The organism is Candidatus Zixiibacteriota bacterium, assembly GCA_022865345.1.
In the GTDB taxonomy this organism is placed as follows: Bacteria; Zixibacteria; MSB-5A5; order MSB-5A5; family RBG-16-43-9; genus RBG-16-43-9.
The window spans coordinates 1-40,691 of record JALHSU010000244.1 but is presented as its reverse complement, the minus strand read 5'-3'; the positions used below and the strand labels follow the sequence as shown (position 1 = coordinate 40,691).

Here is a 40,691-nt window from a genome sequence, read left to right as displayed (position 1 = left end):
CATAGCTTCATCAAAATGTTTTTGAGCTTCCTTGCTTACTCCAAAGGCTGAGATGGGGAGTAAGAATATAAAGATGACAGGTATCAACCAGGTAAATCTACGGGAAATGGACATATCCTCTCCTTTCAAAAAGGTTCAAAGATTGATATTATATACGAAAGTTTAGTTTTAAGCAATTGGATTTTACGATTAAAGATAGAATTTTGGGTGCTGTCGGGAGAAAGGGGTATTAAGATTTAACTTCCGACACTACAATAAGATTTTAATTTAACCAATGGGGATTTGGCAGAAAATCTTTTAAGAGGTGAATTTGAGTAATTGTGGAGGCGGGGTTACCCCGCCTCCACTTAATAAACCTAAAGGTTTATACTCCACAATTTGTTCTTGGAGTGTAAAGCTTCAGCTTTACCTTAATAGTGGACAGATTGCTTTATCCACAAGTTCGCAATGGCCACAAAATGCTAAGGATTTTCTTGACAACTGAATTGGCTGAACATAGATTCAGAGTTGTGATGAAACGAAATTTCCAACTTAACCTTTAAAAATCGAGGGAGGTATGAACTTAGAGCTTAGGAAAATCGACATCTGGTCCTGCATAAAAATATCTTTCATCCTGTACGGGATTTTCGGGTTAGCCATCGGGATATTTTATGCTATTCTTTTGACCTTTTTAGGAGGGATACTGAGCAGTTTTGGAGGAAAAGAGTTTGGCTCTTTCAGCGGGCTTTTCACTGGTTTTCTGGGTGTGTTCATGGCTTTTTTCCTGGCTATTTTTTACGCGGTGATAGGTTCCATTTTCACTGCGATATTCGCTTGGCTCTATAACGTTTTTGCGAAAATAGCAGGAGGTGTCAAGTTCGAGTTTGAAGGTGAGAAGACCGTGCTGAAAAGTGAAGAATCCCAGGCAAGTTTTAAGTATGAATAAAGTCGATAAATGAAGTGTAGGTCAGGAGCCCAGGGCTCCTGACCTGCTTGATTTAAGTTAACCCCAGGATTGAGTCCATAGATAAAGCTTAAAATCTATATTATGAATAACGAAGTAAGAGTAAGGATTGCACCCAGCCCTTCTGGCTATCTGCACGTCGGCACTGCAAGGATGGCGGTTTGTAACTGGCTTTTCGCCAGGCACAACCAGGGGAAGTTCATCCTGAGGATCGAGGATACGGATATTGCCCGCTCTGATCCTCAAATGGTAGAGGTCATCCTTGAGAGCTTAAAATGGCTGGACCTGGACTGGGATGAGGGTCCTTATTATCAATCCCAGAGGATGGAGCTTTATAAGAAATATGCTCAGATTCTTCTCGAAAGAAATAAAGTCTACTTCTGTTACTGCACTCCAGAAACTTTAAAGAGAAAAAGGGAAGAGGCTGCTCAAAAAAAAATAAACTGGGTATATGATCGCACCTGCTTGAAATTATCCGAACAGGAAAAAACTGAATTAGAAAGAAAAAACACACCGAAAGCTGTGCGAATTTTTATTCCGGAAGGGGATACCACCTTTTATGATATAGTCTACAAAGACCTGAAAAAAGAGAACAAAGAACTGGACGATTTCGTAATTTTGCGTTCGGATTTCAGACCCACTTACAATTTTGCCTGCATGGTGGATGATCTGGATATGAAGATTTCTCACGTGATCCGTGGAAATGACCATATCGCCAATACCTTCAAGCAGGTTTTGCTCTATCGAGCTTTGGATGCGGAGATGCCTGCATTTGCTCACCTGCCATTGAACCTGGCAATGGACCGGCAGAAAATCTCCAAGCGAAAGGGAGCAGTGGCGATAACCGACTACAGAGATGCAGGTTTTCTGCCTGAGGTTATGGTCAATTTCCTGGCAATCTCAGGCTGGTCTCCAAAGGATGAAAGGGAGATAATGTTCAGAGAAGAGCTGGTTCAGTCTTTCTCTTTAGAAGGTGTCAGCCAGGCCAACCCGATTTTTGACATGCAGAAATTAGAATGGATGAACGGTGAATATATCCGGGCTTATGATAACGAAAAGCTACTCGACCAGGTAATTCCTTTTCTTGTTCAGGAGAATTTGATAACCTCCGAGATTGGGAAAGAGAAAAGAGAGTGGCTTTTGAAATATATCCCGCTGTTTAAGGAAAGAGCAAAGACTTTGAAGGAATTTGCTGAGAGAGGTAAATACCTTTTTTCGTTTGACTATCAATATGAATCGAAAGCAGTGAGTAAGACCTTCAACTCAGTTGAGGTCGCTGATAGACTGAATAAATTTGCCGAAAGGATATCTTCTTTGGATGATTTCAAAAAAGAAAAAATCGAAGATGCCCTTCGTAAATTAGCAGAGGAGTTGAAAATTGAGCCAGCCCAATTGATTCATGCTATTCGTTTAGCAACCACCGGAGTCTCAGGTGGACCGCCGCTTTTCGATATCTTAGAGCTTTTGGGGAAAGAGGAAGTGATAAGAAGGATTGAAAGGGCAATAGAATTTATTCGGGCAAAGTTTAGTTAAAACTCTTTTCTGATGCATCGGGAATAAGAATTCCCGATGCTCAAAGGTTTGCTTCGGCATTTCCTAAGCTTAATTTTTTCTATCTATAGAAGAATAGCGGAAAAACTATATAGGCTATGAAATTGTTCACCATATGGAATAGAATTGCTGGATACAAGCTATTGAACTTTAAGTAGAGATAGGCAGGAATAAATGACCAGAAGAAGATAAAAACCATCACTCCAGGTCCTAAGAAGATATGAACACTGGTAAAGATCAGAGCTGAAAGAAAAAAAGCAAATATTGGCTTTTTCATTCTTTGCAGGAATGCTGTAAATATATAACCTCTAAAAATAATCTCTTCAACTATAGGGCCGAGGATAACTGCGAAGAGAAGTACCAAAAGGAAATCGAATACAGAAATCAATTTAAGTGGTGTGACTTTTTCAGGTCTCCAGAACATACTTACACTCATAGTTTTCAAAAGAGCTTCAATTGAGGGATATAGAATGAATGCGACAATCACAGCAATTAAGGCGTAACCCAAAGAGGGGAGAGACAACTTACCCTTTAAACCAATGTCTTTTAAATTAAGTCCACGCTCCTTCAGGAGTAAATAAAGAACTCCAACAGCGATGAGTGAGCCTATGCAATAAAGACTGATTGCAAAAATGGAGAAATCACCAATACCCCATTTCAAGACCACTGGTTCAGGGGGTCCCAGGGCGGAAGCAGCGATGATTCCTATAACAAGCGAGCTGAAAATTAGCCCAAACCAGGCTAAACAGATCTCCTTCAAACTTAATTTGATTTTCTGAGGGGTCTGATTCTCCATTCTTGACCTTCCTTGAAATTAGTTACGAAAAATATAAAGGAAGGTTTCATTTAAATTGTTCTTGCTCTCTGGCAGATGTTATCATTTAATCTGCTGGATGATAACATCCAGCGGGAGCGGAAATATCTATGATAGAGGCCAGAGAAAACAGTCGAAATCTATAGTGTCGCTTTTGTCGAATTTTATACCTTCTCTCCTTAACAGTAGATGTAGGTCAGGAGCTTTGTGCTCCTGACACTATACTGGTGTAAAAAAGTTTTTGAACTCACCCCGTTCCCCCTCTCTTAGTAAGAGAGGGGGATTGAAGGGGGTGAGTTTTAATAGACCAAGAAACGTTTGACCTGTAAATCCAATTTGACAACAGATGAATATCAGACTGTATCATATCAGCGATAAGCCAGGGATTAAACTGTTTGATCCTCGACCCGCACCGCACCCGAGTGCCAAGCAAAAAGGCTTGATGGTCTGGGCTATTGATTTTGAGCATCTGCACAATTATCTGCTCCCACGAGATTGCCCCAGAGTGGCCTTTTTTGCCGCACCAAACAGTGCTCCTGAAGATGTAAAGAGGTTAATGGGCGGAACTTCAGCGAAGCATGTTGTAGCCATAGAATCCGGTTGGTTGACTGAGATTCAAAAGCAATGTCTATATCAATATGAGTTCGATCCCAAGGACTTCACCTTGGTTGACGAAGTTGCTGGCTACTGGATTTCACGCAAACCGGCCATCCCCATTGCTGAGGCTAAAATGGATAATATTCTTGCTGCATTATTGGAACATGATGTTGAGCTGCGAATTATGCCGTTCTTGTGGAAGCTGAGAGATGCCGTAATAAATTCCACACTTGGGTATTCCATCATTCGCATGAACAAAGCTCAGGCTCCGCCGGAAGGCTATGCGGCTTATCACCCATTGCCCTAACTGAGTAATGTAGGTTAGGAGCTCTATGCTTTTGACACTATTCTAATGCAAAAGATTTTTTTGAACTCACCCTAGGTTCCCCCTCTCTTAGTATTAGTAAGAGAGGGGGATTAAGGGGGGTGAGTTTTAGCAGAATAATATTTAAGTCAGGAGCGCGAGACTCCTGAGACACATTAGAACAGGCAAGATGCCTGTTCCACCATATTTAAGATAGCCATTATATTCAGGCTATGCTAACGCAGGCTAAAGCCTGCGGCTACCTTGAAAATGGGGAGTCCAGAGATAACGCTCAAAATCAATTCTATCGTTTTTGTTGAATTTTATACCTTCCTTATGCAATAAGGCTTTTTGAATTTCATAACCATAGTTCGGTTTGAGCGAGATCCTCCCCTGACGGTTTATGACCCTGTGCCAGGGCAATTTATCTCTTGAAGTAGATGAATGCAGAATCCATGTAACCTGACGGGCAGCACGGGGATTACCAGCATAGGCAGCTATTTGACCATAGGTAGCGACTTTGCCACGAGATATCTTCTTGATGATTTCTTTTACTTTCCGGGTGAAAGACAATGCTTCAGATGTTCTTGGTCGAGTTGTCCTCATATTAACTATGCATTGGTTTTTGTGGTCGTCGGGTTCCTGCTCTCGGCGGATGTTGTCATCGCCAATTGCTAAGCTGGATGATAACCCAATGGATCCAAATGGACATCCAGCTTGAGTGGAACATTAGGCACTACCATCTTAGCCTCAACTCTCTTTTCCCTCCAGGTGCAGGCGATGTAGAAATCGATGGGCGACTGGTGCTATGAGTATGGCGGCGGTTGCTAAGAAAACGATTCCGGCAAAAAGCGCGTAGAAAGAGGCAAACAATTTGCCTCCACTGGTATGAAGCTCATTTACCGGACCCATTCCGCCCAGAATCATCGAAGCGTTCAAGAGGGAATCCAGCCAGGGGAGACCTTCGGTAAAATGGTAACCGGCAACGCCAATGAATAACGAAATGAATATCACCAATACTGCCAGAAGCCCATGCCGCAAAAGACGTCGGATAAAAAGATGTTTGGGAAGTAATGGTTGAGAACGGTGTTCAAACATTGATTGTCACCAGTTGGGTTAGGATATTCAGGAGGTCAGTGGTAATATGTATACTTCTGTGTTCCGGGATTTTACTGCTGCTCGTGTCTTTCAAAAAAGCCGTCAATTTCTGGTCGTAATTCAATTCCAATTCTTTCAAAGACATCAAGTAAGTCCTGATATGCACCCGCACCTCCAAGAAAATCCCAAAACTCCTCTGCAACTTTCAACTCGTTATCAAGGTCTAACATTCCTCGCATTGTCCAGCGGTTATAAGGCTGTGGCTCGTAAGGGTTGTAGGGAATAGCGATGAGCGATTGTGCTGTTGCTGTTGGGTCAGTTGCAAGGAGTGCAGCAATCCATTCTAGAAGAGTCCTTTTGTATTCTTTGAAACCACCGACGTTTGGTTTTGCTGTCTTGAGGTCAAAGAGATAGATCGTCCCCTCGTGAGCAACAAGTTTAAGATCGACTTTAGTCAGCTTTACGGTTTTCATTTCTCCTTGTCTGCAAACTGCCCTGATAGCATTGATTTCCGTTGGTTTGTTTGGAGATGAATTAGCCGTTGCTAATCCATCCATGATGTTTTGAATTACTCTATGTGCCTCTGATGAAATTTGTGTTCCTGCTGTCTGGTGTGATGCAGCTGTGGCAAAACGTGATGATGCTAATACTAACGCGACAGGTTCAAAAATACTTGTTCCGAAATTTGTGTTCAGTGAATGGATGAAGGAGAATAAAGCCATTCGGTCACGGCCAAGTAGCCGCGTGTGAAAAGGCATTGACGCTGGCTCTGGGTTGTAGTTTTGGAACTTATGTCTCAGGCTGTCGCGTAAGACATTCTCAAGATTTGCAATCTGTTGTGGAGATAGAGCCATAACTATAAATTTTCTAATCCTTGAATTAGAGGTAATTGAGCGAAAAATTCATTAGAATGATCACTAATGTTTGTTTCACTCCTTCTGTAATCATAAGTTCCGTCTTTTACGCATCTTGAATGGTAATGAAGTGATTTTTGCTCACTTTCCTTTCCATTAAATTCTATTCCTTTCCAGCTACCATAGTAATTGGAGAATTTACAATTACCATTATCAAAACTCGGACAACCGTTGCACAAATATCTCCCTGAATTTTCATCAAGTTGCTCATTTAAAGTTCCATTTGAGTATGCATTAATTACATAATCACAATAGAGAATGATTTCACCACATTTAGGGCATCTATTGTGCATGTTATTTTCAAGGTCAACAGCAAATGTTGGAACCGAAGTTCTGATTGAAAATTCTCTGCTTTGCCCCTCTTTAGCATAACCCACTTCAATACCATAAATTTCTTTATTGCTCTTAGCTAAAAGAAAATCTGGTGGTGCAATTGGGTTCTTATCTCCAAATAGGCGCTGAATTAGTAAAAGAGGTATTATTATTCCTTTCTTAGTTCGTAATAATTCTGCAAATACTATTAGCTCTTTAGGGCATCCTAATGTTTTAGGGAGAATTGAATCTATGAAAAAATCGAACCTTTTCCAGTTATCATCATTCAACACTGTTTTGCTTTCTTTTAAATCGTTAGCTATAACAGCATCCCCTGGTTTTTCATAAAGTAAATTCCCGTCAATTTCTTCTTCGAGTTTTTCGATGTATAGTTTTCTAATATGGCTATCTACTGTTATTGAATCATAAATTAATAGCTGGTTAACAGAATACAAAATAAGTTTGAGAAAATTCTTAAAATTTTCATCAGATTTTGCTGCATAATAGTATGCCCTACCAGTGAAGATATATTCAATCACATCTCCTAATATCATTTGACGAGCTAATTTAATATTACCTGAGGGTTGTTTCCCTCCAGCATATAACTCTCTTGATATCTCCGAGTAAACTGGTCTAAATTCATCCGAATTTAGAATGGTTTCTATCCTTTGATATTCATCGTGATTTTCAGAGAACACTCTGTCAAGACATATCAAATGGTGAATAGAAACACCAAGTTTCTCAAGTAATAATTTCATTATTTCTTCTTTATATGAAAAATGGTTTCTGAATATGCACCTTTATCTTTTTCGGTGCGGTTTAATACTGGTCGCTTGTATTGATTAACGATTTGCATTCCCGCATTTTCGGCAATCTTTGGGTACATATTGTATTTATCATTTGCCACGAGGAAAATGTCGTAATCTTCTACTAAAAACTTTTTGCAGTTGTTTAGGACTTCTGTTATTCCTTCAATGTAGCTTTGCTTTGATTCTCTACTTTGTCCTTTACAAAGAGGACCAATCTCAAGTTCATCCTTGCGTTTAAAGCCAAATAGGTCATAAGCATAAGCATGTTGTTCGTGATAGTCAATCAAACCTACGTATGGTGGACTTGAAAATATTCCTTTGATTTTTTGCTTTCTCGCTAATTCAGCGAAGGTTAGATTCTTCTTTCCAAGTTCCTTGAAAATGTCAATTGACCGGCTGTCTCCTGTTAAACAAACCTGAAAAGTTTGTGTCCTCAATCTATCGAACTGAAAGAGGCGTTTAACAGTGTCTTTCGTGTATGTTTCCCACCATTTTAGAATTGAGAAAAGAGGTTTGCACATTTTACCGTGTTTAGAACAGTAATATGTTGCTGTTATCGGTTCTATTAAAGTAGCAAGGTCCGCATGAGTGGTTGCTCTACAAGAGCGAATAGTTCTGCTCAGGATGATGCTGATGATTTTTTTTGTGTTAGCATTTTTAATTTTTTTGATTTCTTCAAATATAAAATGAATTTCGCCTCTGATATGCTGTGAGTACCACTTGTCAAGGAATGTGTCTGTCTTATCTTGTCTTAATTTGATTTTGTAATCTTTTACAAGTTTGTTGAATGTTGGTAAAAACTCTTTTTCCTTTTCTGCGCCATATTTATCCTCGTTGATTTCTCCACGCTTCAATCGGTATTTGTAATCAGGGACAGGAAAATGCTTGTTGTTAAACTCGTAGAGTGCTTGCAAGAGTTTTTCCTCAAACTGAAGTGTGTGCGAACTGGAAAGGAATATTTTGAGTGCTTTAGTTATTCTGTCGATTTCGGTTTGAACATCCGCCAGATTGTATTTGGTTACTTTGCAGTTTCCGATTAGTGCATTGAAAGCAGAAACGTCAATTCCAATAGCGTGCATTCCAAGTTCGCAAGATTGCACCATTGTTGTTCCACTACCGGAAAAAGGGTCAAGAACGATATCGCCTTTTTTGAAGTAGGCTTGATTTTTAAAATTGTCAGTATGGCTGTCGAGGAAATACTCTACAAGTTGCGGAATAAATTTGCCCTTGTAAGGATGAAGTCGGTGAACATGCTTTGTTGTTTCAGCTTCTTTGTATTGGTCAAAAGATAAAGCCCAGTTTAAGTCCCTTCCGAGTTGGTCTTTCCATGAAAGTTCTCTATACCCGTTGTAAGATTTGTAGTAGCTGATTAATTCTTGTTTGGAAACCTGGGTCGTTCCATTAAATCCGATTTTCTTTATTCGTCCGTATTGGATGAGATAGGAAATGTTTGCAGGTGTTACAGTCTTCCCCAAATGCCCTGTTGCCCATTGACTAGCTTCCCTTATCGTGAATAATTGATCAGCCTCTGGCATTTTCAACCTATATTTCGAGTAGGTAATCTGACTCTACTACGCGATCTTCACGCAAACTGTCTAGAAATAGATCCAACAGAATCATGCATTTATCTTTTTTACTGTTGGCGTTATTAGAATAAATCAACTATCGATTATTGTCAATATGTTTTTTGCTGTATTGGGAATCGGAATTCCCAAACTCAAAACGCTCCTTGCTACCTGCTCCCTGCTGCTTTTTGCATTTTTGCCCAGGTATCCTGCAATTGGACTGTTCGATTGAATACTAGTTTTTCTCTGGTCGAATCCGGGTCAACACAGAAATAGCCTAAGCGCAAGAACTGGAATTTATCTCCTGGCTTTGCATTTTTCAGGCTGGGTTCAAGTTTGCAGGTGGTCAAGACCTCAAGGGATTTCGGGTTGAGGTTGGTTTTGAAATCCTGTCCATCAGGGACATCATCCGGATCGGAAATCAGGAAAAGATGGTCAAACAAACGTGCTTCAGCTTCAAGAGCGTGCGGAGCGGATACCCAGTGGAGTGTGGATTTTACTTTTCGATCGGATTTTGGTCCCCCACTTTTGGTCTCCGGATCATAAGTACAGTGCAATTCAACTACTTCTCCGTTTTTCTCATCCTTGACTACACGTTCACATTTAATAATGTAAGCATGCTTCAGGCGGACCTCGTTCCCAGGTGAAAGTCGGAAAAATCCTTTTGGCGGAACTTCTCTAAAATCATCCTGCTCGATATACAGCACTCGTGAGAAAGGAAGTTTGCGAGTTCCCATACTTTCATCTTCAGGGTTGTTGACTGCCTCTAACTCCTCAACCTTATCTTCAGGATAATTGTCGATAATTACCTTAAGAGGTCTGAGCACAGCCATTACCCGTGGCGCTCTTTTATTCAAATCCTCACGCAAGCAATGCTCCAGCAGGGCGATATCGACCACGCTGTCTCTCTTTGCTACTCCGATCCGGTCGCAGAAATCGCGAATCGACTCAGGCGTATAACCCCTCCTGCGAAAACCAGAGATGGTGGGCATTCGCGGGTCATTCCAGCCTTTGACATAACTTTCATTTACCAGTTGCAGAAGCTTTCTCTTACTCAGGACTGTATGACTCAAGTTCAATCGAGCGAACTCGATCTGTTGTGGATGATGGATTCCCAATTGCTCAACAAACCAGTCATAAAGGGGGCGATGATCCTCAAATTCAAGTGTGCAAATAGAATGGGTGATCCCTTCGATAGAATCCGACTGCCCATGTGCCCAATCGTACATCGGATAGATGCACCACTTATCTCCTGTTCGGTGATGCGAGGCATGTAAAATGCGGTACATAACCGGATCCCGCATATTCAGATTTCCAGAAGACATATCGATTTTGGCTCGAAGGACTCTGGAGCCATCGGGGAATTCACCCTTCTGCATCCTTTGGAAAAGGTCCAGATTCTCCTCAATTGAACGGTTACGATAAGGGCTTTCCTTTCCCGGCTCAGTTAAAGTGCCCCTGGTCTCCCGGATTTGGTCTGCACTCTGGTCATCAACGTATGCTTTTCCGTTCTTGATTAACTTCAGGGCGAACTCATACAACTTACCGAAATAGTCAGAAGCATAATATTCCCGATCATCCCAGTCGAATCCAAGCCAGCGCACGTCTTCTTTGATCGATTCCACATATTCAACTTCCTCTTTAGTGGGATTGGTGTCATCAAACCTTAAATTGCACAGACCATTATAATCTCTGGCAATGCCGAAATTTAAGCAGATCGATTTGGCATGTCCGATGTGCAAATAACCGTTCGGCTCCGGCGGGAATCGGGTATGCACCCTGCCGCCGTATTTATTGGTCTTCAGGTCCTGGTCGATGATCTCCCGGATGAAATCTTTTTGATGGCTTAAAGGAGGCTTGTTCATATTTTTTGTTTTCCTAAATTGAAAAAGATCGTCTTAGAAAAAAAACTTACTCTTATCAATAAAAATCAATGAGATCTAAATTTTACAGAATATACAAATTTGTTGGAATCAATGCCACTGAAAAATTTGGTGGGTTAAATAATAAAACCGATGAGAGATTTTATCCTGTTCTTAAGCATTAAAAATGCATGGCTGAAACCTTTTCCAGTAATCATCAGGGACTTAACACAACTTGTCCCGGTTGGATGAAATTCCTAACAAGTCTGGACTTTCTCGGTCTTTACGGTTTTATCCAGAGCATTCTCGATCATCTTTTGCAACGTCTCGATGCTGAAAGGCTTGGCAGTAAAACCGGATGCCCCGTTTTCATGTGCCTGTTTTTCCATTTTGGGATTGGCATAAGAGGAGATCATTATGACCGGCACCTGAGGGTATCTATTCTTGATCTCATCCAGCAGGTCGAAACCATTAGGCTTGGGCATTTCCACATCCGTGACTACGCAGTCGACCTTTTCCTCATCCAGCAGTTTTAGCGCGGACTGAGTATCCAGGGCACAGAAGGTTTGATATTTGTACATCTGCAATAGATTACTAAGGAGTTCCAGGATATTCTGGTGGTTATCTACGACTAAGATATTTTTTAACTCTTCCACAAAACCTCCAAGATTATGCTTGACAAAAAAGTTTGAAGTTTTATTTTAAAAAAAGCTCTTTATGGCTGTATATAGTATCGGCAGATACCGATAATTCTTTCACTGGGGGATCGTCCAGAGGCAGGACGTGTGGCTCTGGACCACAAAACCGGGGTTCGAATCCCTGTCCCCCAGTATCGACTTTTTTACGTTGACTTCAAAATCTTTCTTTTCCTTTAACGCTGCCCACAATGAAAGAAGAGAAAAAGTGTGAGTGTATTAAGTGACAGTGGAGAAGCAATGCCAGCATCTCTTTCGATTTCCCCATAGTTATGATAAAGACCTGTAAGCACAAGGTGCCCTAGAATGTAACAGCCTGCTCCTTTGGAATTGTAACCCCTCTCAAATATTTTGCCGCATGCTCAGGAGGGGCAACGTTAATATAGATGCTTGTCCCCATTTCAAATCCCGCTGGTGTGATTAGTCGCGGAACTATTTCTAAATGCCAATGAAAATCCTCGAGCATATCAGAATCACAAGGGGCAGTTAATAGTGCGTAATTATAAGGCGGATCAATAAGCCCATAATAAAGACGCGACATGGTCTCCTTTAAAATTTGGGCAAACTCCATCACTTCAAGTCTGAACATGTCGGCAAAACAAGATCTATGAGTCTTTGGGATAATCCAGGTTTCAAATGGTGAACGAGACGCAAACGGAGTACAAGCAATGAAACCTGTGTTTTCTGTGATCAGGCGTTCTCGAGTTCTTATCTCTTGTTCGATTATATGGCAGTAGACGCATCTGTCTCTATATTCTTTATATTGTTGCACTCCTTTGATTTTTCCCCATACCTTCTGCGGAATGATGGGTGTGGCAACGATCTGAGAATGGGGGTGAGCCAGAGAGCATCCCGCTTCCACTCCGTGGTTTTTAAAGACCAAGATATATTTCAAGCGCGGGTCTTCTCTAAGAACCTTATAACGATTACAATAAGCCATGATCACATCCTCAACCTCTTGCTCTTCCATATGGGAAATGAATTTTCCGTGATCTGGTGTTTCAATAACAACTTCATGGGAACCCACAGCGTCCATCGTGTCATAAATCTCAATGTCTCTTCGATTAAGCTCACCTTCCATATCCAAAGCCGGGAACTTATTAGGGATAACTCTCACTCTCCAACCAGGGGTGTTTGGCTTCGTCTCAGGTTTACGATAGGCAAGAAGCTCCTGAGGGGTGAGCGCTTCATTTCCATAACAGAAAGGACATTTGGCATCATATTTTTGAATCACTCGCATTTTCCTTTCTTGCGCAAAATCTGAAGGCCGTTTTGCTCTTTCTTTAGCCAAAACAACCCACTCTCTGGTCACTATATCTTTTCTTAACTCTGGCATCTACAACCTCCTTTCTGATAGGTTACTTTTTTCTATCACCTCATGAATTCAAGCATACTGGTACCTAAGTCAGGATGATGTTCTGGATAACCTCAGTAGCTATTTTTTTCTCCATTGATTTCAGCTTCTCATTATCGCCAAACGGTGACAGAAAAATTCCAGTAACCTGGATTTTAATTTCGCATTTCAGAAGACACAAACTTTTTGATCTTGAATAGATCTCTAAAATCTCACGACGTTGTTAATCTATTCGGCATCTTGCCGGGTTTATATAGTATCTTGACTAAAAAATTAACCTATATAATCCCTTCCTTATGCCTTAAAGGTCTCGAAAACAAAACCGATAATAAGAGCAAAGGAAAGTTGCTAGGAATGTAAGTATAGTATCTGCTTAATCTTTAAGAGGAAAGGAGGATCTGATTTCATCGAGTCTGCCTTAGAAAGATTATCTATTATGGATTAGAAGCAAGTGAGATATTTGCTCAACAAGATGGGTGGACTTACCTTCAATAATCCAACTAGATTTTCTGCAGGCTTCCGACACTACAAAATGATGTTTTGTCATTAGTTTGTAAAGTAAAAGTAAAACCATAGGGGGGCGGCAGGAGGTGAGAAAGATGAGGAAGTTAATGGTTAGTATGGTTGTGTTGGGGCTTGTGCTTGTCATATGTAATCTGGCGATAGCCGCAAACACCGCTCAGCAAACGGTTACATTTGAGGTCAGTGCCATTAATGAGATTTCCACCAGCGGAAATCCTGGCAACCTGGACGTTAACACTGCAACCGCAGGTTCCCAGCCGGTTGCTGATGCGGATAATACCACAACCTGGGCTGTGACCACTAATGGAAGCAACAAAAAGATGACCGGGGCAATTAATACCAATATGCCGGCCAATATTACTCTGCAGGTAAACCTGGGAGCTCCAACAGGGGGTTCCAGCAGCGGCTATGTGACTTTGTTGGCTACTGCTGCAGATCTGGTCACGGGGATTAGTACGGTAGTACAGAGTGGCCTGTCAATAACTTATACATTGTCTGCTACAGTCGCTGCTGGCGTGGTAAGCCAGGCACAAAGAACAGTAACACTTACTCTGACAGATGGTTAGTAAGTCAAGGACAAACCTGGGGTGGCTGGGAAGCCAAGCCACCCCACTCATCATTCTTTTAGTGAGATTATTTTTTCTCGTAGGTCTGTTTTTGTTGTTTTTGACTGAGGCTGAAGGGATAGATATATCTGCGACCGGTGGATGGAGTAAAACAGTCAATGAGGCGGATTTGATCTCCGGAGCGGGTAGTAACCTAGTTGACACATATGAAAGCAGCACAAATGCTAGCACCATAAATATCTCTAATTGCATAGACGATCAAGACGAATGGAAAGTAGACGTGAAGAGGGATGATACTGGTAGCTGGCCTATCAGTCTTATACTTTATGTAAGGAGAACCTCAGATGGAACGGGCGGAGGTAGTATATCTGGGGGGCTCTCTTATACTGAAATCAATCCAACAATTGATTCACAATTCTTCGAAGGCCGCGGGGACAGAAACAATATAACTGTTCAATATAAATTAACCGGAATGTCGGTAGGTATTACACCAGGTAACCGTAGCACAACTATTACCTTCACTGTAGTTGATATTCAATAAGGAGGAATAATGAAGAGGATTTCTTGTCTGTTTTTGATTCTCTTTGTTTTAGGCGAGTCTTCTTTTGCAGGTGTTTCGCTGATTGGAGAACTCACACGTGAAAAGACCATGCAACCTGGAGAGAAATTTGAAGGAAAGGTTACTTTAAAGAATACAGGAGAAACTTCCTGGGAGGTGACCATCTATAAGACTGATTATCTGTTCTATGCAGATGGGAGCAACATCTACGGTGAATCGGGAAGAATCCCTCGTTCTAATGCAGGCTGGCTTTCGATAAGCCCAACTCGTCTAACTATCCCACCAAAAGAAATGGCATCGGTCTATTATATCATCGAAGTTCCCCAGCAACCGGACTTGATTGGCACATACTGGAGTATGTTAATGGTAGAACCTACCTCCGAGACAGGTTCAAAAGATATTGAAGATGAAACGGGAAAGGTAAAGTTGGGTATTAAGACTGTATTGCGTTACGGTATTCAGATCGTTACCAATATCGGTGATACCGGAGACCGTAAGATAAAGTTTTTGGATAAGAAGCTAATCAGCCAGGATGGGAGGAGAACTCTTCAAATGGATATTGAGAATATCGGGGAAAGGTGGCTTCGTCCGACTCTCTGGGTAGAGCTTTATGATAAGGGCGGTAAAAATATGGGGCGCTTTGGAAATCGTCAGCTGCGCATCTATCCGGGTTGTTCTATAAGACATAAGATTGATTTAGGCGATGTTCCAATAGGGAAGTATAAAGCCTTGGTGATGGTCGACAACGGAGACGAATATGTCTTCGGTGCCCAATATGATTTAGAAATTGAGCAATGAAAAAGATTTCATTTTTATCTCTTTGTTTTCTTACTCTTTTATTTTCTTTAACCCTGGCTGAAGATAAGAGCCGTGGGGTTAGAGTGAGATCGAGCTCTCCTGAAATCGTGGAGGTGGAACCAGGTAGAATCATTACCGGAAGCTTCCTAATCTCCAACTATACCGGTGAGGAGGAAGACTTCGCCGAAGAACTCAAGCTGCCAGATGGTTGGCAGAAGGTTGCCGCGAACGAATTTTCTTTAAAGCTAAAACCAGAGCAACAACAAGTTCGAGTAGTCGCGTTCTTCGTTCCTCTATCCTCTCCTGCAGGACGCTACCAGATTGGCTATTCGATCAGAAGTCAGAGGGATTATAATATCGCAGACAGCGATAGTATATCGGTTATGGTTTTGCCGGTAGTAAATCTAGAAATCATAGTAGAATCAAGACCCGAAGTCGTGATCGCCGGAGAGGTTTATGAGGTAAGTTTTAGCCTGGTTAACAAAGGCAATGGAAGTAGCAGCATGAAACTCGCTGCAAAATCAAATCCAGCCTTTCCCCTTAAGATGGAACCATCTGAGTTAACTTTGGAAGCTGGAAAGTCCCAATCTATAAAGCTTGAGATAAAGACAGATGAGAAATTAAAACAGAGAATCAAAAATATTGTTGAAATAAAGGTTGAGACCGAAGAATTGAAAAGGGGTGCCACTTCTGCCTGTCAAACGGTATCTGTAGACGTTATTCCTCGGGTAACCGGCGAATTTGACCCTTACCATAAATTACCCATCAAAGTAGCATTAATTGGTGCAGGCCAAGCAGGAAAAGGTGACTTTCAAGCAGAGCTTTCCGGTCGCGGCAGCCTGGATGAAGAGGGTAAAAGAGGGGTTGATTTTCTCTTTCGTTTTCCTGATATCCAAGAGGTCAGCAGATACGGGTACAGAGATGAGTATCGGCTAAGTTACCATCAAAAACATTTAGACCTGCATTTTGGCGACAGGAGTTATTCTCTTTCCCCCTTAACTGAAAGACTAAGCTATGGGAGGGGGGTGGAGGCGAATATTTATCACGGGAAGTTTGGAAGCGGAGCTTTCTATTTGGAGACTAGATGGGGAGAACCAAAGAAAAAGCAAGTGGGAGCCTATCTTACATATCAATTCAATAACAAGCTTCAGATAAAGAGTACCTTCTTGAGCAAAACCACAGGATCAGCCTTTACTTCTAAAGACTATGACTCGAGAATATACAGTATTCAGGCAGAAATGAAGCCAAATCAGGCCTTCGACCTTGACCTGGAGTTTGGTTTCTGCCAAAGTGATAGGGAAGACAAATCTAATGGGTTAGCCTTTAGAATGGCTCTTCAGGGCCAGCTACGTAGCCGGGTCACATACTCTTTTGAAAACATTTATGCGGGATCAAAGTATTTTGGTTACTACAATGATACTGATTATGGTAACGGAACACTAACCTTTCCAATCTACCGTAAACTGCTGGGAAACCTCGGTTTTCGTAGCTATAAGAATAATCTCGAGATTGACTCCACCAGAGGGATAGCTAACCGAGAAAAAGCCTACTGGGCAGGCATGAGATATTCTCTTCCATTCGGGACTCACATTTCTTTGGACCACGAACATTTGATCAGGAAAGATTATCTCTTTCCGGCAAATTACAATTATGAGGAAGAAAAATGGAGATTGGAGCTAGACCAGACGTTTGGCAAATTAAGCCTAAGTACGCAGATCGAAAGAGGGAAATTTGAAGACAAGCTCTTAGCTAAAGGGAGTGATAATTTAGAAAGGTATGGCCTTTATGCCTCTTTTCGTCCGAGTTACATTCACAGCTACAGCCTTTACACCAGAATTGGGCATGGTAGCTTTGCCGGGAGCCCGAAAAGAACGAAAAGCCTCGGTATTTCGAGTTCTTGGAATATTAGGGATATCATTTCTTTTAGCCTTGACTATAGGAAGGAGAAGGCTGGTTCTGAAAGAAGCGAGGAAAGAGACGATATTTTTTCCACTTTTACCTATGCCTTTAAAAATCGCCATGCACTAATTTTTAGAACTCAATGGTCTAAGAGTGGAGAGAACAGAAAGGAAGAGCTCTTGTTTTTTTTGATGTATACCATTCATGGAAAAATACCTGTAAGCAAGAAGAAGAGCACAGGAGTTCTTAAGGGCAGGGTTTATGATGAAGAAAAACCAGGAAGACCACCCATTCCAAAAGTCCTTCTAACAGTTAATGGAGCGACCGCGATCACAGACAATAACGGCGAGTTCATATTTCCTTCACTGGTCCCGGGAGCCCACCGCCTCCAGGTAGAGATGAGCTCAATCGGACTCAATCGAGTCACCAGCGAAAGGCTCCCCATCCTAGTAGAAGTAGAAGGTGGGAAAACCACTGAGATCGAGATTGGTGTGGTGAGCTATTGTACAATCTCAGGCACGGTGGCAGTTTTTGCAAGCGACTCCAATAAAAAGCTGAATCACGAGGATGGTATACCTAACAACAGTCTGTTTTTGGAAGGCTCCGGCGAGGTGAAGGAGAAGGAACTGGGGTTAAAGGGCATTATAGTACAAATTACTAAAGGACAAGAAATTTTACAGCAGGTTACGGATGAAGAAGGTGGGTTTTCCTTTGACAATATGAGATCAGGCAAATGGACTCTGAAAGTCTACAATCAGAACCTGCCGGCCCACCATTATCTGGAGCAGGAGGAGTTCCAAATCGAAATAGGACCAGGGGAAGCGAAAAAAGTTGGAATAAAGGTTTTGCCTAGCCTCCGACCTGTTAAGATTATTGACGAAGGAGAGATTAGTCTACAAAATAAATAGAAATTTAGTGGTACTCTTTGCAGTGTGACCAATTGTTATAGTACTATGCGTTAGCCCCTGAGCCAGGCTCAGGTATGGATAGTCCTATAACTCTAAAAGTTTTAAACCGTTTCGATTCTCTGCCGCCACAATCACTCAAGTCGTCGTGTCATCCAAAGCCAGATGTTTTTCCCTGTACCACCTAATGTCCCTTTCTCTTTAAGCCTGATCAAACTTTAGTCCAGAAGAACCTCTCTTACTGATTTCCCAAATTCTGAGTAAGGTCATTGGTGTTTCACATTGTAGAGTTTAGAATAGATAGAGGCCTTCTTCTCGACGTTGAGAAAGAACCGCAGAATACTCAAAGGTTTTCTCTTTATATCCCAATTGAGTTTGATGGGGAGGTCGTCTTTTTGCTAATATCGTTATTCTATCGATAGAGATATCTATTGTGATGGATAGGTAACCCTTTCTGATCTGGTTTATTTGGTTGCGTCTCTTTTTAAAGATTGTCCAACGCAAGTTTGCTAACAGTGCTAAAAATCAAGTAAAGAACCCCGAAAACCTTCCTTTTGTGATAACACAAAAGTTCGAATCTCGTCCTTCAGGGGACGCATTTGAAGACCCGATTTTTTTCTGACCTAATCTCAAATAGTTGCTATATTAGCGGCAACGAACTGGGGATTTTGAACTAAAAAAGTTCTAAAATCGTCCACTACCCCCAGTTAAGAGTTTTTGAGTAGAAATATTTGTCTCCTAACAACTTACGCTTGACATGGTAAAAGAGAAATGCGAAGCGTCTTCGATTACTTCATTTTAATCTTCTACCTTAGCGTCAAAATTCACTTTAGTCAGAATCTAAATAACCAAAGACCAGTACGGCGTACAATGCGGACAGATCCGGATTTTTTACTTGACAATAGAAAGAGGATGATTATTTTATAATCAGAATTTCATTTAGTAGGCTTCTGTAAGTGAGGGGGAGTCAAGCTCCGAGTATCCCAGATTCTTTTTACTGGTTTACTGTTTTTTCTTTTAGACACCGGAGGATTTTTTGATAGCCATTAAACCTTGATAGCAGTCAAAGGAGGTGTTGCCCAAGATCACCTGCCAGCTAACGAAAGTCTGGCGGGTAATTCATCTGCTCAAATTGAGAATGGAGGGGGAATTTACACTTCTAAAAAAAGGAGGTAAGGCCAGATTCTTAGTCACAGTTTATCTTGCAGGGGGACTCATGGATGAGATCTCATACAGTTTTTACACTAATCTTTAAAAATTGGAGGAGACACCAATGTTTAGTTGGAAGGAAGTTTCAAAAACTGCGTTATTTATCGGGATCATCTTCTTACTTGGACTGACTGGTGATGCTGTAGCCCAGCTTCAGACCACATTTGAACTGGATGGCAATGCCATTTCAGAAGGGTCCAAGCCAGGCGAGGACTGGGATCTGGTAAACTCAACCGGCGGTTCTTCTGAGGTTCATACCGGGGTTTTGGTAGACCCTTCTGATTCGACTCGTTTTACCGAAGGTTCCAAGGATGTGCTTGATCTGGATGAATGGGGTTGGGACAATCAAGCCTCCCCGCCTAAGGATCAGATCACTAACGCCTACGCTGCCCTTTATGCGGGAAACCTGCTTTACTTCGGTGCGGACCGATACGCCACTAATGGTGATGCTCAGATAGGGTTCTGGTTGTTTAAGAATCCTGTTTCTCTTATCACTGTAGATGGGAAAGGGAGATTTGCTGGTCTTCACGCCATCGGTGATATCCTGATTCTCAGTGACTTCACCAGGGGAGGTAGGGTACCTAATATTCAGGTCTTCATGTGGGTAGGATCAGGGGGCACTCATGGTACTCTGGACTCTATTCCAGTTAATCCCTCAACCGCCTTTGCCATTGTAAACCCCAGTGGTTCACCTTCACCCTGGCCCTATACACCCAAACAAGGTACACCGGGAATCTTCCCGGCAAATGCCTTTTTCGAGGGAGGCTTAGATTTAGGTGCACTTGGGATTGAGGCCTGTTTTTCTGAATTCTTAGTGGAAACCCGTTCTTCCCAATCGGTGAACGCAGAACTCAAGGATTTCGCAATGAGTGGTTTTCCGGCTGAGCCACAGGTAACAGTTAATGACGATTCAGTATGTGGAGGTCTTTCAGGTCACTTGTGTGCCACAGTGATTGGCGGTGCTCTGCCGTTAACCTATAGCTGGAGCGGGCCTGGTGGATTCTCAGCCAATACCGAATGCATCGACCCAACAGTAGCAGGTACTTATACAGTTACAGTAACCGGTTCAAATGGCTGTGAAGGACAGGGTTCAGGCACTTTAGTCATAACAGCAGAGCCGGCTTGTGGCATTGCCGGTGACGATACGATATGTGCTGGCACTACCTCAGAGTTCTGTGCTCCCGCCGGGATGAGCAGTTATTCCTGGAGTGGTCCTAATGGATTCAGTGCTACTACTCAGTGCACCGGACCAATTGGAGTTCTTGGTTATTATACAGTGACGATCGTTGATCCATATGGTTGTGAAAACACCTGCACCAAAAAACTTTTTCCAGTGTACAAACCCGCTTGTGAGATCACTGGTGCCGACACGATCTGTGATGGTTCTACCACTGAGTTCTGCGCTCCTTCGGGGATGAGTGCCTATCTTTGGGATGGTCCGGAGGGATTTAGTGCTACAACTCAATGCACTGGACCAATTGGAATAGCTGGTATTTATCAACTAAGGGTCACGGATGTGGATGGTTGTGAAAACTGGTGCCAAAAAGAGCTTTACGTGAAATCCTGTGGTGTAGGGAAGCAGGGAATACCAGTGGCCTTACCCCGCGAGTTCTCAATAAGCCAGAACTATCCTAATCCCTTCAATCCGACATGTGTGATCGCATACGCACTTCCGAATGACTGTCAGGTAAAACTCGGCATCTATAATATTCTTGGTCAGAAAGTTAAGGTTCTAGTAGATGAGTATCAAAGTGCTGGATACAGATCTGTAACCTGGGACGGGAAGGATGATCAGGGTCGAGAGATATCTGCTGGCGTTTACTTCTATAGGATTCAGGCTGGCAGTTTAGTCCAGGTTAAGAAAATGGTGCTAGCGAAATAAGCAGCTTTAATCTGGAAGCAAAAACCCTCCGACTTCAAAACCGGAGGGTTTTTTGTTTGTTCATACGTGGGTTTATGTGACTTTAGAACCTCAAATATGGGAAGATACATTGAATCAATTTGGATTCTTGACTTAATGAAAATCTTCTCCACCCTTGCTATCGTCAAGTAGTTTTAAACTCATCCATCTGGTGACCCTTGAAACCTGTTTTTTTTCTTGCCTAATTTCAAAAGAATGTTTTATTGGTAGCAACGAACTGGGGATTTTGAACTAAAAAAGTTCTAAAATCGTCCACTACCCCCAGTTAAGGAAGTGATTAGTGATCAGTGATTGGTGATTAGGGAAGCTGGAGTGGTCCTCCGGGAAGATCAACGTCCCCCCTGTTACCTCCGCAAAATAGTTTGGCTCCAAGCTCCCAACAGTATCCCGTGAAAAACCTCAGGAAATACGGAAAGCCGCCATTCAGTATAGCGGTCATTCACGGTGGTCCAGGTGCGGCTGGAGAGATGGCGCCTGTGGCGCGTGAGCTCAAATCCAACTGGGGTGTTCTGGAACCTTTTCAGACCGAGAACTCTATCAATGGGCAGGTGCAAGAGTTAAAAACTGTTCTGGAGGAAAATGGAGTCTTTCCAGTCATCTTGATAGGTTTTTCCTGGGGAGCATGGCTCAGCTTCATCTTTGCTGCTAATTATCCTGCATTCTTAAGAAAACTGATACTTGTCGGAAGCGGTCCTTTTGAAGAGAAATACGCTGTAGGTATTCAGAAGACAAGATTAAACCGTCTTAGCCAGAAGGATAGAAAAGAGGCAGAATCTCTGATTAGGGTTCTCAATGACCCAGCGGCTGAAGACAAAGGCAAAGTTTTCAGCCGGTTAGGAGAATTATTTTTAAGAACCGATGCCTATGATCCGGTTACTCAGGAATCAGAAGCTATTGATTTTCGGGTCGATATTTTTCAAAGAGTATGGAAAGAGGCTGAAAAGCTGAGAAGAAGCGGAAAGCTTCTGCAACTTGGAGAATCTATCAAGTGCCCGGTGGTTGCGATCCATGGAGATTACGATCCGCATCCGGCTGAAGGTGTTCAAAAGCCTCTGTCTTCTGTCTTGAAGGACTTTCGATTCATCCTGCTAAAAAACTGTGGGCATAACCCCTGGATAGAGCAAAAAGCCAGGGAAGAGTTTTTTCGCATCCTTAGAGAGGAATTAGTCCGATAAGTAGTAGGTCAGGAGCCACAGGCTCTTGACACTCTCTCTGTCAGGTGCACAGGGCTCCTGACCTACAGGCCTTTTCTTATTCTTAGAGAAGAGTTGGATCAATAACAGGATAAAGATTCTACAGGTTGAACCAATAATTGGTTTTGATTAAGAAGATATTGTCTGAAATCGTATCGAACAATTTGGAGAAGTCCTTTCTAAGATTGAAATCACCTGCTTCATAATTGTACCTGCCCTGTGTCCAGACTAAATACAAAGTGCTGCCTGGCCTATATTCCCATCTCAAAATCAGATTCGAAGCAAACTCCCGTCTGTGAAAATCATTTCGAAATTGGCTGAAATTGATAATGTTTCCGAGAGGAGAAAACCTGTCTGCCGGATAGAATCTCTCAAGGTCAGTATATTTTCCCGTAGCGAAAAAGAATTGGGTGTAAAGCTGAATAGTCAAATCTCTGGTAAAGGTGTAGGTTCCTCTAAAGTCCAGACCTGCCCGGTCAACTGCTTGTTTTCCGAAGATGTAAAGGGAGGAGGAATCAGAGGCATCCTGAGCATATCCCACGAACCGGCTTATATCCCGCATACGGTTCCAGTTCGGCTCCAGGATAAGCTCAAGATTTGAGCGTGGCTTCAAGGTCACCCAGAGATCAATGCTCTCGGAAACCCCGTCCCAATAGTTTCCCAGCTCGTAGTTAATACCTCCGGAAACTTTTTTTCTTTCATCCGTGTTTAGATTGAACCAACCGCTTCTTCCGATCGGGATTTTCAAAAGCTGGGAAGGGATTTCCCAGTCAGTATAAGTCACTCCTAAGTCGCTGTAGAACCCTCCTCCGACATTCCAGCCATTGGTCAATTGAACTGAGCTGTTGAAATTGAAACCCCAATCCAGGCGATCGTGATTCAAATTGGCATCATAGGATAGGTTAAAATTGTTCCAGGAGTTTCTTATTATCCAGGATTCCTTCTGGGTTTTATATTGAATCCATATGCTGCCTCCTTGCAGATCGTTCCTTTTCATATATCCCAGGCGATTGGTATTGATCTTTTTATCCAGATAGAACCAGACAACGTTCCCTCTCCAGTGCTCCCCTCCTTCTTTTCCCAGGGCAGTCAAATACCCCACACCCCTTTCCCTTTCTCCGTTAGAGCTCCCGTAGGTCTGACCTATAAAAGAATAGTTTTGTTTCAGGAAACGCAGGTTCCAGTCCAGACCAGCGGCATAAGAAGGGGTTTTTCCCTTCTGGTTGACCGCCGTACTCATAATTCCTATTACGGAATTCTTGAAGATATCCTGGCTGAGTCTAATGACGTTATAATTTGCTTCTGGCTCGATTACTCTTTTGGTGCGATATCCGTCCAGATGCCAGAAATCGGCTTTTTCCCGGTCAGTTACCGCATTGAGAAATCCAATAGTTGTCCCTCCTTTTGTCTTACCGGTAATTTTTGCAGCGGCTAATATAGTTGTCGAGGCGGGGCGATGGTAGTAATATTCAGCCGAGTCATCATAACCAGGGTCCTTGCCGATTCTTCGCGAATAGAAAAGCTGGCACAGGTCGGTCTGGATCGGCTCGAAAATCTTGGCACCTTCTAAGAAAAATGGTCTTTTTTCCTGATAAAAAGTCTCATAATTGGAGAGGTTTAAAACGATCTCATCGATTTCTACCTGCCCAAAATCAGGGTTGACAGTAGCATCCAGAGTCAAATTCGGGGTTAATCCGTATTTTAAATCGACACCGACATTTCCGAAAAACTCCCTTCCATCCGGGTTTCCCAGTCTCTCAGGCTCTGTTTTTTCCGTGGAGACTACGTAGGGCAAAATCTCTAAATGCACAGGAGGGTCAATGTCTTTTATTCCGGTCAGATGTCCCCATCTGGACACATATCCGGCTTGATTTGAAGGAATCCTCACCCAGCGATCAGTTTCCTGATTATGCATCAGGTTACGTGAGACATAAAATCCCCAGGTGTAGTTGTCGCCTTTGGAAAACCTCAAACAGGAAAAAGGTATCTTATACTCAACTGTCCAGAGGTCTTTTCCGATTTTAACTGCAGATTCCCACACCGCATCCCAGGAGTCGTCCTCCGCACCGTCGTTAAAATAATAGATGTCGCACTGGGTGCCTGAAGAATAAGTCTTGAACATGTAGCCGGTCTGGTGATCGTGGTAGGAATCGATCCCCAGATTGACTGCATCGCTTGAGCTGAAGCGGTCCCTGCGGGTAAGGATTTCCAAAATCTTATCCGGCTCGTTTTCCATGCAGGTAACAGCTACATAAAGCGCCTGGTTGTCATAACACACCTGCACGTAGGTAGATTCAGTGGCAGGCTCGCCGTCATGCGGGTCGGCCTGCACGAAACCTCCTGATTTTTCCTCTTTGCTCCAGCAGTCTTCATCCAATACCCCGTCGATCTTCACCCCGCCATTAATCCTGTAAGCGGTGATGCTTTTTACACTATCTTCTTCAACTTGATTAGCAAACAGATTTGCAGGAATAAAAAGGAGAAGAAGAGACAGGGAAAATAAACTAAGAAACCTTTTTCGATTTTTCATTCTGTTCTCCCAGTTTGAATTTCACGACAATCAGTTGAGAGGCTTCCTCATCTTTTCAAAAAATGTGCCTCAACTTTTATATACTGATGATTCGGAGAAAAGTTTCCATTTTCTGTAAGAATTCTGTAACGATTCAAGAGTGTAGTGCTCCTGAAACGAGTTTTTTGTCAGAATTCCGGGGTTCTTTAGTGATTAATGACTGGTGGGTCAGGAGTCACTTGCTACTGAAGGTATTTATCTGTCAATTTTCGATTTTTTTCTTGCCTAATTTGAAACCATTATTATATTGTGTCCGCAGACTGGTGGATGGTTGATAGTCGATGGTCAATCCCAGATTTTTTTTGACCATAAACTATCCACCATCAGCCATTAACCAGCTTGCTCGTGCGGCGCTATCGTCTAGTGGCCCAGGACGGGTGGTTCTCAGCCATCAAACCGGGGTTCGACTCCCCGTAGCGCTACCAAGAAACTTAAGTGCCTGTCAAAAAAAGACTTGACGGGCACTTTTTTTCTCAGATTTTCTTCAAATGTTTTTTCCTATGTCACAGCGAATTTCTCCCCTTTGGTCATTTTAAAAACTTCGCCTGCAGAATTCATAGAAACTAAAGGATTAATAAAAATCACAGAAGTTATGCGAAATATAATTCTTTTTGAGAATATTTTCACAAGCTTGCACAAATAATTTTTAAAAAAATCCGTCAAATATAAACGAAGGGAAAGGAGAGAATCTGACTGAGAAGGTGCATTTGAGCTAAAGACGGGAGAAATATCAATCTAAAGGTGACGAAAACTTAAAAAAACTTAACGGGAGGTTTTTCATGTTATCATTTAAAAAGGTTGCTTTTCTTTCATTCCTGCTTGTTTTGTTTTTTGTAGTTTCTTCTGTTTTAGCCCAGACCTCAGCAGGCACTCAGCAAACTACCGGGATGAGCAAGCCTAGGTTAGAGGGTTTAAAGGAGTTCCATGAGGTTCTTCAGCCTGTCTGGCATATGGCTTATGCTGAAAAAGATTATCAGGCAATAAGGGATGCAGTTCCGGCTTTCAAGGAGAAGATGGAGTTGATTCAAAAGGCAGAGCTTCCAGGATTCTACAGAGAGAAGAAAGATGATTTCAAGAAGAAAAGAGGAGCTTTAGCCAAAGCAGTTCTGGACTTAGAAGAGAAATCAAAAGGGACTGATAATGAAGCATTACTCAAAGCAACTGAAAATCTTCACACCTGCTACGAACAACTGGTTCGGGTTTTCGCTCCCCGGGTCAAGGAATTGGAAGGTTTTCATTTAGTTCTATATCCTCTCTGGCATGAGGCTTTACCTAATAAAGATTATAAAGCGATCAAAGCTTCAACTCCTGCTCTACAGGAGAAGATGGACGTACTTATGAAGGTGGAGCTGCCTGAGAAATCCAAGGAGATCGCTCCCAAATTCACCGAGAAAAGAAAAGCTTTGAAAGCCTCAGTAGATGATCTGGTTAAGGCTTGTAACGGTAAGGATAACAAGAAGATAGAAGAAAAACTGGATAAAATGCACACTGCTTATCAGGAACTGGATGCAGTTTTCGAAGCTGAATAGGGAAATCAGAGCTTATGGTCTTTAACCCGCAGTTGTGATCGTCAGAAATATAAGGACCTGTCGACAAGGATTTGACAGGTTCTTTTTTTATCACTTTTCTTCACGGGAAATCAATTTCTGCAAATCCCCTCAAAAAGGGTTTGACAGGCATATTTTTTTGTGTATTTTTCTGATTAATCAAGAATCAAAAACCTATAAAAGTGAGGAGTAAGATGGACGAGGAAAGAAAACAAGAGATAGGCAAGCAGGCTAACGACTTTATGCTCAAAGACCAGAACGGCAAGGAATTCAAGCTGTCGTTCTTTAAGGGTAAAAAGGTTCTTCTCTCTTTCCATCCCCTGGCATGGACTGAGGTGTGCGCTAAGCAGATGAAATCGCTGGAGGATAACAAAGGTGCTCTGGACTCTTTGAACACTGTTGCCTTCGGTTTGAGCGTTGACACGGTCCCTTCAAAGAAAGCTTGGGCCGAAAGTCTGGGAATAAAGGAGACCCCGTTATTATCAGATTTCTGGCCTCACGGCGAGGTGGCAAAAGCTTACGGGATTTTCCGGGAGAGACATGGATCCTCTGAAAGGTCAAACATAATTCTGGACGAAGACCAGAAGATTATTTTCTTCAAAGTGTATGAAATAAGCAAGCTGCCGGATATAAACGAGATAATAAATTTTATCAGGAATTTTAAGTGATTACTGCAGCTGGAGTGTAAAACTTCAGTTTTACCCGGATAAACCTGTAGGTTTATACTCCAGAATAGACAAATGAATTGGGTCAGGAGCGCAAGGCTCCTGACCTACCGTTTAAAGATGAAAATAATGCACTTCCTCCTTTTTTTCATAATTGTCCTCACAATTTATGGGCTGATAAATTATTATATTTTCATTCGGGGATTGCAGGCTATTCCACACGCTTCCGCTCTCAGAATATATTACCCGATTATATTCTGGTTCGCGGTGCTCTCGTTCATTCTTGGCAGAATTATGGAAGGCTTCTGGTTTTCCAAAATCAGCCAAATTTTGATCTGGGTCGGCTCCTTCTGGTTGGGCGCCATGGTTTATTTCCTGTTAATTGTGCTGCTTTTAGATTTTTTAAGATTGCTCAACCACTGGTTCCCGCTTTTCCCAACATTTATCACGTCAAACTACGTGAGAACAAAACAGGTTGCCGCTCTGGTTGCTATCGGGGTTGTGGCGATTACAGTTTTCGTAGGTTATATTAACGCTTTGAATCCCAGAATCAGAACTCTTAATCTGACTATTCCTAAAAAAGCAAATGGCCTGAGAACGGTGAATCTTGCGGTTGTATCGGACATTCACCTGGGTACGATTGTCGGCAGCTCAAGATTTAACCGTATCGTTGATAGAATCAACCAGTTGCATCCGGATATAGTCATCTTGCCTGGAGATATAGTTGATGAGGATCTTGGTCCGGTGATCAAACAGAACTTAGGTGAGACATTGAAGAACATAAAATCTGTGTTTGGAGTAGTCGCCATCACCGGGAATCACGAATATATTGGAGGCGTTGAAAAAGCCTGTAAGTATCTGGCTGATCATAATGTCTTAATGTTGAGGGACAGCATCTTGAAAGTGAATAACAGTTTTTACCTTGTGGGAAGAGAGGACAGATCGATAAAAGGATTTACTGGCAAGCAGCGTAAGCCTCTGGAAAAACTAATGGCGCAGGTCGACAAAAGTTATCCCATTATTCTGCTTGACCACCAGCCGCTTAACCTGTCGCAAGCAGTGGTAAGCGGCGCAGATCTCCAGATCTCCGGGCATACTCATCACGGTCAAATCTGGCCGTTGACTTACATAACTGACTTGATTTATGAAGTGAGCTGTGGCTATAAGAAAAAAGGGAATACTCAGATTTACGTCTCCTCCGGTGCTGGCACCTGGGGTCCACCGATACGCATTGGGACCATCCCTGAAATTGTGAATATTAAGCTGAGCTTTCAATAACTGGAGTTTGAAGCTTCAGCTTCACATGCTGGGCAGGAGTTGAACTCCGGCCTCAGCAGTGATGACTACAGGCTTTTCCCTGATAAACCTAAAGGTTTATACTCCAGTCCATCGTTTGGAGTGTAAAGCTTCAGCTTTACCATTTGGCCATGAGAGTTAGAGCATTTCATTCCTAACGCCTGGTCTAAAGGGGTTCCAATTCAGTATATCTTCTCAGCTTGAATTTGGACCCGCGCCATTCGACTGAGGTTTTGAAAAAAGGTGAAAACCAGATTATCCCTATCAGGAGGTCTTTTAGTGGAACCAGAAGATATGAGAAAAATCCTGCTTGCGTCTGGATGAGTTTTCCTTGAGTCGATTCAACTATTATCTTGAAAATGCTGATCGCTACAAGAACCTTAAGGGAAAAAGCAGAAAATAAGGAAATAAAACAAAGGAGCGTAGCAAACAGGACCGGGTTGACCATAAGCTCAGAGAGGTACCCTATTCCACCTAACTGCACGCGCATCTGGGACCAGCGCACGTTTCGTTTGAAGAATCTTACCAGGGTTCTCTGACTGGTGTTGCTGGTGATCAGGCAAGGGGAAAGGATTACTTTTTTCCCAAAACGTTCGAACTTCTTTTGCAAAATCTGGTCTTCTGCCAGGAAATTTTTTATACTGGGAAAACCACCCATTTTCTCTATTTCAGCTTTTCTAAATAGGATGGATTTACCAGTAATACAGGTATAATCGAAGAAATGATAAAGAAAACAGGTTCCTCCCAAAACAAAAAAGTTTAAATTCAGATTTTCCAGGATCGAGCCTAAGGAACTATTTCCTTTTCCCCGGATCAGATTGGTTACAATCCCAACTTTCAGGTCTTCAATCAAAGTGGTCAAGTCACGAAGATAATTCTTCTCCACACGAACGTCTGCATCGCTTATCAGGATTAAATCATAAGAGGCTTTATTCATCCCCCGGATGAGGTTCCTGACCTTTGGATTATAACCCGGATGGCTATCCTCAGTGGCAATTTTAATTTTCGCTTGCGGGCATTCAGTTTGAAGTTCCTTTACCACCTGAAGCGCCGGGTCTTCTTTTTTTTCCACACAGAAGATTAGCTCGTATTCCGGATAATCCAGATTGCAGAAAGTGGCAAGATTTCCTTTTAGCTCCGGAGAGATTCCCTGCAGCGGTTTTAAGATGGAAACAGGAGGGGTATTCACTTTGCCCTGTGCGGGGAGAATCGATTTTTTGGTCATGCTGAAGACGCTGTAGAGGATAAGCAAACAGCAAAAACAGGTGATGAGGATTAAGATGAAAAGGATTGAATTTATTAGGCTCAAGTCGCTTAGATAATTGGCTGAGATTAGAACTCTGGCGTCGGGCATGAAACCCTACGCTCCATTTTGACAATCCGTCACTGTGCCGACCAGGTCCCCTGACCTGGTCGGAAAATCGTTTCCATTTTTTCCCCTTGGGTCAGTCCGACTCAGGCGGTTTTGTTAATTTATCTTAAGATTTCAAAAAGTCAAGGGGGTAAAGATGAAATCTGTAGTTTGCGGATGGATAGAGCTTCATGCGAGGTCGTTTCTAAGCCTACCTACAAACTTACTAATATCCTCTTTACTTAGCTGGCAAAGTAACTCATCTTCAAAAGTCAAATGTGGCCTGTTTAGCTTTAAATCGACAGGATCGATTTGGAGTAACTCATTAAACAGAAGAGCCTTATGTTCAGGATATTTTTTACAGCACTCAATCCAGAATTTATCTTTGATCTGCTTTAAAAAATTAGTATAAACTTCTTCAGAACCATCAAAAATACATAAATATGCGGCTTTTTCAAGAATACGGATAGGGTCGAAACCTTGATCCCACTTCTGTTTTTCCAAGAATGAATTGGCAATCGAAACGATGATATTTATAACTTCATTCAATTCTTTTACGAGAGAAAGTTTATTGAATTCACTTCCAATTTTCAATAAGTTCCAAAGTATTTGATCTTCGTAGCTTTTGGTTATCTCCTTATGATATTCATAAATTCTCCAGTAGACTGAAATGATCCAATTGATATCGTTAAGAATTTCCTTTTTTTGTTCCTGATTCAAAATATCCATCTGATACAGTTTCAATAGAATAGTTGTAATATGTTCAAGATTTGCATCTATATAATGAATGAGAAAGGATTCTTTTTCTGCAGCATATCTTGATAATTCATCATAGAAATTCCAAACATCGCCTCCAAAGTCTATTATCTTTTTAATAAACTGCTTTTTGTCTTGATTGGAAGTTTTGGGATCCTGAATTTTGTTATAAATCTCATCAAAAATATAAGGTATAGCTGTCCGTTTTGACAGAACTACAAAATCACCTATAGAAAACTCCATTTCTACTAATACAATACCTATTTCTTTCATTCTGACATACGAACCGATTATATATTGTGCCTTCTCCAATATTCTTTTTGATAACAACTGATGGTCAATATTTTTATTATAAAGAATAGCTCTTAATAGGATGCTGTAGGCCTTTATTGGACTTGCTATCAGATAGCTTGTATTCGGTAGTAATCCATATATGGCAATCTCAGATAGATATTCAAAAATCAGGTTGGTATCTGTTGCAGAGCCTTTTGCAATAAGAACTTGACCAATAGTTCTTAATCTATTGGAACCTTGTATTCCCATGTCAATCAGCCCAGCATTTAAACCTTCTAGAATATTCTGCTTCAGATATCCTGTAGTAAGCATGCAATGACTATATTCATTCAACGGATTAGTTCTATAACGTATTTCTGTACATTTAATAGCTATTTGGAAGAAGCAATCCACAATCTGTTTTGAAATTTCGAAATCTTTTTCTTTAGACGCAGTTCGTTGAATTGTGGTTAACTTCTCTAAAATCCCTTCTAAAAAATCGTCGTGGGAATAATCAAGTTCTTGTATTATCGAAGATGGAAAGAAAGTCCCGTTTTTTACCTCTACGTATCTATGAACAAGTGAATATATCCTATAAAAACCTCTGTCAGTAACTTGATAGTCCTTGCGTTTTTGATAGGTTTGTATAAGAGCATAAATCTGGTTCAAACAGTTTTTGACTCGATCAAACAAGTTTGGAAGGCCAAATAATACACGCGTTCTTAGTAAATCCCTTTGCTCCTCTTTACTGCGATTCTCAATATCGCTTTCTGGACCTGGACGAACAACTTTTGCTTTAATCAATGCATCTATATGCTTATCGATTTTATTAAGCGACTTAGTACCTTTGATATGATAATAGTCTATTAGGTAAATGGGATTGACAAGATCTGCAGTATGGCTGTACTGCTTTCGTAGTAAGTAAAAAATTAAGATTAAAAAGAAGAACCCAAGAATTACTTCATAAATCAGAAGCGAATCGATAGGAAATAAGGCGAATAGAAAAAATGCAAAGGTAATAAAAGCAATGATCAAAAAAATAGCCCTGTTAACCTTACCCTTTAAAGAAGTTCTTAAAATAGTTGGGGTATGTTTATCAGCAGCCTGTTGTATCGCGAAAAGTGACAGTGAAAACGTAATCGCAAGAACAGTAAGTACAGATGCCCCAAGTGTCATAAAAAGAGATGAGAAAAAGCCAGTGGAATTACCGTTAGAATCTATGTTTAATCTAATAAAGTATGCCTTAATTTGTCCATAATATTTGTTGAGTATGTAAAATGAAATAACTAAAAAGATTACAATGAGTACTGATACCAAAACACGTCTTATAAGTGGAAAAATTAGATAAATCCTATTTTTGATGATTAACCATTTTTTAGAGAAAAATGGAGCCAGGTCTGATATCTTCATTTTCAGTGAGTTTTTCAAAGTTGTTATTTGCCTATATTTTTTGCATTTTTCATTATCAACTTTTTCTACAAGAAAGCTACCTAATCCTCTATTTGTCAAGAATAAATTGGCTAAGTATTTTCTTTAATTTGATTTATTTTCTTCTCTTTCCTCTTCCAGAAATTATAACGGCCGCTTACTTTTCGCCTGAAGCTTCTTTTGCCTGTTTTGGGGAAGAGGAGAATCCTTCTTATTTCATACCAGTCCACATCCAGGGCTGCCGAACCTGAATCTGTGGCTATTCCAAATTTATAGCCCGCTTGTTTGACGAATTCTTTTAAATTCTGGTTCAGCTTTCCATAAGGATAGGCAAAAGTTATCACTTCATCTTGTATAATTTCTTCTATTTTCTTTTTGGATTCAAAAATTTCCTTTTTTGCTGCTTCGAGCGGGATTTTGGTCAAGTCTGAATGGGTCAGGGTATGGGAGCCAAATTCTATTCCGTGTTTTTTCATCTCCAAGATTTCTCCTTTTGAAAGCAATCTCACTTCCGGCTCAGAGGATTCGGCCCTGTCCCATTCGTTTGTCTGTTTGTCAGCCACCAGGAAAACCGTGGCTTTGAACCCGTATTTTCTCAATATCGGAAAAGCGACCCGGTAATTGTCCTCATACCCATCATCAAAAGTCAGAAAAATATATTTTCCATATTTTTTTTGCTCTTCGGTTAAATTGGCATAATCTCTGAAGGTCAGGGTGACGAACCATTTCTTTTTCAGATACTCCATCTGCCAGTCGAAGTTTTCTCTGGTTACATAAATTCCATGCCTTCCAGCTTCGGATGAACTTTCAACTACTCTATGATAGGCGAGGATAGGTATTTCTTTCTTTTTCTTGTAAGCGATCAATTTCCGGTAGATGGATTCAATTCTTTTTCCCACCTTTTCGATGTCGAATTGTTCCTGGATGATCGCCTTTAGACCTGAATCATCAGGTTTTTCTTTGAGAGCATAGATTAGATCTGCTCTGATTTTCCCATAATCGAAAGAAGGGGTTTTGGCGATGTCTCCAAAATTGCTTTTTAAGGCTTCGGATATATTCTCTCTGGTAACCAGCCCGATTGAACAGGATTCCCCGACAGCAATAGTTGGAACTCCGAGGGCAAGGCTGGAGATGGCAATTCTGCCAGACCCGATGACGACTTGAGATTTGCTGATTTGATGTAAAATGTCTTCTTTGAATCCCAGGAAGTTTATTTCAGGATTGGTTCTGGATAGTTTTTTGAACCTTTCTGGTGCGGGGCTACCTCCAATTACGTTGACTTTTATTCCCGGGACATTTGATAAAACTTCTTTTATTATCTGATAAGCGACCTCTCCTTTTGGACCAGACAATCTTCCGATAAGTGAGACTAAGTTTTCCTCAGGTTTTATCTCTGCACATTTTTTGAATTCCTCAAAATCAAAACCGTTTCTGATAACCTCGATTTTTTTCTCCTTCACACCTAAGTCCTCGACTAGATGGTCTTTTATGTTTTCGCAGACGGCGATTATGTAATTGCCAAATCCCTTCAAGATTTTTCTAGAGAGGTGTAGATGCTGCCTCCCATGGACAGTGGTAATAAGAGGTATTCCACAAATCCTGGAGGCGAAGAAGCTAACCCAGCCAGAAGCACGGGAAAAGGCGTGAAGAATGTCGACATCTTTTTCTTTTATTAACCTGGAAAGCAGGTATATATGCTTGAGCCGGTTCGGAAAGGACCTGTGGTTCAGATCCATTTTCAGGTATTGGGCAGAGGTCTTAAGAGTCAGGGTATCAGATACGATTGTGACCGTATGACCGCGCCTGATAAGATAGTCAGCCAGAGAGACTGCGTAGGCTTCAGCTCCGGTTACTTCAAGCTGGGATAAGATTAAGGCGATGTTCATTTGTTCAAGTCCCAATTTATTTTGATCTAAAGGGTATGAAAATAAATAGAAAAAATCAATAATAATTCATCAATCTGATAAAAACTGTGGAGGTTAGTTCTCTTTTTTGAGACCAGTCGAGGCATCAAGACAGGTGAGCTTGCAGTTATGGAAGATGCGAAGTCTGCTGACCAACCGTTTTAACAATGCGTTCTGGAGTAACAAAATCGTAAAAGTATAAAATAGTTAAACTTTTTTGCTTGACAAATTCTTGTTTTTTAATATAATGTCTACTTAAGTTGTCCTGATTGTGAAAAAAGTAACAAGGATGGATCGAAAAGAGAGTTTAAATCGATGGATCTAAAAGACGAAAAGAAGATCTCCCGCAGGACTTTTCTGGATTATGCGCTTGGTGGCTCTATAGTTGTGTCTGCTCTGGCAGTTCTGGGCTCGATTTTCACCTACGTTTATCCCCCGAGGAAGGAAGGGGGAGCGGAAAAGGCGGAAAAGGTAGAGGCGGGACCAGTGGGTGATTTACCTGTCGGAAAAGCCAAGCCGGTGGTCTATCAGGGGAAAAACGTTATGGTGATGCACGTTCAGGCAGGATTTTTTGCGGTGGATATGAAATGCACTCATTTAGGATGTATGGTGGAATGGGAAACCGATTCGCAAACTTTAAAATGCCCTTGTCATGCCGCATTTTTCGATTATCAGGGCAAGGTGATCTCAGGACCCGCACCCAAGCCTTTGCCTCAATATAAAGTTGAGGTAGCAAAAGACGTAATCTATGTCGCAGGATTAGCTTAAAATGGATCAGAAGGAAAAGAATTTAGGTCCGAAGATAAGACGCTGGACCGAAGAGCGGTTGAATTTAAGGCAAATGGTGGGGGTGCTCTTAGATATATTCCCGGTAATCTACGGAGAGCTGGATCAAAGGCTGGATGTTAAAGAAGGTCTGCAGAAACTTCTCAAGAAACCGGTTCCAAAGAGACTCAACTTTCTGTACTGTTTCGGCGGGATGACTTTCCTGTTATTTGTCATCCAGGTTGTTACCGGAATCCTCTTGGCCATCTACTACAAACCATCCGCTGCAGACGCCTATACCAGCGTGAAATTCATCACCAATACGGTTCCTCTGGGATGGCTGATAAGACAGATTCATGCCTGGGGCGCAAACCTGATGATAATAACGGTTTTAATCCATATGGGCCGGGTCTATTTCCACGGAGCCTTCAAAAACCCCAGGGAGTTAAACTGGATGGTGGGCGTGGTTCTACTTGCTCTGACTATGGGTTTTGGATTTACCGGCTATCTGCTTCCCTGGGACCAGAAGTCGTTCTGGGGAACTACCATAGGAACTGAGGTGGCAGGCGGTGTGCCCTTAATCGGCAGCTATCTTCTGGTACTGTTAAGAGGCAGCCAGAACGTAACCGGTGACACCCTGACCCGTTTCTATTCCGTGCACGTTCTCATTCTCCCTTGGATAACTGCCATGTTCTTAGCAGTTCATTTCGCTATGATCAAAAGGCAGGGAGTGGCAAAGCCTCTGTAAAAAAGACGGGAAAAGTGGGACGTAAGACGTGAGACGAAAAGACTGGAGTATAAAGCTTTAGCTTTATCTTTGTAAAGCTTATGCAAGGGTAAACCTGAAGATGTACACTCCAAAAATACTCAATAATTATGGAAGAAGAATTAAATAAAAAGAATGAAGAAGAGACAGAAGAAGGGAAACCTTTTTTTCCGAACCATCTCTTAAAAGAGGTTATCGTTGCCTTTCTTCTCTTCGGGGTTCTGCTTTCCCTGGCAGTGCTTTTCTCTTTCGGCCTGGAGGAAAAGGCAAACCCGTTCCAGACCCCTGAGGGGATCAAGCCGGAATGGTATTTTCTGGCAGGGTACCAGCTTCTCAAATACGTGCCCAAGATCCTGGGAATTCTGGGAATAGGAATTGCCCTCATAATCCTTCTATTAATCCCCTTCATAGAGAAAAAGCCGGACAGAGAACCTTCTAAAAGAAGGTTAGCCTGGTCTATCGGGATAATCGTCATAATTTTCGCATTCATCTTTGGCTTTCTCGGATATATCTCTGAATCGACCCGGACAATTCTGGGAAAGAAATATCATTTCGATCTGAAAGGGATACCTCATAAAGTTGAACCGGTAAAAAAGGAAGGCGGTTCTCAAAAAGTTGAGGAGCCGAAAAACAAGTGAAAATGAAACTTTTTAAAGTAATCAGCCTGATCATATTTGCGGTCTTACTTTTTCCTGCCCTAACTTTTTCCATAGATTTAGAGTCTTATTCCTGTATGGTCTGCCACGGGGAGAAGAAAGTCGAATACCTGAAAAGCATACATTTTGACAAAGGTATCCTCTGCACTGACTGTCACGGCGGAGATCCGAATAGTTTAGACCCGGAAGTCTCGATGTCCTCCAGAGCAGGGTTCAAGGGGAAGCCTTCCAAAAAGGAATTAGTCCTCTTATGCGGCAATTGTCACGCGGACAAAAAGAAGATGAGGCAGTATGGCATCTTGACTGACCAATTAGAATATTATCGAACCAGTCAGCACGGGATAGCTCTTTTTGAAAAGAACGATGCCAATGTGGCCGGCTGCGTAGACTGCCATGGCAGCCATACCATCACCTCAATCAAAGACCCTCTGAATAAGGTCTTCCCGGTTAACCTTCCGAAGACCTGTGCGGTTTGCCATTCAAACAAAAAGCTGATGGGAGAATATAAACTTCCTTATAATACCTTGGAGGAATATGCCTCTGGAGTTCACGGCAAAGCTCTTTTGGAAAAGAATGACAGGTCAGCTCCCACCTGTGCAAGCTGTCATGGAAACCACGGGGCAGCTCCCCCTGGAGTTTCAGAGGTTGGGAACGTGTGCGGAAAATGCCATATCAATTCGGAAACCTATTTTGCCAAGAGCCCTCATTTTGAAGCGATGCAGAAGAAGAAAATGTCTCAGTGTACTTCCTGTCACAGTAATCATGCTATCCAGTATCCTGATCTGTCGATGTTTGATAACACCTGCTCCAAATGCCATGATACCAGCTCTGGTGCCTACAAGAGAGGCCAGCAGATAAAAGCCTTGATCTTGGAAGCAGACGATCAGATCGATAAAGCCAAGGGACTAATCAGGAAGGCAAAAGCCAAAGGGCAGGATATATCAGAATATGAGACTCAGTTAGAACAAGCGAACACTGATATGCTGCAGGTGGAGCCAGTATCCCATACTCTGCTCCTGTCTGAGGTGGAGCCAGTTACCAATGGTGCAAGGAGCGTGGCCGGAGACATAACCTCATCCGTCCATAATTATCTGGAATCGCTGCGCATGAGAAGAGTAGGCTTAGGTATAGTCTGGCTTTTCATCTTTTTTGTGGTGGTGGTTCTTTATCTGAAGGTAAAAAGGGCAGATGAGGAATATGAATTGGAAAAGGAAAAAGAAAAAGGGAAAGCTTAGTCTCCCAGAGATGTTTTGAATTTTGAAACCGGCATTCTTTAAGGAAAAGGGTGTCGGTTTTATTCCATACAGGCAACAATGAAATTAGATTTCTTCAAAAAAGAGAAATTCAAAAGGACAATGGTCAGGCTGGTCAAGATCATGATAGTCCTGGTGGTTTTCGGGATAATCCTTACCTTCATCGGAGTGGAATATACTGCCAAACCAAAGTTCTGCATCACCTGCCATTATATGCAGCCCTATTATGATGGCTGGAAGACCTCTACCCATAATAGGGTCCCCTGTGTGGATTGCCATTATCCACCTGGTGTGCAGAATGAGCTGAGAGGCAAATTCGAAGCAATAGTCTCGGTAGCGAAATATATGACCGGAACTTATGGAAAGAGCAGGCCCTGGGTGGAAATTTCTGACCAGAGCTGCTTAAGGCCGGACTGTCACGAAAGAAGGCTACTTCAGGGGAAAGTGAGCTTCGGGAACATCCTGTTTGACCATACCCCGCATCTATCTGAGATGAAAAGGGGTAAAAAACTGCGCTGCACCAGTTGTCATTCCCAGATTGTCCAGAGGGTCCATATGACCGTTACCACCAACACCTGTTTTCTCTGTCATTTCAAGGAAGTGAAAGGCGAGAAACCTCTGGGCGGGTGTCCTTCCTGTCACGGCGCCCCGACCTCAGTGGTGGAATATCAGGGAGTAAAATTCGACCATCAGGAAGGGGTCAAATTAGGAATAGACTGTATGAAATGCCATCTCCAGGTGGTTCAGGGAGAGGGTAACGTGTCTAAAGAAAAGTGCTTTAACTGTCATACTGAGCCTGAACGTCTGGAAAAATATAATGACGTTTTGCTTATGCATATGTATCACGTGACTAAGCACAAGGTCGATTGCCTCAGGTGCCACGACGAGATCAAACATAAGATGGTTTCGATGGCTCAGACTATAGAAGTGGATTGCAATTCCTGCCATCCCGGGCATCATGCCGCACAAAAGGAGCTTTTCTTGGGCACGGGTGGAACAGGGACGGAGCAAATGCCGGATCCTATGTTTTTGATGAGAGTGAGCTGCACTGGATGTCATATTTCTCATAAAGGAGATCAGCTCAAAGGAACAAGCGCGTTCGCCTCACCGGCTGCCTGTGTTTCCTGCCACGGAGGAAATTACGGACAGATTTTAGAGGAATGGAAGAAGGTCATAGGTCAAGGGCTTTCTCAAATGATACCGGCTTTGAATCGAGCAGAGAACGAGCTGAAGGTAACACAGAAGAAAGGTGAGGCTTATCTGAAAAGCAAATCGTTAATTGAGGAGGCTAAGGGAAATATAGATTTGGTCAGAGAGGGTAAAGGAGTCCACAATGTGAAATATTCTATCCAGCTTCTGCAGGTTGCCAACCAAAAGTTGAAAGAAGGGATGAAGGCAATAGGCTCCAGCTATCAGGTTCCAGTTTTATCTTTACCCTCGATTACTCCCAAATCGGAATGTTACAGCTGTCACCTGGGGATAGAGACCAAGACAGGAACAGCTTTTGGCAGGACTTTCTCTCATCAGGTACATCTGGTCAAGGCAAATCTTCCCTGTGTGAACTGTCATTCCAACCAGAGGAAACATGGAGAGCTAATCTTGTCTGCTGAAAGCTGCAATAACTGCCACCACAACAAAAGGCAGGACTGCGAAAGCTGTCATCCGGTTCAGGAAGCTTTCCGTAAAGGTACCAGGGTCTTAGATTACCAGCCTATAGCTCCTTTGATGCCGGATTTGGGATGTCGTGATTGTCACACCGAGATAAAATTCAACCAGACCGCAGAGATAGTCCGGAGCGTGTGCACGAACTGTCACGAGAAAGATTACGTCCAGATGCTGGATGATAAGCAGAAAGAGATTAAGGATGAGTTAATAAAGATTAACGAGTTCGTCTTGCAGGAAAGGAAGAAAGAGAAATTGACCTCTGAACAGAAAAAGGGGATAGAATATATCCAGGAAAGACTGGATTTATTGGAAAAGGATAAAAGCTTCGGCGGACATAACCAGAATTTGGATGATAAGATGATTCAGGATATAAGTGCGAAGATGAAAGAGTTGGGGGGATAGAGTTTATTTAATAGAGACAGGGTTTCTTCATCTCAATAACTTGGGCAAGGGAACCTCGCCCCTACAGCAAACTACAAACTCTAAACTGCTTTCAGCAACCCGGCTTTGGGCCGAATTTGAACAGGTAGTTGATCAAGTAGATCACGTCAGCAACAGTCACTTGACCATCACAATTACAATCTGCGACCTGAAGTGGAACAGGTGCAGGGCCTCCTTTGAACAGATAATTCACTATATATACGACGTCTGCGACCGTTATCTTCTGGTCTGCGTTAGCGTCACCATAGGAACGTCCAACTAAGATTACGCCATTCTTGACGACCACTGTATCATACTGAAGGTCGTTTGTAACAGCGGTCACATCTGATATAGATATCATAGAATAGGCGTTGGTGGTTTGGGAGGTAACATCAAAATAGAGATTGAAGATGATGCCGGAATCAGCGGGTAAACTTGCACCGCTATAATCGAACACGACAAGGGATGCTTTTCCGGTAGAGAACTCATAATAACCGGTCCCAGACTGTCCTGATAATCTGGAAGCGGCTTCGATCCTATTTAGATTAAGTAGCGAGGAATTAAAATTCAGGCCAAATTCGAATCCAGCATAGGGTTTTGTATTATTCAGAGAAACTTTGATCAAAACCGCTGTATCTCCCGGGGTTGCGTACTTATTTGAAACAACAATTGATGAACCGTACAATGGGACTGCATAAATTACAAACAATACTAATCCCAGAAGAATTGCTTTTTTAAGTATTCTCATCTCCATCACCTTCTTTCTCCTAATATTTTAAGACCGTTATATGTGTAAATCGTTCCTGCACCACCTGCCGTGCTGCCACCGTAAGCAGGACTCCCTCCCTGCACCTTCAGTGTCCAGCCATCTATACTCCCGGTCTGCCAGCGTATCGCTATCCTACCTCCTGCTCCGCCACCGGAATAATTCGTAAACCAGCTATTATCTGCATTACCACCATTGGCCTGCACTGTACCTGTCCCACT

General features: G+C 42.1%; 33 protein-coding genes and 2 tRNA genes. 20 read left to right on the top strand and 15 right to left on the bottom strand.

The window, feature by feature from the left end; translation table 11 throughout:
• Positions 1 to 556 precede the first annotated feature (556 nt).
• Entirely contained in the window at positions 557 to 925 is a 369-nt protein-coding gene (locus MUP17_11655; protein MCJ7459631.1) for a DUF3566 domain-containing protein, read from the top strand.
• A gap of 102 nt (positions 926 to 1,027) precedes the next feature.
• Positions 1,028 to 2,476, top strand: coding sequence for a glutamate--tRNA ligase (gene gltX, locus MUP17_11650; GenBank protein MCJ7459630.1), 1,449 nt, complete (start codon positions 1,028 to 1,030; stop codon positions 2,474 to 2,476).
• A gap of 79 nt (positions 2,477 to 2,555) precedes the next feature.
• On the opposite strand, the gene MUP17_11645 is transcribed toward gltX, so the two are convergent.
• Entirely contained in the window at positions 2,556 to 3,290 is a 735-nt protein-coding gene (locus MUP17_11645; protein ID MCJ7459629.1) for a CPBP family intramembrane metalloprotease, read from the bottom strand.
• A gap of 364 nt (positions 3,291 to 3,654) precedes the next feature.
• Here MUP17_11645 and MUP17_11640 point away from each other — a divergent pair, with 364 nt between their 5' ends.
• Entirely contained in the window at positions 3,655 to 4,212 is a 558-nt protein-coding gene (locus MUP17_11640) for a hypothetical protein (protein ID MCJ7459628.1), read from the top strand.
• 243 nt (positions 4,213 to 4,455) lie between these two features.
• Here the strand turns inward: MUP17_11640 and MUP17_11635 are convergent, their stop codons facing one another.
• From MUP17_11635 to MUP17_11605, 7 genes are all read right to left on the bottom strand, one after another.
• The gene (locus MUP17_11635) at positions 4,456 to 4,815 is read right to left on the bottom strand and encodes an MGMT family protein (protein ID MCJ7459627.1); all 360 of its coding nucleotides are present in this window, start codon (positions 4,813 to 4,815) and stop codon (positions 4,456 to 4,458) included.
• Between the two features lie 144 nt (positions 4,816 to 4,959).
• Positions 4,960 to 5,307 (bottom strand): hypothetical protein, encoded by a 348-nt coding sequence (locus MUP17_11630; protein ID MCJ7459626.1) that lies wholly within the window; start codon positions 5,305 to 5,307, stop codon positions 4,960 to 4,962.
• Between the two features lie 71 nt (positions 5,308 to 5,378).
• On the bottom strand, positions 5,379 to 6,161 hold the full coding sequence (locus MUP17_11625) for a TdeIII family type II restriction endonuclease (GenBank protein ID MCJ7459625.1): 783 nt from the start codon (positions 6,159 to 6,161) through the stop codon (positions 5,379 to 5,381).
• Between the two features lie 2 nt (positions 6,162 to 6,163).
• Entirely contained in the window at positions 6,164 to 7,291 is a 1,128-nt protein-coding gene (locus MUP17_11620) for a hypothetical protein (protein ID MCJ7459624.1), read from the bottom strand.
• Positions 7,291 to 8,877, bottom strand: coding sequence for a site-specific DNA-methyltransferase (locus MUP17_11615; GenBank protein MCJ7459623.1), 1,587 nt, complete (start codon positions 8,875 to 8,877; stop codon positions 7,291 to 7,293). Before MUP17_11615 ends, MUP17_11620 begins: the two co-directional genes overlap by 1 nt.
• Before the next feature lie 197 nt (positions 8,878 to 9,074).
• Positions 9,075 to 10,772: a glutamine--tRNA ligase/YqeY domain fusion protein gene (locus tag MUP17_11610; protein ID MCJ7459622.1), complete on the bottom strand. Its 1,698-nt coding sequence runs from the start codon at positions 10,770 to 10,772 to the stop codon at positions 9,075 to 9,077.
• Between the two features lie 254 nt (positions 10,773 to 11,026).
• The gene (locus MUP17_11605) at positions 11,027 to 11,425 is read right to left on the bottom strand and encodes a response regulator (GenBank protein ID MCJ7459621.1); all 399 of its coding nucleotides are present in this window, start codon (positions 11,423 to 11,425) and stop codon (positions 11,027 to 11,029) included.
• 103 nt (positions 11,426 to 11,528) lie between these two features.
• Here MUP17_11605 and MUP17_11600 point away from each other — a divergent pair.
• A tRNA-Gln gene (locus tag MUP17_11600) sits at positions 11,529 to 11,599 on the top strand.
• Between the two features lie 166 nt (positions 11,600 to 11,765).
• On the opposite strand, the gene galT is transcribed toward MUP17_11600, so the two are convergent.
• Positions 11,766 to 12,800, bottom strand: a complete 1,035-nt coding sequence (gene galT, locus MUP17_11595; GenBank protein MCJ7459620.1) for a galactose-1-phosphate uridylyltransferase — start codon at positions 12,798 to 12,800, stop codon at positions 11,766 to 11,768.
• 617 nt (positions 12,801 to 13,417) lie between these two features.
• Between galT and MUP17_11590 the strand changes: the two genes are divergently transcribed.
• The 7 genes from MUP17_11590 to MUP17_11560 all read left to right on the top strand — a co-directional run bounded on the left by MUP17_11590 (position 13,418) and on the right by MUP17_11560 (position 22,372).
• Complete coding sequence (locus tag MUP17_11590; protein ID MCJ7459619.1) at positions 13,418 to 13,906, top strand: hypothetical protein; 489 nt, start codon at positions 13,418 to 13,420, stop codon at positions 13,904 to 13,906.
• Between the two features lie 100 nt (positions 13,907 to 14,006).
• Positions 14,007 to 14,447, top strand: coding sequence for a hypothetical protein (locus tag MUP17_11585; protein MCJ7459618.1), 441 nt, complete (start codon positions 14,007 to 14,009; stop codon positions 14,445 to 14,447).
• A gap of 9 nt (positions 14,448 to 14,456) precedes the next feature.
• Entirely contained in the window at positions 14,457 to 15,263 is an 807-nt protein-coding gene (locus tag MUP17_11580; GenBank protein MCJ7459617.1) for a hypothetical protein, read from the top strand.
• Positions 15,260 to 18,070, top strand: a complete 2,811-nt coding sequence (locus tag MUP17_11575; protein ID MCJ7459616.1) for a carboxypeptidase-like regulatory domain-containing protein — start codon at positions 15,260 to 15,262, stop codon at positions 18,068 to 18,070. Before MUP17_11580 ends, MUP17_11575 begins: the two co-directional genes overlap by 4 nt.
• 1,072 nt (positions 18,071 to 19,142) lie before the next feature.
• Complete coding sequence (locus tag MUP17_11570) at positions 19,143 to 19,322, top strand: hypothetical protein (GenBank protein ID MCJ7459615.1); 180 nt, start codon at positions 19,143 to 19,145, stop codon at positions 19,320 to 19,322.
• An 18-nt stretch (positions 19,323 to 19,340) separates the two neighbouring features.
• A complete protein-coding gene (locus MUP17_11565; protein MCJ7459614.1) occupies positions 19,341 to 21,158 on the top strand; it encodes a T9SS type A sorting domain-containing protein in 1,818 nt (605 codons plus the stop codon).
• Between the two features lie 428 nt (positions 21,159 to 21,586).
• Positions 21,587 to 22,372, top strand: coding sequence for an alpha/beta hydrolase (locus MUP17_11560; protein ID MCJ7459613.1), 786 nt, complete (start codon positions 21,587 to 21,589; stop codon positions 22,370 to 22,372).
• 118 nt (positions 22,373 to 22,490) lie between these two features.
• Here MUP17_11560 and MUP17_11555 read toward each other — a convergent pair whose 3' ends face one another.
• A complete protein-coding gene (locus MUP17_11555) occupies positions 22,491 to 24,920 on the bottom strand; it encodes a carbohydrate binding family 9 domain-containing protein (GenBank protein MCJ7459612.1) in 2,430 nt (809 codons plus the stop codon).
• 388 nt (positions 24,921 to 25,308) lie between these two features.
• Between MUP17_11555 and MUP17_11550 the strand changes: the two genes are divergently transcribed.
• From MUP17_11550 to MUP17_11535, 4 genes are all read left to right on the top strand, one after another.
• A tRNA-Glu gene (locus MUP17_11550) sits at positions 25,309 to 25,384 on the top strand.
• A 354-nt stretch (positions 25,385 to 25,738) separates the two neighbouring features.
• The gene (locus tag MUP17_11545) at positions 25,739 to 26,488 is read left to right on the top strand and encodes a hypothetical protein (protein ID MCJ7459611.1); all 750 of its coding nucleotides are present in this window, start codon (positions 25,739 to 25,741) and stop codon (positions 26,486 to 26,488) included.
• Between the two features lie 212 nt (positions 26,489 to 26,700).
• On the top strand, positions 26,701 to 27,174 hold the full coding sequence (locus MUP17_11540) for a peroxiredoxin (GenBank protein ID MCJ7459610.1): 474 nt from the start codon (positions 26,701 to 26,703) through the stop codon (positions 27,172 to 27,174).
• A 72-nt stretch (positions 27,175 to 27,246) separates the two neighbouring features.
• Complete coding sequence (locus MUP17_11535; GenBank protein ID MCJ7459609.1) at positions 27,247 to 28,449, top strand: metallophosphoesterase; 1,203 nt, start codon at positions 27,247 to 27,249, stop codon at positions 28,447 to 28,449.
• A gap of 184 nt (positions 28,450 to 28,633) precedes the next feature.
• Here MUP17_11535 and MUP17_11530 read toward each other — a convergent pair whose 3' ends face one another.
• From MUP17_11530 to MUP17_11520, 3 genes are all read right to left on the bottom strand, one after another.
• Positions 28,634 to 29,821 (bottom strand): glycosyltransferase, encoded by a 1,188-nt coding sequence (locus tag MUP17_11530; GenBank protein MCJ7459608.1) that lies wholly within the window; start codon positions 29,819 to 29,821, stop codon positions 28,634 to 28,636.
• 186 nt (positions 29,822 to 30,007) lie between these two features.
• Complete coding sequence (locus tag MUP17_11525) at positions 30,008 to 32,257, bottom strand: hypothetical protein (protein MCJ7459607.1); 2,250 nt, start codon at positions 32,255 to 32,257, stop codon at positions 30,008 to 30,010.
• 110 nt (positions 32,258 to 32,367) lie between these two features.
• Positions 32,368 to 34,161 (bottom strand): polysaccharide deacetylase family protein, encoded by a 1,794-nt coding sequence (locus tag MUP17_11520; protein MCJ7459606.1) that lies wholly within the window; start codon positions 34,159 to 34,161, stop codon positions 32,368 to 32,370.
• 333 nt (positions 34,162 to 34,494) lie between these two features.
• Here MUP17_11520 and MUP17_11515 point away from each other — a divergent pair, with 333 nt between their 5' ends.
• The 5 genes from MUP17_11515 (at position 34,495) to MUP17_11495 (ending at position 39,686) form a co-directional block, all read left to right on the top strand.
• Positions 34,495 to 34,947 carry a ubiquinol-cytochrome c reductase iron-sulfur subunit gene (locus MUP17_11515; GenBank protein ID MCJ7459605.1) on the top strand — a complete coding sequence of 151 codons (453 nt, stop codon included), beginning with the start codon at positions 34,495 to 34,497 and terminating at the stop codon, positions 34,945 to 34,947.
• Between the two features lies 1 nt (position 34,948).
• Complete coding sequence (locus tag MUP17_11510) at positions 34,949 to 35,692, top strand: cytochrome b N-terminal domain-containing protein (GenBank protein MCJ7459604.1); 744 nt, start codon at positions 34,949 to 34,951, stop codon at positions 35,690 to 35,692.
• A 128-nt stretch (positions 35,693 to 35,820) separates the two neighbouring features.
• The gene (locus tag MUP17_11505; GenBank protein ID MCJ7459603.1) at positions 35,821 to 36,348 is read left to right on the top strand and encodes a hypothetical protein; all 528 of its coding nucleotides are present in this window, start codon (positions 35,821 to 35,823) and stop codon (positions 36,346 to 36,348) included.
• A gap of 2 nt (positions 36,349 to 36,350) precedes the next feature.
• On the top strand, positions 36,351 to 37,601 hold the full coding sequence (locus tag MUP17_11500; GenBank protein ID MCJ7459602.1) for a cytochrome c3 family protein: 1,251 nt from the start codon (positions 36,351 to 36,353) through the stop codon (positions 37,599 to 37,601).
• 78 nt (positions 37,602 to 37,679) lie between these two features.
• Positions 37,680 to 39,686, top strand: a complete 2,007-nt coding sequence (locus tag MUP17_11495; protein MCJ7459601.1) for a NapC/NirT family cytochrome c — start codon at positions 37,680 to 37,682, stop codon at positions 39,684 to 39,686.
• Positions 39,687 to 39,777: 91 nt separating this feature from the next.
• Here MUP17_11495 and MUP17_11490 read toward each other — a convergent pair whose 3' ends face one another.
• Together MUP17_11490 and MUP17_11485 are read right to left on the bottom strand one after the other, a co-directional pair.
• Complete coding sequence (locus MUP17_11490) at positions 39,778 to 40,458, bottom strand: dockerin type I domain-containing protein (protein MCJ7459600.1); 681 nt, start codon at positions 40,456 to 40,458, stop codon at positions 39,778 to 39,780.
• On the bottom strand, positions 40,458 to 40,691 hold a 234-nt coding region (locus MUP17_11485; protein ID MCJ7459599.1), incomplete at its 5' end, for a hypothetical protein. The genes MUP17_11485 and MUP17_11490, both read right to left, overlap by 1 nt.

Bases quoted from the DNA above. Each gene is read 5' to 3' on its own strand.
- MUP17_11635 (MCJ7459627.1), bottom strand. From the start codon at position 4,815: ATGAGGACAACTCGACCAAGAACATCTGAAGCATTGTCTTTCACCCGG.
- MUP17_11630 (MCJ7459626.1), bottom strand. From the start codon at position 5,307: ATGTTTGAACACCGTTCTCAACCATTACTTCCCAAACATCTTTTTATC.
- MUP17_11615 (MCJ7459623.1), bottom strand. From the start codon at position 8,877: ATGCCAGAGGCTGATCAATTATTCACGATAAGGGAAGCTAGTCAATGG.
- MUP17_11540 (MCJ7459610.1), top strand. From the start codon at position 26,701: ATGGACGAGGAAAGAAAACAAGAGATAGGCAAGCAGGCTAACGACTTT.
- MUP17_11625 (MCJ7459625.1), bottom strand. From the start codon at position 6,161: ATGGCTCTATCTCCACAACAGATTGCAAATCTTGAGAATGTCTTACGC.
- gltX (MCJ7459630.1), top strand. From the start codon at position 1,028: ATGAATAACGAAGTAAGAGTAAGGATTGCACCCAGCCCTTCTGGCTAT.
- MUP17_11655 (MCJ7459631.1), top strand. From the start codon at position 557: ATGAACTTAGAGCTTAGGAAAATCGACATCTGGTCCTGCATAAAAATA.
- MUP17_11555 (MCJ7459612.1), bottom strand. From the start codon at position 24,920: ATGAAAAATCGAAAAAGGTTTCTTAGTTTATTTTCCCTGTCTCTTCTT.
- MUP17_11490 (MCJ7459600.1), bottom strand. From the start codon at position 40,458: ATGGAGATGAGAATACTTAAAAAAGCAATTCTTCTGGGATTAGTATTG.
- MUP17_11520 (MCJ7459606.1), bottom strand. From the start codon at position 34,161: ATGAACATCGCCTTAATCTTATCCCAGCTTGAAGTAACCGGAGCTGAA.
- MUP17_11640 (MCJ7459628.1), top strand. From the start codon at position 3,655: ATGAATATCAGACTGTATCATATCAGCGATAAGCCAGGGATTAAACTG.
- galT (MCJ7459620.1), bottom strand. From the start codon at position 12,800: ATGCCAGAGTTAAGAAAAGATATAGTGACCAGAGAGTGGGTTGTTTTG.
- MUP17_11590 (MCJ7459619.1), top strand. From the start codon at position 13,418: ATGAGGAAGTTAATGGTTAGTATGGTTGTGTTGGGGCTTGTGCTTGTC.
- MUP17_11495 (MCJ7459601.1), top strand. From the start codon at position 37,680: ATGAAATTAGATTTCTTCAAAAAAGAGAAATTCAAAAGGACAATGGTC.
- MUP17_11610 (MCJ7459622.1), bottom strand. From the start codon at position 10,772: ATGAACAAGCCTCCTTTAAGCCATCAAAAAGATTTCATCCGGGAGATC.
- MUP17_11620 (MCJ7459624.1), bottom strand. From the start codon at position 7,291: ATGAAATTATTACTTGAGAAACTTGGTGTTTCTATTCACCATTTGATA.
- MUP17_11565 (MCJ7459614.1), top strand. From the start codon at position 19,341: ATGTTTAGTTGGAAGGAAGTTTCAAAAACTGCGTTATTTATCGGGATC.
- MUP17_11535 (MCJ7459609.1), top strand. From the start codon at position 27,247: ATGAATTGGGTCAGGAGCGCAAGGCTCCTGACCTACCGTTTAAAGATG.
- MUP17_11575 (MCJ7459616.1), top strand. From the start codon at position 15,260: ATGAAAAAGATTTCATTTTTATCTCTTTGTTTTCTTACTCTTTTATTT.
- MUP17_11510 (MCJ7459604.1), top strand. From the start codon at position 34,949: ATGGATCAGAAGGAAAAGAATTTAGGTCCGAAGATAAGACGCTGGACC.
- MUP17_11530 (MCJ7459608.1), bottom strand. From the start codon at position 29,821: ATGCCCGACGCCAGAGTTCTAATCTCAGCCAATTATCTAAGCGACTTG.
- MUP17_11525 (MCJ7459607.1), bottom strand. From the start codon at position 32,257: ATGAAGATATCAGACCTGGCTCCATTTTTCTCTAAAAAATGGTTAATC.
- MUP17_11580 (MCJ7459617.1), top strand. From the start codon at position 14,457: ATGAAGAGGATTTCTTGTCTGTTTTTGATTCTCTTTGTTTTAGGCGAG.
- MUP17_11505 (MCJ7459603.1), top strand. From the start codon at position 35,821: ATGGAAGAAGAATTAAATAAAAAGAATGAAGAAGAGACAGAAGAAGGG.
- MUP17_11545 (MCJ7459611.1), top strand. From the start codon at position 25,739: ATGTTATCATTTAAAAAGGTTGCTTTTCTTTCATTCCTGCTTGTTTTG.
- MUP17_11515 (MCJ7459605.1), top strand. From the start codon at position 34,495: ATGGATCTAAAAGACGAAAAGAAGATCTCCCGCAGGACTTTTCTGGAT.
- MUP17_11500 (MCJ7459602.1), top strand. From the start codon at position 36,351: ATGAAACTTTTTAAAGTAATCAGCCTGATCATATTTGCGGTCTTACTT.
- MUP17_11645 (MCJ7459629.1), bottom strand. From the start codon at position 3,290: ATGGAGAATCAGACCCCTCAGAAAATCAAATTAAGTTTGAAGGAGATC.